This window comes from Methylotetracoccus oryzae, assembly GCF_006175985.1.
Lineage (GTDB): Bacteria > Pseudomonadota > Gammaproteobacteria > Methylococcales > Methylococcaceae > Methylotetracoccus > Methylotetracoccus oryzae.
The window spans coordinates 1-56,602 of the sequence record NZ_SRSH01000028.1 but is presented as its reverse complement, the minus strand read 5'-3'; the positions used below and the strand labels follow the sequence as shown (position 1 = coordinate 56,602).

Here is a 56,602-nt window from a genome sequence, read left to right as displayed (position 1 = left end):
CGCCCGCCGCCACCGCCCGTTTGCGCCCCCGCTTCGAGCGTCTCGACCTCACCCTGCCGCCAACGGCGTCGGCCGGTCAGATGCTGTCGAACGTCGGTTGAAGGAATTTCGCAGGGGCGACTACGTACCCGGCAGCCGACAAGTGAAGATAATCGGGGTGAATTGTCGCGCTTCCCGGTCGATGTAGGTGGCCTGGAGCACCGGCCAGCCGGCATCGTTCACGTTGCCGTTCACTTGAACAAGGTAACTGGGATCAAAGCCGCTGACGGCTGCGGAGGAGAAGATCTGGCGAATGGTCGACCGGTATGAGGCCCCTGGGTTCAGCGATACAGTGAAGCCTTGGTTGACGCTCGTGGCATCCGTCGACACAACAGTGAACGTCACGTCCTGCAGTACCGTCGACTGATTCGTTACACGAATCCAGTCTTGCGCACCGCCTCGCCGTAAATCCACCGTCGCCAGGCACGGCGCATCACCACGGAGCCGCAACACCAGATGCAGCGTGCTTTCCTTCTGGATGTTGTAGTCACTCAGCGTCCGCCCGTCTTCCAGTTGGAGACCGGCAAAAATCAGGCGCTGCTGATCGGGCGGAATGCCTTCCTTGTCCTGAATCTTTGCCTTGACGTTCTCGATGCTGTCGCTGGGCTCAACGTCGAGCGTGATGGTCGTCCCCGTCAGCGTCTTCACGAAAATCTGCATCGCGGACGCGGTTGACGAGACGAAGCAAAGCGCCGCTGCCATAACCAGGGCGCTCCATGCGCTACTCCTGCGATGATGTGTGTTCATGATGAGCCTCAGTGCCGGAAGGTATCGGTCGTTCCTCAAGGATAGTCGCTCACTGCGCCATACCCCCTTTTCTCACGCCGCATCCAGGCGACCTCGAACGCCCCGAAGGGTCCGCACCGGACAGATGGCCCGATTCCGGAGAGTGCCGAGTAATCGCTGGCAGCTCCCATAACCCCCGTTTATCAGCGCATCCATCCAAACGATTGGACGCGCTGGCCCGATATCTCCGAGCATGGTGACCTTACCAAGGCTGCGTTCCCAGCCTTCGCCACCATCGGAGTGTCCCGTGTCGTCACCGAAGATCGAGGAATACAACGCCCCCGCCGCCGGCTGGGGTGCGCTGAAGAACGTCGCCGTCCACCTGCTGAAGGAGCGCATCCCCGGCAAGGGCGCGCGGACCCTGCTGGCCCAGAACCAGCCCGACGGCTTCGATTGTCCGGGTTGCGCTTGGCCTGATCGCGAGCACACGTCGACCTTCGAGTTCTGCGAAAACGGGGTCAAGGCCGTCGCCGCTGAAACCACCGCGAAGCGCGTGACGCCCGAGTTTTTCGCGCGGCATACGGTCGCCGAACTGCTGCAGCAGTCGGATTACGAACTGGAAGGCCATGGCCGGCTGACCCATCCGATGGCCTACGATGCGGCGACCGACACCTACCAGCCGATTGCCTGGGACGACGCCTTCGCGCTGATCGCACGGCATCTGCACGCGCTGGACGATCCGAATCGTGCGGCCTTCTACACCTCCGGCCGCGCCAGCAACGAGGCCGCCTTCCTGTATCAGCTGTTCGTGCGCCGCTTCGGCACGAATAATTTCCCGGACTGCTCGAACATGTGCCACGAGCCGACCAGCGTCGGCCTGCCGGAAACGGTCGGGGTCGGCAAGGGCACGGTGACGCTGGAGGATTTCGACCAGGCCGACACGCTAATCCTGTTCGGGCAGAACCCGGCGACCAATCACCCGCGCATGCTCGGCGAGCTGCGCGCCGCGGCCAAGCGCGGCGCGACGATCGTGTCGGTGAACCCGCTGCGCGAGCGCGGCCTGGAGCGCTTCGCGAGTCCGCAGCACATGCTCGACATGCTGTCGCCCAAGGGTGTGACGATCAGCTCGGTGTTCATCCGCCCGACCCTGGGCGGCGATCTCGCGTTGCTGAAGGGTGTCGCGAAGCGGGTGCTGGAACTGGACGACGAGGCGGTCGCCGCGGGCGGTGCGCGCGTACTGGATGTGGACTTCATCGCCGAGCACACGGCCCATTTCGACGCCTTCGCCGCCGATCTGCGTCGTGAGAGCTGGGACGAACTGGTGACCGACTCCGGCGTCAGCCGCGACGACATCGAGCAGCTGACGCAGATCTACGTCCGCGGCAAGGCCGTGATCGCGACCTGGGGCATGGGGCTGACCCAGCACAAGCATGCGGTCGCGACGGTGCAAATGCTGACCAACCTGATGCTGATGCGCTGCAACATCGGCCGGCCCGGCGCCGGCCTGTGTCCGGTGCGCGGGCACTCGAACGTGCAGGGTGACCGCACCGTCGGCATCGACGAAAAGCCGACGCCGGAGTTTCTCGACCGGCTCGGCCAGGTGTTCGGCTTCGAGCCGCCACGGCATCACGGTTACGACGTCGTCGCGACCATCCAGGCGATGCTGGACGGCAAGGTCAAGGTGTTCGTCGGATTGGGCGGCAACTTCGTGATGGCCGCGCCCGACACGCCCCGCGTGTTCGACGCGATGCGGGCTTGCAACCTCACCGTGCACATCGCGACCAAGCTGAACCGCAGCCATCTGGTGCACGGCCGCGACGCGCTGATCCTGCCGACGCTGGGCCGCACCGAGGTCCACGGGACCGCCGCCGGTCCGCAGGGCGTCACGGTCGAGGACTCGATGAGCATGGTGCACCTGTCCTATGGCATCAATAAGCCAGCCTCGCCCGAGTGCCGGTCCGAGATCGAGATCGTCGCGGGCATGGCGCACGCGGCGCTGCCCGATTGCGGCATTCGCTGGCTCTGGTATGCGGAGGACTATGCCCGCATACGCGACGCGATCGCGCAGGTCTACGACGCATTTCACGACTTCAACGCCCGCGTCGCGAAGCCGGGCGGTTTTCATCTCGGCGTCGCCTCGCGCGAGCGCATCTGGCTGACGGCCAGCGGCAAGGCCGAGTTCAAGGTCCACGGCCTGCCCAAGGATACCGCGATCCACCGCGCGCGGGCCAAGTACGGCGACCGGATGCTGACGCTGATGACGACCCGTTCGCACGATCAGTACAACACCACCGTGTACGGTCTGGACGACCGCTACCGCGGCGTGTTCGGCCAGCGCCGCATCCTGTTCATCAGCGCGGTCGATCTGCAGCGGCTGGGCTTCAAGCCGGACGAATTCGTCGACCTGACCAGCCTGTGGGATGACGGCATCGAACGCCGCGCGGAGGGCTTCCGGCTGGTGGAATACGACATCCCGCCCGGCTGCATCGGCGGTTACTACCCGGAGACGAACCCGCTGGTGCCACTGGACAGCTACGCCGACAAGGCCCGCACGCCGACTTCGAAATCCATTCCCGTGCTGCTGGAGCGCTCCCGTGTTGCCGCATGACTCGTCTCCCGAAACCGCTGAGGACGCGCTCGACCCGGGCCTGGCCGCCATCCTCAACGTGCTCGCCGCGCACGCGATGGAAGGCACCGGCCGCGATTTGAGCCTGGCGCGTCTCGCCAAGCGCACCGGCCTGCGCCAAAGCACTCTACGACGCTATCTGACCTTGCTCGAAGAAGCCGGTGTCGTCCGGGTCACGCTGGGGGAGGACGGGAGCGGGAGTGTTTCGTTAGCGCACCATGACTCAATTGGATCAGCGCGCCGACGAACGCAGTGATCAGGATGCGGGCGGATTTGTGAATGACCTGACCGCTAAGTGACCCGCTCTAGGGCGCGTCTCCACGTTGACAGGGTCGATAGCCTTTGGCCCGCTTGTGATAGTCTGGTCATACGCTGTGTAGCCCTACGCCGTAATTTCCATCCACGACAGGGAGTTCTGCATGCCTTCGCGCTTTGCCCGTTCAGCCGGTCTATCGTTCCTTGCCGTGTGTGGCTCGATGGTGAGCCCCTTCTCCTCCGCCGTTACCCCGCCGCCGGTCGAATTGCATGACATCGATAACTGTGATGTCGGCGGCGGCAGCGCCGACATCCAGTCGGTGCAAACCCGGTATCTGCGCGATACGGACGAACTTCACGTGGAGCTGAGGCTGTGCGACTATGTCCTGCCGCAGACGGTCTATACCGTGCACCTGGATCACGCGCCGCCTTATCTCGGGGAAGCGGGCCTGAACCGAGCCACGGCCGGCTGTCGCGATCCGTCCGATACGATTGTCCAACGGCGGAAAGGTCGGCACTTCGGGCCTGGGCGTAGCCACGCTGCGGGGAATCGCGTGCGTTTCCGTATCCCGGTGAGCACCCTCGACGTCGATCCGAAAGCCCTCGGCGCCCATGTGTCGGTTTGGGTCAGCAGCGATCTGGATGGTGTCCGCGACCATGCACCGAACACCGAGCACGGCGATGGCTGCAAGCATCCGCAAAGCAAACACGAGGCGCTGGCGACCCCGCTGACGGTCTTCGGTTACATCGCGTTCGCCACGCTACCGACCTCGGAAGGTTTCGGCGATGGTTATTCCGGAGTCAACGACGCCTGCAACTTCGTGGCCCGCGAGGCCGGCTTGAAGGGCGATTTCGTTCCCTGGGTCGCCGCCAACGGCTTGTCGCCGAGCCTGATGGTCGACCCGACGAAAGGGCCATGGCAGACCCTGAACGGAACGGTGGTTGCGAACAACCTGCTGGACTTGATGACCTGCAACAAGGGGACGAGCGGAACGGACTGTCTGCGGGCGCCGCTGAACCGGGACGTGAAGGGCAATCCGCTGCCCGCCGGCACGCTGGCCTGGACCAATGTCACGACCGCCGGTGTCGCGGCCGGGCCCTCGTGCAACGACTGGACGACCATCTCGGCAGGCGTCACCGGGACGGTCGGCAAGATCGACTCTCTCGGCGCGGACTGGACCGACAGCGGCGCCGTGCCCTGCAACACGCTGGCCAGTTATTACTGTTTGCAGGTCTTGCGCTGACGCAGGGCGGCGGGAGCATTAACGCGGTGTCGCCCCGCGTCTGGCTCTTGGTGCCACTGCACCTTGCCTTATGGCGATGACATTTGTGCCGGGGCAACCTCGGCGGCCTTCGTTGCGCATTGCTGACTAGACTTCGGCCAAAGTGATTTGGCTGAGGTAGCGACCATGATTACCACGAGGCGGCTGCGGACGGGCAGATGGGAGAGCGTCGTGCAGATCGGTGGACTGGTGCCAATGACGGAGACTTTTGTGTCGGAGAGTCTGGCCCGGGAGTGGGCCAACCAGACCGATCGCGAGCTGCGCGGGTTACGGGCGAGGCTCCTGAACATTGCCCTGGGTAACCGGAGTAAGCCGATGGCCCGTAAGGACCGACCGCCACAGGATGTGGCGGCCCTGATCACTCCGGCAATCGAGCGCTTCCTCGGCGTCTACGGATGCGCCGGCGAATTGCCGCTGGCGCCGCCCACGTCGCCCAGACGTTGGCGGCGCTGACGGTACCGCGCGGATTGCATTACGGTCGGATGACGCGGAGTTTCGCACGGACCGGCGGGGCCATTGATCACAGCGTCGTCGGGCTCAGACCTCCAGCATGTTCAGCCAGACGTCGTGCAGATTGCACATGCTGAGCGCGTAGAGGGGCCCCGACGCGTAGCCCTTGAGTTCGAAGCTGGAAATGGGCGACTTGTCCTTCTGCGGGTCGAACAGGTGTTCCTGCAGGAACTGGAAGCGGCTGTCCAGCAGCACATGCTTGACGATGTAGTGCTCGCAGCCCTTCATCTCATGCGGCGTGATGACGCGGATTCCCAGGCCGCCGTCGATCTTTTCCTTCTCGATCAGCGGCAGATGGGTTTGGACTTTGGCGCTCCAGCGACCCGGTGCGTCCTTGGTGTAGTAGATGCCACCGGCCGCAGGCGACTGCGGCAATTCGGCCAGAACGGTGCTTGGCGCAATCAGGCCGGCGCCTCCGCCAATGGCGGACAAACGAATGAAACTGCGGCGATCCATGAGCTTTCCTCGAGAAGTGGACAGTGTGAACGATTGGAATTCGGTCTGCTTTGACAGGCTGATGTCGCCCGCTCGCTGAGCGTCGGCGCGATGCGGGCTTCACTGTACACCGGGGTTTCGACGGGCCGCAAGACCGACGGGAACGCTCGGGTTTGGGGCCCCGTCGTCCGCCCGTCCCTTGACTACGCGTCGTCCGACAGGCTCAAGGCGCTGCTGCGAGCTGCAGCAAGTCCATGACGTTGAGCTTGATGGCCAGCCGCACCAGTTCGATGTCGCTGCCTACGCCGAGTTTGCGCTTGATCAGGTAGTGGCAATTGCAGACCGTCTTCGGACTGATATTGAGCGTCGAGGCAATGGTCCCGGCGCCTTTCCCGTCGAGCAGCAGCATCAGGATCTCGAATTCGCGCACGGTCAGCGCGTCCAGCGCCAGTTGTTCTCCGCGCAACTGCTCAATCGCCAGCGCCTGCGCGATGTCGGCGCTCAACGCATGCCGGCCCGCCTGGACATCGCTGATCGCGCGCAGTAGAACCTCGGGCGGGCTGCTTTTGGTGACATAACCCAAGGCGCCCGCGCGGATGGCCGTGAGCACGATGCCGGGATTCTGATGCATGCTGAACACCAGAATCCTGGCTTTCGGCGCGCGCTGCTTGATGCGCGAGATCAGTTCCAGCCCACTGCTTCCCGGCAGCGAGATGTCGGTAATGACCACATCGGGGTGTTGGTCCTTGAAGAGCTGGTAGGCTGTCGCGCCATCGCCGGCTTCGGCCAGCACCCGGAGACCGGGCTGCCTGGCGAACAGCGCGCGATAGCCTTCGCGCACGATGGCATGGTCGTCGACCAGCAGGATGCCGATGGGTGCCGTGTTCACGTTGCGGATGTGGACTCGGGTTCGAGCGGCAGCTGGATCGTCACGATCAGGCCGTGCGGCTCGGCGATGCCGAGTGCCATGCGGCCATGGAGGGCGCTGACGCGCTCCCGCATGCCGAGCAAGCCGATGCCGAAAGGCTGCGGAACGCACGTCGCCAGTCCATCGTCAGCGACGATCAGGGTGGCGGTTTCCGTGCCGACAGTCAGTGCGATGCGGGCGTGGCGGGCCTCGGCGTGTTTGGCAATATTCGTCAGACATTCCTGAACCATGCGAAACAAAGCGACCGTCAAGGCGTCCGGAAGGGTCGAGCAGTCTCCGTCGATGTTCAGGTCGAAGCGGGTCCGGCGCTGGCGATTCCAGTCGGCGACCAGGCTTTCCAGCGAGGATTTCAATCCGACCTCGTCGAGTTCCGCGGGCCGCAGTCGACGCAGCAGACCGCGAATGCCGGCGAGCAGGCGTTGGGCGATATCGCCGATCCGCTGGGCTTCGTCGACCAGGTCCGGGCATCTGTCCTTTGCCCCCTGGGTGATCGATGCAGTCAACGCGTTGATGCCGGTCAGGCACTGCCCGAACTCGTCGTGGAGTTCGCGGGCCAGATCGCGTCGCTCTTCCTCCTGCAGGTTCATCAGCTTGACTGCCAGTGCCTGGCGCTCGGCAAGCAATTGCTGTTGCGCAGCGGCCAGTTGATTGACCGCTCCGGCAATACTGCGCCATTCGTTGAGTTCGAAGCATGGGAGCCTGACGGCGAGCTTGCCGTTCCGCATCGCTTCCAGCCCCGCGACGATGCGTGCCGACGGTTCCAGAGCACGGTTGACGCTCCAATACACCAGCGCGCAGACCGAAAACACCATCAGCGCCGCGAGTGTCGTCAGGCTGCTGACGTCGGCCCATGCCGCCGCCAGCTCGCGCTGGGCGCTGGGGATGACGGTCACGGTCCCGTATCGGCGGTTCCGGTAGCTGACCGGCAGTGCGACGGGTTCACCCGAGCTGAACAAGCTGCGGTAAAGCCAGGCAAAAGCGGGCGGCGACGCCGTGGTCTCCGGTTCCAGCCCGTTGCAGAATCCGCGCGGTGCGGCAGCCCCCGTAGCTCCGAAGACGATGCAGTCACCGATGCCCAAGGTGTTCGGCTGCCAGGATTGCAGGTCAGGAAAGGGGTCACGCAAGCCCAGGGTCGCTCCCCATTTGATGAGTTGCAGCTCCAACTGTTGGCGCATGGCTTCCGCCGTGGCGCGCGTATCCTGCCGCGCCTGGTGGTCGCTGCGGTAGAGAAGCAGGCCGGCGGTCGCGAGCCAACAGGCAAGCCCCATCGCGGCGATGCGATTCAACAGGTGGACTTGCAGCCTCATGACAGTGGGTGGTAGCGCCTCGGTGCAGTGTTCGCAAATCGCTCACGGCGGAGCAGCGTTGCGGTGGAATCGACCTCCGTGTTGTGAGCCATTCTAGGAATCCCAGCACGGCCTGCCCAGCGTAGGCCGCGACGGCGGGCAATTTGCCCGTGCCTTGGCGGGCAAGGATCGGCTTACACGACCGCGACCGGGTCGTAGGCTGCTCTGGCCTTGTTCAGACCTGAGGGAGACTCCATCCATGCCCGCCTTCCATTTCGACGACAGCAACATCCGCTGGAACACGCTCGAGGGATTCGAACACCTAAGTTACTCGATTCTGGATATCGACGAGCGGAACGGCATCATCGACGTCCTGTTCAAGTTCGCGGCGAACCGACAGATCGTCCTGCACCGGCACAAGGCGCTGAACCATCTGCTGGTCGTACAGGGCGAACACCGGCTCTATCATGCCGATGGCCGTCTCAAGGAGATCAGGCCGGTCGGGCGGTACACCGTGAGCCCACCCTCGGACGAGCCCCATCGCGAAGGGGGCGGAGCCGAGCAGGATGCCGTCGTGTTCTTCAGCATTCGCGGCGATGGGCTGCTGTACGAGATACTCGGCGATGATCTGCAGCCGATCGGGACCCTCGGGAAAGAGGACTTCGTCGCGCTGTACGCCGCGCAGCAGTCCGCGGCCAAATGACTACCGCGGTGCGATGGGGGTCGGTTGCGGTGTGGCCGCCTCGTTCGCCCGGGATGGGCGGCCACCGGCGGAGGCAGACACGCGCGCCGTATGAATTCAATCCGCTATCGTGCAAAGGGCAAAAGAGGCGCTGCCCGCAGAGGCTGGACTCCGTTGAAATGAAGGCGCAGTTCCTGATGTCATTCTGCTGCCCGCTGCGTCGGCATCGGGCGATTCGTGTGCGTTCGGGTTACGGTTGAGTGACGAGGCCGGCGCATGACTTCCCGGCGGCACCCGCAGGTGTTGGAATACCCCGAAATCGATTGGGAGTGTCGCCGGCATGAATTACCGCGTGAGTCTGCAGGGTCAGAGCCTGGCCTTCCGGGACCTGAAGACGCTGCTCGCCAGGGCTTCGCCGCTGCGCGCGGCGGACGAGCTGGCCGGCATCGCCGCGGAGTCGGCGGAAGAGAGGGCCTTGGCGCAGTGGGCGCTGGCGGAGGTGCCGTTGCGGCGCTTCCTCGAAGAGCCGCTGATTCCGCCCGAGCAGGACGAGGTCACGCGGCTGATCCTGGACCGGCACGATGCGGCGGCATTCGCTCCCGTTTCCGGTCTGACGGTCGGCGAGTTTCGCGACTGGCTGCTGCGCGAGACCGACGGCGAGCGACTCGCTGGGCTCGCCCTCGGACTGACGCCGGAAATGGTGGCCGCGGTTTCCAAGCTGATGCGGAACCAGGACCTGATTGCGGTCGCGCGGCGTATCCGGGTCGTGTCGCGGTTCCGGAATGCGCTCGGCTTGCCGGGCCGCCTGTCGACCCGGTTGCAGCCCAATCACCCGACCGACGACCCGCGTGGCATCGCCGCTGCGGTGCTGGACGGCTTGTTGCTCGGCGCCGGCGACGCCGTGATCGGCATCAATCCGGCCACCGACAATCTCGACAATGTCCATGCGCTGTTGAGCCTGCTGGACGAGCTGATCCAGCGGCATGCGATCCCGACCCAGTCCTGTGTGCTGTGCCACGTGACCACCAGCCTCGAGCTGATGCGGCGGGGGTCGCCGGTCGATCTGGTGTTCCAGTCGATCGCCGGTACCGAAGCGGCCAACCGCAGCTTCGGCGTCGACCTGGCGATGTTGCGGGAGGCGCACGACATGGCGCGAGAACTGCGCCGCGGGACCGTGGGCGAGCAGGTCATGTATTTCGAAACGGGGCAGGGCAGTGCACTGTCGGCCAATGCCCATCACGGTGTCGACGCGCAGACCTGCGAGACGCGGGCCTATGCCGTCGCGCGCGAGTTCGCGCCGCTGCTGGTCAACACGGTCGTCGGCTTCATCGGTCCGGAATATCTCTACGATGGCAAGCAGATCACCCGCGCCGGTCTCGAAGATCATTTCTGCGGCAAGCTGCTCGGCCTGCCGATGGGGGTCGATGTCTGCTATACCAATCACGCCGAGGCCGACCAGAACGACATGGACGATTTGCTGACACTGCTCGGCGTGGCCGGCTGCAACTACGTCATGGGCATTCCGGGTGCGGACGACGTCATGCTGGCCTACCAGAGCACCTCGTTCCACGACGCGTTGTATCTGCGCGAGGTGCTCGGGTTGCGGCCGGCGCCGGAGTTCGAGGACTGGCTGAACCGGATGGGCATCTTCAATGGCCGCAACGCGCTGGCGGGCGAAGGGCGAAACGTGCCGCTGCTGGCCGATCTGACGGGCTTGGCCGGGAGCTCGGCGTGAGCGCAGCCGCATGGGAGGCACTGCGTCGCTGCACGCAGGCCCGCATCGCCCTCGGCCGCGCCGGACATGCGTTGCCGACCGCCGCGGTGCTGGACTTTCAGCTGGCGCATGCGCGGGCGCGCGACGCCATCCATCGGTCGTGGGATATCGCGTCGTTCGCGGGTGAAGTGGCGGCGCGGGGATGGGTCCCGGTCATCGCGTCGACCCCGGTGACGAGCCGAGTCGAGTACTTGAAGCGTCCGGACCTCGGTCGACGGCTCACGGACGAGTCGGAGCAGTGTTTGCGGAGTCGTCACGACCCGGCCATCGATGTGGCGCTGATCCTGACGAACGGTCTGTCGTCCACTGCAATGGACCGTCACGGCCTGCCGCTGCTGGATGCCATCGTGGCGGCCCTGGCGGCCGAGGGCCTTGGCTGCGGTCCGATCTGCCTTGCGGAGAACGGCCGGGTGGCGTTGTCCGATCCGGTCGGTGCCGCCCTGGGGGCCCGGCTCGCGGTGATGGTCGTCGGCGAACGGCCCGGGCTCAGTGCCGACGACAGCCTGGGGATCTATCTGACTTATGCGCCCGGGCCATGCAATACCGACGCCGAGCGCAATTGCATCTCTAACGTGCGCCCGCCGGCCGGCTTGTCCTACGCGGTGGCCGCGCGGAAGCTCGCCTACCTGGCGCGCCAGGCCTTGCGCCGGCAGTTGTCGGGGGTCGGGTTGAAGGACGACGAGCCCGGGTTCGCTCTGCCGAAGCCGTGATCCGCACCCCGTGTGCCAGTTTCGTTGCCCTTGCGCCTGAGCGGCCTCTTGTGTCGCTGGACGCCTTGGGCGCTGCCGGCTACGGAGTTTGTGGTCGGCTATTGGTGAGCACGGTTAGCGTCAGTACTGGGCCCGACCGGCGTGGCCGTGGCGCCCGCCAAATAGGCATCGCGGTCGCTAAGCGCTCGCAGGGCCAGTTCGCTGACCGACCGATCGGGATCCGTGCTGAGCCGGCGGAGTCCCTCCAGCACTTCCGGATCGGCGAACTCGCGGTCTGCTGCATGCCGCCAGAGTGCATCGGCCGCGCCGACGCGAAAATCCGGCGAACCGCTTCCCACAGCTTGTTCGACCAGGGCCTGCGTGGCGAGTGCGCTCGGGTTGCCCACCAAACGCTCTATGGCGGCGCGGCGCGTGCTGTCGTCGCGGGCTGTCCTGAGGGCGTCGAGGTCCCGCTGCAAGGCCTTCTCGGCGTTTCTTTTCTCTTGTGTCGGATCGGGCGCCGCCTGCTGAAGCTGGCCTGACTCTTTGTTTGCGACCTTGGCGCTCGGAATGGATAAGCCATTGCCCGCGCGGGACACGATACGGATCGTCGCCCGCGTCTTGCCATGCTGCGGGTAGCTGACATACGAGAAGCCCTCGAGCAGCGTCTTGAGCGCGTCGTTCGTGTTCGCGCGGGTCGTCCGCGCGGTAATCCTTGACGACAGCAGCCCGAGGTCGACCACTTCGATCGTGACGGGGATCGTGCGCCGCAGTTCTTCGATGAGCTGTCCCAGGGTCGCGTCGGCCACGTTCGCCGACAACTGGCCGCGGTCATACTGCAGTGTGAGCTTGGCGGATGGGGACGACCAAGGCTGGCGCGGCTGGTCCTGGCCCCAGGCCGGCAGGGTGGTGACGAAAAGGATCACGGCAAGGCGACGAATCCGGATCATGGGGCCGCTCCGTTCCGGTGTTTAGGCGATGCGGTTCGTGGCAGGGAAGGAGGAGTTACCGAGCGAGCTGGCGGATCGTCCCCTCACCGCCTCTGGACCCCTCAAACCGGCCGCACGAGTGCGGCCGGCGCGGGTCGATTTCCGGCTTCAGGGACTGGTCAATACCGGTCGCGCAACTGAATGACCGACAGCTTGGGCTGCCAGGCATAAGTCGATGTCGACAGCCCATACAACAAATAAGCGACGAAACGGTAGGTGATGGACTGACCGGCAGTACAGGTGTCGAATCGCTGGATTGAGCCTGGGTTGTACTGGAATCCGGATGCAGACGCGCCCTGTAGGAAATGGTAATGATTGCTGTCGATGGCGATGGTGCGGCTGATACCGTAGCCCAAAGCGCCATCGCTCCCAGCAGTGGTAAAGTTCAGGCCGAATTGCGCATCTGCCTGCGCCAGCAGAAAACCCGTTACGGGACAAACGACCGTCACGCTGCGCAAAATGTTGGGGCTTCCGGTACTGGAACTGTCGATGGTGACTAAGGTTGTAGTCTGGGAGTAGTCTCCACCCGCTTCGGGATTGGCCCAGGCCGCACCGCTGCCGAGAGTGACGCCCATTGCGATCAATGCCGACGATATCCGATTCACTTTATTCATGCCTTGTCCCCCTCGTCCGATTGGCTAAATGTTTTTCACCCCGTGCTCGTCAATGGGCCGAGGTCTGAAGCTTTTGAACCCGTTGGGTCTCAGTCCCACTCACCCAGGCATTGTCGGCGGAGCAAAATACTGCTTCGGTAACTCCTTGAACACGCAGTCTATCTGCCTAGAAAAGGCATTTTCCCTCGTGCGCCTATAACGAAAGACATAACACGTTTGATCTGCTCCTTGCTACTTCGAATTACCGCGCAGACACGCTATAGCGATGCCCTGCCGTTTGTCAACAAGCTTTTGCAAACGTTAATATACTAACGGATTAGGGGATGGATCGAGTGTGGATAACCACACGCGGACTGGTATTTTCTGTAGGTATATCGGCTAGGCGGAATGCGATTTTAAGCGAACGAAGAATACCGTAGCAGACCACGCCGAATCAGGTGGATCTGGCGGGCGATAGAGGCTGTCGGACCAATCCGGCATCATGGGGGACAAGGCCTTCAGAGTGGCGCGACCCCGCGCAGGCTCCTAAAACTCGTCGCCCGGAATGTCCCCAGGAGTTGGAGCAGGTACGCGAGTTCGACAGGGGCGTTAACAGGCTGTTGATTTTCTCCTGGGCTGGAAGCCGCATGAGTTCGTTGTCCGACGCTGTGGCTGAGGCTGCAAATAGGGCTAACCAGCTGTTACGCATGATAAAATGGTATCCGTCACGAGATACTCGGAGTGTTCCCTGATGCGCGGCGCGGACATCACGCAAGAAGAACTGTTCAGCGCGCGGACGCTGGAAGAGCGGATTCCCAAGAAGCACCCGTTGCGGAAGCTGCGGGCGGTGGTCGATGTGTTGTTACGCTCGATGGACGCCGACTTCGCGGTGTTGTACGCCGACACGGGCCGGGAATCGGTTCCGCCCGAGCGCTTGCTGCGGGCCAGCTTGTTGCAGGTGCTGTACTCGGTGCGTTCCGAGCGGCAACTGGTGGAGCAGATTGAATTCAACCTGCTGTACCGGTGGTTTGTCGGGCTGACGCTGGACGCCGCGGTTTGGGATCATTCCACCTTCAGCGCTAACCGAGATCGTTTGCTGAATACCCACATCAGCCGGTTGTTCTTCGAACGGGTGCTGCTGCTGGCGGAGTGGCAGCAACTGTTGTCCGATGAGCACTTTTCGGTGGACGGCACGTTGATCGAGGCCTGGGCCTCGATGAAGAGTTTTGTCCGCAAGGACGGAATGAGCCCACCGCCGGAGGACGGTGGCCGCAATCCGACCGTCGACTTCAAGGGCGAGACGCGCCGGAGTGATACGCACGCTTCGGCGACTGACCCGGACGCGCGACTGTACAAGAAGAGCGCCGGAGACAAGTCGCAGTTGTGCTTCATGGGCCATGCCTTGATGGAGAACCGGCACTGCTTGGTGGTCGATGCGGACCTCACGCACGCCACCGGGACCGCGGAGCGGGAAGCCGCGAAAGCCATGATCGCCCGCACCATTAACCGCGCCGGCGCGACCGTCGGGGCGGACAAGGCGTACGACGTGCCGGAGTTTGTAGCGGCCTTGCGGCAACGGCGCGTCACACCGCATGTCGCGCAGAAAGCCAAGGGCTCGGCGATCGATGGTCGCACCACGCGCCATGCCGGTTATCGCACCAGTTTGAAGATCCGCAAGCGGATCGAGGAGGTGTTCGGTTGGGCGAAAACGGTCGGCGGTCTCCGCAAGACCCGTTTCCGTGGGCTGGAGAAGGTCCGAGCCCAGACCGTGTTCACCTTGGCCGCTTACAACCTGACGCGGATGGGCGCGCTGTTCGGTTGGCGCTGGTCGACCGCCTAGGGATAGGTACGCCCGCTGACCTCCGAAAGGCGGGAAACGGGCCGGAGGGGACGGTTTTTCACCGGCTAGAAGGCGGTTTTCAGGGCTCATGCGGCCGCGGCGCCAAGATTGAAAGCCGCCATGAGGCCAACAGCCGAAGGCATGCGCGCGAATTTCAACACCCTGTTAAGTCGCGCTGACTGGCTGCCCGTTGGCGCATGGCAACCGTCCGGTTCGGTGGACTTGCGCTGTGGCTCGATGTCCACCCATTCAGATTCTTGCGTGCGCTGTCCGTCATGTTCGCGCGACACAGACTGTGTGCGTGGACGGGTCCCGGTTGGTCAGCCTCACGCGGTTGGAGGCTTCGTAGCGGGCACCGCCGGCACAGCTTAGGCAAAGATCCAGCCCGTCCACCCGCCCGCGGGTCTGGCCGATGACGACGTAGAGCCCGGTTTCGTCGACGCTCACCCGCGGACTCGCGCTGCAATTGCCCCGCGGGCCGTAGGTGCCGTACAGCGCGGCGGGGGGAGGGTTGCGGGCATCTATGTCGATGGCCCCGCAGGGGCCCGTCAGGGCGATCACAACCGCGATTAGAAGGATTTGCCGGGTCTGTTGCATTGGCGTTCTCCGGGGAAAAAGGTGGGACCGAGGATCCGTGTGGGCCAGCGCTACGGGATTCAGCGCGGTTGCCGGGCGCGAAGAACGATACCCGATCTGTTTCTGCCGTCGCGAAAGACGGATTACCGAATTGGAGCGAACGGTCGCATGCTTTCCATGCGGTGCCGGTCCGCCCGAAGCGGAAGCATACCCTTCAGATCGGCACGATTCCGCGCAAACTCCTGAAACTCGTCTCCCGCACCGTCGCCAGGAAATCGTTCAGGTAGGCCAGTTCGGCCATCGAGTCGGTGGTGGCGGCATAGAGTTGGCCCCATAGACCCTTTTTGCCGATCGGCTTGGCCAGCACGTAGTTCCGCTCCAGATAGGGCTGCACGCTCCAGTTCGGCAGGGCCGCGATGCCCCGCCGGCTGGCGACCAGTTGCAGGATCGCGACCGTCAGTTCGCTGGTCCTCCGCTTTGGCTCTATCCCCAGGGGCTTCAGCACCTTGCGCACGATGTCCAGCATGTCGTCCGGTACCGGGTAGGTCAGCAGGGTTTCCGCGGCGAAATCCTCGGGGTTCAGCAACGGCTTGGCGGCGTAGGGATGTTGTCGCGACACCAGCCCGACGATCTCGAAGCCGAACAGCGGATGAAACGCGATCCCTGCGCGGGGCTTCGGTTCGGAGACGACGACCCATTCGGCGCGGTTATCCAGCAGCAGGCTGACCGGATCGGTATGGAATCCGGACACCAGATCCAGCTCGATTTCCGGCCAGTGTTCCCGGAAGGTGTCCATCGAGGGCATCAGCCAATCGAAACAGGTATGGCATTCCACCGCGACGCGCAGCCGACCCGCTTCGCCCTGGGCAATGCGATGCACGTCCCTTTCCGCATCCTTGACCAGGGCGACGACGACTTCGGCGAGGCTGTGCAGGCGTTGTCCCGCGGCCGACAGGCGCAGGGGCTTGGTCTTCCGTTCGAACAGGGCGGTGCCGTAGTGGTCCTCGAGTTGCTTGATCTGGTGCGAGATCGCCGACTGGGTGAGATGAACGCGGGCGGCGGCCCGGGACACGTTTCCGGTTTCGACCAGCGCCAGCAGGGTCTGCAGGTGGCGGAGCTCCAAAAGGGACTGAGGCATGAGCGATTTCGATGGAGAAGTTGAAAATAATGAGTTTGAATAATATTCGTGGCCACCCGATGATGCCAGCTCTTCCGCACTATCGTAAGGAGCATCACATCGTGGCCGTTACGCACAATCTCGGGTTCCCCCGCATCGGCGCCCGCCGGGAGCTGAAAAGAGCCCTGGAGTCCTACTGGAAAGGCGCCACCGACGAGGCGTCGCTACGCGAGGCAGGCCGGCGCATCCGGGCCGAACACTGGCGCCTGCAGATGAGCTCGGGTGTCGATCTGATCCCGGTCGGCGATTTCGCATACTACGATCACATGCTGAACATGACGGCCCTGCTGGGTGCGATTCCGCCGCGCTTCGGTCTTGGGGACACCCTCGATCTGGATGGCTATTTCGCGCTGGCTCGCGGCACGGATGCTCAAACGGCGATGGAAATGACCAAGTGGTTCGATACCAACTACCACTATCTGGTGCCGGAACTTCGGCGCGACACCGTGTTCCGGCTCGATCAGCGCTGGTTGTTCGATGAGGTGGCCGAGGCGCAGGGGCTGGGTTTTCATGCCAAGGTGGTGCTGGTAGGGCCGTTGACCTACCTGTACCTCGGTAAGGAGAAGGAGGCGGGATTCGATCGACTGGAATTGTTGCCGCGCTTGCTGCCGGTCTACCGCGAACTGCTGGCCGCTCTGAAAAGCCGCGGGGTGGCGTGGGTGCAACTGGATGAACCGGCGCTGGCGCTGGATCTGCCGCCGGCGTGGCTACCGGCCTTGGACACGGCCTATGCCGAGTTGGCTCCCGACTCTCCGCGCCTGCTGCTGGCGACCTATTTCGGTTCCGTCGCCGACCATGCCGACCGGCTCAAGGCGCTGCCCGTGGCGGGGCTGCACATCGACGCCGTGCGCGCACCCGAACAGGTCGATGTCTTCGTCCCGGATTTTCCAGCCGACAAGGTCCTGTCGATTGGCAGCATCGATGGCCGCAACATCTGGCGTACGGATCTCGCGCGCGTGCTGCCGGTGCTCGAAGCGGCCAAGGCCGCGCTGGGCGAGCGTCTGTGGCTCGCTCCCAGTTGTTCGCTGTTGCATGTTCCTATCGATCTCGAACTGGAGACGGAACTGGATCGCGAGGTTCGGCCCTGGCTGGCGTTTGCCCAACAAAAGCTGGAGGAACTGGCGGTGCTGGACCGCGGCCTGCGCCTCGGACGTGAGTCCATTCGAACCGAACTCGAGGAGGCAGCCCTTGCCGCGCGTGATCGCGCTCTGTCGCCGCTGGTTCGCCGGCCCGAGGTGCGCGCTGCGGTCAGCCGGGTTCGGGAGGCCGATTTGCAGCGCTGTTCGCCGTTCACGCAACGGGTCGAGACGCAGCGCGCGCGCCTCGGCTTGCCATCATGGCCCACGACGACCATCGGTTCCTTTCCCCAGACGCCGGACATCCGGGCGGTGCGCGCGGCCTACCGTCGGGGCGATCTCGATGAATCCGGGTATCGGCAGCGCATACAGGCGGCGATCCGCCTCGCGATTGAAAAGCAGGAAGCGATCGGTCTGGATGTGCTGGTGCATGGGGAGGCCGAGCGCAACGACATGGTGGAGTATTTCGGGGAGGCGCTGGACGGCTTCGTGTTCACCGGAAACGGTTGGGTCCAGAGTTACGGCTCGCGCTGCGTCAAGCCGCCGATCGTCCTTGGCGACGTCGCGCGCACGCGGCCCATCACGACCGAGTGGATCGGCTATGCCCAGAGCCTGACCCGGAAACCGGTCAAGGCCATGCTGACCGGTCCGGTGACGATGTTGCAGTGGTCATTCGTTCGCGACGATCAGCCCCGAGCCGAAACCGCGCTGCAGATCGCACTGGCGCTGCGCGAGGAGGTGGCCGATCTGGAGCGGGCCGGTGTCGCTGCCATTCAGATCGATGAGCCCGCCTTTCGCGAAGGTTTGCCGCTGCGGCGCGCGGAGTGGGAAAGTTATCTGGCCTGGGCCGTCAGGGCCTTCCGCCTGTGTTCGGCGGGCGTGGCGGATGCAACGCAGATACACACCCACATGTGCTACTCGGAGTTCAACGACATCCTGCCGTCGATCGCGGAGATGGATGCGGATGTCATCACCATAGAGACCTCGCGTTCGGACATGGCTCTGCTCGATGCGTTCCAGGTTTTCGACTATCCCAACGACATCGGGCCCGGTGTCTACGACATCCATTCGCCGCGTGTCCCACCGGTGGCGGACATGGTGGCGCTGTTGCGCAAGGCCGGTCAGGTGATCCCGCCGGAACGGCTGTGGGTCAATCCGGACTGCGGCCTGAAGACGCGGGGCTGGGCTGAGACGGAGCAGGCGCTCCGCAATATGGTCCAGGCGGCGGCCGAGTTGCGGGCCGGTTGAACGGCGCCGTCGCAGTCCGGAGTCCGGCTCCGGACTGCGATGCTGTCCTTACCGGGGCTTCTCGGCGCGGAAGATACAGTACCTGACCAAACCGCCGTGGAACACTTTCCATTGGGCGAGGGCTACCTTGAAGTTCGCGGTCTGCGCCTTCTTGCGCAATCCCAGCCACTGCATCGTCAGCTGCATCGGATAGGTCAACAAGGCCGTCAGATACATGCGGCGTGCCGAAGGCATGGTTTCCTTCGTTGCTTCGGTAATCTGCACGTTCCGGAATCCGCATTCGATCATGCCGGACTCGAATTCCTCCACGGTTGCGAGGTTCGGCACGGCCCAGCCGTTCAGGCAGTCCATGACGGCTCGCCATTCCTCTTCGTTGAATTCGCGGCGGGTTGCGTAGCCGTCGCAAGCGATCAGCGTGCCGCCCGGTTTCAGCACCCGGTACGCTTCCCGAAAGAAGTCGCGCTTGTCGGTTGCATAACAGCTGCTTTCGACGGCCCAGACCACGTCGAAGGATTGGTCCGGAAACGGGGTGCGGCAGAAATTGGCCGCCTCGAAGGCGGTCTTGTCGGCGACGCCGTGCCGTGCCGCGTTGCGCCGGGCGTGTTCGACCTGCTGCTCGCTGACCGTGATGCCGGTCGCGCGGCAGCCGATGTTCTTGGCCAGCCAGATCGAACTGCCGCCGATCCCGCAGCCGGCATCCAGCACGTGATCTTCGGGCTTGATGCCGGCGATCGCGCACATGATCCGGTTCTTGTTCAGCAGCGCCTGGCTGTGCGTCTTGATGCCATCTTCCCAATAGCCGTAGTGCAGCGCGAGGTTCTCGTTGTCGAACCAGGCCGTGCGGTAGTCCCAGTAGCAGTCGTCGTAATGCTTGGCGGTGTCGACGTGTATCTCCTCTTCGGAGAAGTCGGCGCCATGGCGCAGGGAGTCGTTACGGTAATCTCGGTTGGCTTCCAGGTAATACATGGTCGAGTGCTTGTGTTCTGATTCGGCGGTGCTTAACGATGGCCCCAGGCGCTTCGGCTGCACTGCACGGTGAGGGGCCGGATGGCGCGGCACCGCTGGCGCGGCGCCGTTGCCTCCGGCTGAGCGATGCGATTGTAAGCGAAGAACGCCGGTCCGGCTGCCTGTTCCAGGGCCAATGCCGGCCGGGTTTCCTGAGACCGGCCGTCGGAGACACCTCGCTGTAAGGGGGTGCTTGCAAAATGAGACGACCGGTCATATTATCCTTCGTCATGCGCAAGGTCGCGAAACAACTGACCAAAGAGAAGCTCCTGGACGAGGGGGTGGCTCTGCTGATGGAGCATGGCTACCACGGCACCGGGCTACAGGACATCCTGCAGCGGGTCGGTGTGCCCAAGGGCTCCTTCTACAACTATTTCGACAGCAAGGAACACTACGGTGCCGAGGCGATACGGCATTACATCGAGCCGTTCATCGAACAACTCGACGCCTATCTCAAGCGCCCGGACCTGAGCGGTTCGGCTGCGCTGGAGTTGTACTATCGCGATCAGATCGCCGAAGTGGGGCGCCGGGACTTCAAGGGCGGTTGCCTGCTCGGCAACCTGATCGGCGAGATCGGCGATACCAGCGAAACCTGCCGCATCGCACTGAAGAGCGCCCTCGATCGGTACCGCGACATGCTGGCGGCCCTGATCGCGAAGGGACAGACGGAAGGCACCTACCGTCAGGATCGCAGCGCCCTGGAGATGGCGGATCTGCTGGTGAATGCCTGGCAGGGCGCCCTGCTGCGGATGAAGATCGAGCGGTCCACGGCGCCGCTGGAACAGTGTTGCCGGACGTTGCTCGGCGAGGACTTCCGGGCCTGACATTTTTTTACGCGATTTCGAGACGACCGGTCATATCGCTTTCGTTTACACTCCGCTCTTTATAGGGGGGAGTTGCATCGCTGCGGTTTCGACCGCCACAACCTGAGGAGCACGCCATGCCGAAGTACATCATCGAACGCGAGATTCCCGGAGCCGGCAAACTGACGCCCGCGGAACTGCAGGGAGTCGCGCAGAAGTCGTGCAGCATCCTGAAGAACCTGGGTCCGCAGATACAGTGGATCGAGAGCTATGTCACGGACGAGAAGGTGTATTGCGTCTACCTGGCGCCCAGCGAGGCGATGATTCGCGAGCACGCGGAGCAGGGTGGCTTCCCGGCCAACAGCATTCGACAGATTCGCACCGTCATCGACCCGGCGACCGCGGAAGGCTGAAGCGCGCTCGCGCTCCGGCCTGCGCGGGGCGCGAGTGTCTGTCGACTGTGAGCCACGCAGGACACACCGATACGAAAACAAGATGACCAGCCATCGAAGAGGTAATGCCTACATGAAAGACTATAAAATGCCGCCACGCGGCACCCGTCGCTCCGCCGTCAACGCACTGGCGCTTGCCGGACTCGTCGCCGGGGCGGGCGTGCCGGCGTCGTCGTACGCCGACGAGACCTGCGCGTCCCCGTACATGAAGAAGATCACGGGCCAGGAAGACTATGTCTATGTCTGGACGCTGGGCGCCGAGGGTATCGGCGACGAACAGGACAAGCTGGTCACCGTCGCGACGAATCCGAAGTCGCCGAGCTATGGCAAGGTCGTCCACACGCTGTCGGTGGGCGGACGCAACGAAGCCCATCACTCGGATTTCACCGACGACCGGCAATTCCTGTGGGCCGGCGGGCTGGATACCAGCAAGATCTTCGTGTTCGACGTTCGCTCGGAGCCGGGTAAGCCGAAGCTGGTCAAGACCATCACCGATTTCGTAGCGAAGAGCGGCGGGGTGGTCGGGCCGCACACGATGTATGCCTTGCCGGGGCGGATGATCATCACCGGCTTGTCGAACAACAAGGATCACGGCGGGCGGACCGCGCTGGTCGAGTACACCAACGCCGGCGAGTACATCGCGACCCACTGGATGCCGACCGACAGTGATTTGCAGGGCGCGCTCAAGACCGGTAAGTACGCCGACGGCTACAACTACGACGTGCGCGCGCTGCCGCGCAAGAACCTGCTGGTGACGTCCTCGTTCACCGGCTGGACCAACTACATGATGGATTTCGGCAAGATGCTGGCCGACCCGGAAGCGATGAAGCGCTTCGGCAACACCGTCGTGACCTGGGACCTGCATACCAAGCAGCCGAAGAAGGTCTTCGACGTGCCTGGGGCGCCTTTGGAAATCCGTTGCGCCTGGGGCGAGACGCACGACTACTGCTTCACGACCACGGCGCTGACCTCGCAGATCTGGCTGATCCACGCGGACGACAAGGGCGAATGGCAGGCGAAGGCCGTGGCGGACATCGGCGATCCGTCCAAGATCCCGCTGCCGGTGGATATCTCGATTTCGAACGACGACACGCGGCTGTGGGTCAACAGCTTCATGGACGGCAAGACACGGCTGTTCGACATCAGCAATCCGCACAAGCCGGTGCAGGTCTACGAGAAGACGATCGGCGCCCAGGTCAACATGGTGTCGTCGAGTTGGGATGGTCAGCGCCTGTACTACACCAGTTCGCTGCTGGCCAACTGGGATAAGAAGGGCCAGGACAACGAACAGTTCCTGAAGCTGTACCACTGGGACGGCAAGGAATTGAAGGAGCAGTTCGCGATCGACTTCTACAAGGAAAAGCTGGGCCGGCCGCACCAGATGCGGTTCGGCGCCTATGCGCTGTACGCCGGATCGAACGCTGGCGCGAAACTGGCCGACGCGCGCTGAGTCCGGACGTTCCCGGAGCGGGCGATCGCTGCGCAAGTGCGGCGATGCGCCCGCAGCGCGTCCCTGATCCTGGAAGGCCGGTTCGACCGGAGACTGATATGGCCGCCCTGCGCAACTCCTTTCCCGTTCGTGCCGTTCGGGCGATCGCCCGCAGGGTGTCGATCGGCCTCGCGACGGCATTGCTGGTCCTGCTGCCCGCCGCTCCCGTGCCGGCCGACCCGCCGCCGCTGGCTCCCGGCTATCGGGCGCTGACCTACGTTCCTCCCCAGCCCGGTACGTATGGCCTGCCCTCGCTCGGCCCGGCCGCCGATGGGCCGATCGTCGATTCCGCCGATCGCGACGTCCCGCTGCGCAGCCTGTTCGGCGACCGACTGGTCCTGCTGAGTTTCATCTATTCGAGTTGCAACGATGTCAATGGCTGTCCGCTGGCGATGGCCGTGTTTCATCAACTACAGGCCCGTCTGGCCGCCATGCCTGGATTGGCCGGACAGGTGCGGTTGATCAGCCTGAGCTTCGATCCGGAGCACGACACACCGGAAGTCATCGCCCGCGCGCAGCGCGACGCGAGTTCGCCGGCTGTCGACTGGCGTTTCCTGACCACCCGCTCGGAGGCCGCATTGCAGCCGCTGCTGACGGCCTACCAGCAGCCGGTCGAGAAGGAACGCGACGAACAAGGTCGCCTCACCGGCCAGTTTTCGCACCTGTTGCGGGTGCTGCTGATCGACCGCCAGGGCGATATCCGCAATGTCTACACGGCGGGCGTGCTGCACGCCGACCTGATCCTCGCCGATCTGCAGACGCTCGCCAGCGGCTCGGAGCCGGTTCCCGCGTCGGTTTCGGCAGCGGCGAGTGCCTTGTCCGCGGCCGATCGCCTGCGGGCCGGGGACGACAAGACCGGCTATGCCGATGCCGGTTATCGCACCCGGTCTGTCGCCATGGAACAGCGGCACGGCAAGCCGGCCGATCTGCTGGCAATGGCGCGGAAGCGCGTGGCGGGCCTGCCGCCACTGCCGGTGCCGGCGGACAATCCGCTGACGCGCGACAAGATCTTGCTGGGGCGGAAACTGTTCTACGACCGCCGCCTGTCGCTCAACAACACCTTCTCCTGCGCCATGTGCCACATCCCGGAGCAAGGCTTTACCAGCCAGGAGCAGGCGACGGCGATCGGCATCGAAGGACGCACGGTCCGCCGCAATGCTCCGACGATCTACAACGTCGCGTTTCTGGACCGACTCTTCCATGACGGTCGGGAATCGACGCTCGAGAACCAGGTGTGGGGTCCGTTGCTGGCCCAAAACGAAATGGCGAATCCCTCGGTGGGCTTCGTCGTCGACAAGCTCAAGGGCTTGCCCGATTACCGCGGCCTGTTCGAGAAAGCCTTCGGCCGCCCGGCGACCATGGAAACCGTCGGCCAAGCCCTGGCCAGCTACGAGCGGACGCTGATCTCCGGTGCGTCCGCCTTCGATCGCTGGCACTACGGACAGGACGAGGCCGCCGTGTCCGCAGAAGCGAAGCGCGGTTTCGCGCTGTTCACCGGCAAGGCGGGTTGTGCACAATGCCATACCCTGGGCTCGACCTCGGCACTGTTCACCGACCAGCAGTTCCACAGCACGGGCCTCGGGTACCGCGACAGCATGGCACGCGAGCCGGAAACGCAGCGGGTGCAGGTTGCACCGGGTGTGGCCTTCGATGTGGATCGGAGCCTAATCGGGCAGGTGGCGGCACCGAAGCCGGCGGATCTCGGGCGTTATGAAATCACGCAGAATCCGGCCGACCGGTGGCAATACCGGACGCCGGGTCTGCGCAACGTCGCGCTGACGGCCCCGTACATGCACAACGGCAGTTTCGGGACGCTGGAAGAGGTGGTGAGGTTCTACAACGCTGGCGGGGTGCCGGGCGAAACGCTCGATGCGTTGATACGGCCGCTGGAACTGGATGACGACGAAATTGGCGCTCTGGTCGCGTTCCTGAAGTCGCTGACCGGAAGCAATGTCGAGGCACTGGTGCTCGATGCCTATGCGGCGCCGGTGGGGGATCCGCAGTGAGTTGGCGGACGGGTTGCACCCGCGCGAATCGGATCAGGGACGGTTCCGGTCGCCGTGTAGCCTATCCCGAATGGAAACCAAACGGGAAGGCTGAGGGCCGGCACGCGGGTGAAGGTCGGTGCCCCCACCCACGCGCCCGGTCGCCGAGGCTAGGCCATTACTTCTTCTCGGGCGCGCCCAGCCATTTGTAGGTCACGCCAGCCAGTGCTGCGCCGATGATCGGTGCGACCCAGAAGGCCCACAACTGCTGCAGGGCCCAGCCGCCGACGAACAGCGCCGGACCGGTGCTGCGCGCCGGGTTGACCGAAAGGTTGTCGACCGGGATACCGATCAGATGGATCAGCGTAAGTCCCAAGCCAATCGCGATCGGAGCGAAACCCGCCGGTGCCCGTGCGTCCGTCGCGCCCAGGATGATCATCAGGAACATGAAGGTCAGCACGATTTCTGCCAGCAGCGCGGCGCCGAGCGAATAGCCGCCCGGGGAGTGTTCGCCATACCCGTTGGACGCGAAGCCGCCCGCCAGATCGAAGCCGACCTTGCCGCTCGCGATCATGTACAGAATCAGGGCGCCGATGATCGCGCCGATGACCTGAGAGGCGATGTAAGGGAGAAGCTCGGAGGTCTTGAAGCGTCCCCCGACCGCCAATCCGATCGATACGGCCGGATTGAGGTGGCAGCCCGAGATGTGGCCGATGGCGAAGGCCATCGTCATGACCGTGAGGCCGAAGGCGAAGGCAACGCCCAGCAGGCCAATCCCGACGTCCGGGAAGGCAGCGGCGAGTACGGCACTACCGCACCCGCCGAAAACCAACCAGAAAGTCCCCAAAACTTCAGCTGCACACCGCTTCAATAAAGGCATGATGTTATCTCCCCTTGGTTCTAAAGAATCGCTAGTTCGGGCAGACCGTTACATCAAACGGCCAGCCCGGTTCGGGCAGGCAAGTCCATTAAGGTCGTCGCCAGTATCTGGGTTGCAGACCCATTCCAGTTTTCCCATCGCCCAGTCATCGCCCGGCGCGATTGTAACCCAGCCGAATCGCGGTTTGTCGATACTACTTTCTGACCCGTTTTTTGTGACCGGTTTATTCCTTTTGTGCGGATCGGATATCGGCAGTTGGCATGTCATGGGAAGCAGGCCTGTTCGGGATCCACTAGGGTAATTCCGGAATCGGACTTCGCCGACGGCCAGCAAGGACGCGGCGGGCCCGGCACTGCGTACCCTGCAACGCCTCGAAGGCGGTCGATCTGATACCATTCCGGTTTTTTAGCTCCAGCATGGCCCTACCGCCTTGAACCCAGTCATTCGCATTGCGACCCGCCGCAGCCCGCTCGCCCTCTGGCAGGCGGAGCATGTCGCGGAACGGCTCCGCAGCCTGCACGCCGGGCTCGCGATCGAACTCTTGCCGATGGTGACGCGCGGCGACAAGCTGCTTGACGCGCCATTGGCCAAGGTTGGCGGGAAGGGCTTGTTTGTCAAAGAGCTGGAGCAAAGCCTGTTGGCAGGAGAGGCCGACATCGCCGTACATTCGATGAAGGACGTGCCGGTGGATTTGCCGAATGGACTCCATATCGCCGCCATCCTGCAGCGCGAGGATCCGCGCGACGCGTTCGTTGCCTCGCGGTATGCAGCCTTGGCCGAACTGCCCACCGGTGCGGTCGTCGGCACCTCGAGCCTGCGCCGCCAGTGCCAGCTCCGCGCCCGTTTTCCGGAGTTGCGCTGGCTCGATCTCAGGGGCAACGTCAACACGCGTCTCGGCAAGCTGAACACCGGCGAGTGCGATGCGCTGATCCTGGCCGCCGCTGGTCTGAGACGCCTGGGAATGGCTGATTTGATTACCGAGATTCTGGAACCCGACGTCAGTCTGCCGGCCATCGGTCAGGGCGCTCTGGGCATCGAGTGCCGGCAGGACGATGACGCGACTCACGCCCTGCTGCGGGGTCTGCACGACGATGACACCGGGATTTGCCTGACGGCGGAGCGCGCAGTCAACCGGCGGTTGCAGGGGGGGTGTCAGGTGCCGATTGCCGGCTTCGCGACAGTCGACGGCGATCGGGTCAGCCTGCGCGCGCTGGTTGCCGCGCCCGACGGGACCCGCGTTCTGCGGGCGGAAGCGACGGCGACCCGCGCCACCGCGAACGAACTGGGCGTGGCGGTTGCTGACGACCTGCTGGCGCAGGGTGCCGGTGAGATCCTGCGGGCCGCGGGTTTCGTGTGAAAGCTGCCGCGGTCGGCAGCGGCGCGCTGCACGGCTGGACTGTGCTGGTCACCCGGCCGCCGGATCAGGCCGACGTCCTGTGCGCCCTGATCGAAGCCGCCGGCGGCCATCCACTGCGCTATCCCTTGCTGTCGATCGAGCCCTGCGACGATCCGCAGGGTGCCGCGCTGGCGCTGCAGCACCTGGAAAACTGGGACTGGCTCATCTTTGTCAGCGCGAACGCAGTGCGTTACGCGGCTGCTCTCGGTTGCCGCTGGCCGGCTCTGCCCGGCGGCACGCAGGTGGCCGCGGTCGGTCGCGGCACTGCCGAGGCATTGCTCGCCTGCGGGGCCAGAGTGGACCTGCAACCGAAAGCGCAGTTTAATAGCGAGGCTTTGCTGGAGGCCCCCGCATTCGACCGTGTGAGCGGACAGCGGCTACTGATCGTACGTGGTTGCGGCGGCCGCGAGTTGCTGGCCGACGCGCTGCGCGCGCGCGGAGCCCAGGTCGAATACGCGGAGGTGTACCGGCGGGTCCCGGTTCGGGCCGACAGTGCGCCGTTGCTGGCGGCGTGGCGCGAAGGCGGGATCAATGCGGTGATCCTGACCAGTGGCGAGGGTTTGGAGCACTTGGCCGGGCTGCTTGGCCCGGCGAATAGGGATTTGCTGGTCAGGACGCCCGTCGCGGTGATTGGCGAGCGCATCGCGTCCCTGGCCCGGGATGTGGGGTGCCGAGCCGTCGCTGCCGCGACCGAGGCATCAGACCAGGGGCTTTTCGACGCTTTGGTCCGCCTGGCCCACACGTGGCAGCCGAGACAGTGATGCCGGACAACAACATAGGTACAAGCATTGTGGCCGACGAGGAAAACGAGTCGCCGTTGAGCGAAGAGCAACTGGCCGCTTTCGCAAACGACTCTGCCGATGACTCATCCGGGATAGAGCCCCCGGCGTCGGAAGAAAAGCCGGCCAAGGCCAAGGGCCGGTCTGCGGGTACCTGGATAGGCTATCTGACGCTGGTCATCGTCGTGCTGCTGGCGATCGGTGGATTTTTCCTCATTCAGTCGTTCCGCTCCGAACTCGGCGGGGAATTGAACAAGGAAGATCAGCAAGTGATCGAGCTGACGCGGCAACTGGGCAGCCTCCAGCAGCAGCTGGCGACCTTGCACAACCAGGTCGCGGGGCTCCAGACCCAGCTGGCAACTGAGGACAGCAAGATCGAGCGGGTTCTGAGCGAACAGTCGTCGACGTTCGGGGAACGCCTTGAATCCGCTCGCGCCGATCTGAGCAAGTCCGTCGATCAGATCCAACGACAGTTGAGCCGGACGCGCGGCGACGTTCTGGTCGCCGATGCCGAGTACCTATTGAGCGTCGCCAACCAGAAGCTGCATCTGGTTGGCGATGTCAAGGCAGTGCTGGCCGCGATGGAAGCGGCTGACCAGCGGCTGCATGACAGCGGCGATCCGGGCGTGTTCCCTGTCAGGGAGGCCCTTGCGGAAGAGATCAATCTGCTGAAGAACATGGCCGCTCCGGATATCGTTGGGCTGTCCGCGAAGATTCTCGCGCTGGAGGCCAAGATCCGGGAAATTCCTCTGCACCTGCCGCATGCGCCTACCGGCGCGGAGTCGGCGCTCAAACCCAAACCGCTCCAGGCCGAACCGCCGACCCCCGAGGCTGAATCCCCCGACGCCGAGACTGAAGAGCATGACGGCCGTATCGATGCCGCCCTCGATGCGCTGAAGGATCTCGTGACGATCCGGCGGACCGATCGGCCGATCGAGTCGGTGCTGACTCCGGAGGAGGTGGAAGGCCTTCGCCAGGTGCTGCTGCTCAAACTGGAGATGACGCGTGCGGCCTTGCTGCGGGGGGACGAGGGGATGTACCAGGCCAACCTGAAGTCGGCCCGACAATTCCTGCGAGACAACTTCGACAACCAGGCCGCGGCGACCCGCGATGCCGACGCGCAGCTCAACGAATTTCTGCAGCAGCCGATCCGGGTTCCGATGCCGGACATCAGCAAGTCGCTAAGCCTGATTCGCAATATCGAGCGCTTGCGCCTCAAGGCCGACGAAGCCAAGAAGCCGTCGGTTCCGGAGCTGAAGCCGCAGGGCACTGGAGCTCAGCCTTGAGGAAACTGCTCCTGCTGCTTCTTGCGGTCGGTCTGGCTGCGGGCGGTGGTTATTACGTCTACACACAACTGGCGTCGTCGGAAGATCCGGGCTACGTGATCGTCGGCTATGGCGGTTGGGCGCTCGAAACCTCGTTGTTCGTGGTTGCGACCGCGCTCTTTTTCGCGTTCATCGCCCTTTATGCCTGTATTCGGCTGGTGATCCAGACCTTGCGGCTGCCGACCATCCTCCGGCGGCGCACGGGAGAGAAGCGCACTCGCCGGTCGAATCAGGCCTTGATCTCGGGTTTGATCGAAACTGCCGAGGGAAACTGGGAAAAGGCGGAGCGTAATCTGATCCGGCATGCCGCCGATAGCGGTTTGCCCCTGATCAACTATCTGACGGCCGCGCGTGCGGCCCATTCCCGTGGTGCGATCGAGCAGCGCGACGAGTATCTGAAACTCGCGCACGAAAACGTGCCCGAGGCCGAGTTCGCCGTGGGATTGATCCGGGCCGAGCTCCAGCTCTCGAACCAGCAGTTCGAGGATGCATTGGAAAGCCTCACGGAACTGGAAAAGATCGCGCCCAGCCATGCAGCCGTGCTGCGTCTGCAGCATCAGGTCTATTCGCAGATGGAAGACTGGGAGGGGCTGCGCCGGCTGATACCGAGCCTTCACTCCAGCAAGGTCATGATGGAGGCCGAGATCAAGCTGCTCGAGACATCGACGTTCGCGGCGCTGCTGAGAAGCGCGGCGGAACGACGACAAGCGCAGGAGCTTGAGGCCTTGTGGAAGACCATTCCGGAGCACGTCCGAGCCGGCCAGGGCATTCAGACGCTCTTCTTCGCCGCAATGATCGAAGCGGGCGCGGCGGAAGAAATCGAAGGTCGCTTGCGGGCGGCGCTGACCAAGGAATGGAACGATACGCTGCTGGCCTTGTACGGCGCCATGAAACTGCCCGACGCGGCCGGTCAACTGGCCCGGGCCGAAACGTGGTATTCGAAGCACCAAAAGGATCCGGTGCTGCTGCGGATACTGGGGAAGCTGGCCTTACGGGCCGATGATCTCCCGAAGGCGCGCGGCTATCTGGAAAACAGCCTCGCCCTGGAGGAGAGCGTGGAAGGCTTCCGTCTGATGGGCGACGTGCTGCTGAAATCCGGCGATCCGGCAGGTGCGGCGCAATTCTATCGCCGTGGACTCTTCTATGCCTCAGACGAGGTCATCACGCAGATCGAGCAGAATCCGACCGGCGACAGCGGCGTCGAACTGGGTTCTGAGACATCGGGCCGCTGAGCCAAGCGCGCGCCGCGCAACGCCGAGCGTCGATCTGCCCACCGACATCGGCAACCGATGCCCGATCGCTCCCCGGGCATAGTCCTGTCACGCCGGCCCTGGGGCAGGCTTCTGCGGATCCTGGTCCTGCTGGCCGCCGGCCTGGCCGCATGGTACGCCTTCAGTGTCGCCCGTCTGCTGTTGGGCTACCAGGCCAAGATTCTGTGCTCGGCTGTGTTCGTGTCGCATCGGGCCGCGGCGGATGTGATCGCCACCGATCTTTCGCTGGACCACCATCGCTGGCTGGCCGGATTTCCCGTGGGCGTGGATCCGGCGCGTGGTCGCGCACACGCGGGGTGGCGATGGCCGCTCCTGCGTGTCGCGGTTCATCGCCCGGGATCCGGCTGCACCCTCGTCGATGCCGCAGCCGATCCCCTGCCGCGGGCGTCGGCCGATGCGAAACCGGGTTCGTTGCCCCCATCCGCCCCGGACGACGGCGGCTTGTCCGAAGAATCGCACAGCACCGTGTCAACGCCGTTGACGTCGCTGCTGACCGCCGCCTTCGATGAGCCGTCCGATGGGCGGCCGCAACGGACCCGGGCCATCGTCATCGTGCATCGTGGTCGGATCGTGGCCGAGCGGTACGCGGCCGGTTTCGGCCCGGACACACCTCTGGCCGGATGGTCGATGGCCAAGACGGCCTTGAACGCCCTGCTCGGCGTTCTGGTGCGGCAGCGCGTCTTGTCCGTTGATGACAGGGCGCCAGTCCCCGAGTGGGTCGAGCCCGGCGATCCGCGGCGCCGGATCACGATCGGTCAGTTGCTTCGGATGACCAGCGGCCTCCGCTTCCGCGAAACGTACACAAGCCCGCTTGAAGACGTCATGCAGATGCTGTTTGGGCGCGCCGACGGCGCGGCCTTTGCCGCATCGCAACCACTGGAGGCTACGCCGGGCAGCCGCTGGCAGTATGCCAGCGGAACCACCAACATCCTGTCGCGCATCGTGAGAGCCAGGCTCGGGGACGCGGCTTACCGGGACGCGCCCCGACGTCTGCTGTTCGATGCCGTCGGTATGCGGACGGCGACGCTGGAGCCCGATGCGGCCGGAAACTTCGTAGCCTCCTCGTTCATGTATGCCAGCGCCCGGGACTGGGCCCGGCTCGGACTGCTGTTCCTCAACGACGGCGTGTGGCAGGGCCGGCGCCTGTTGCCCGAAGGTTGGGTCGCTTACAGCCAGACGCCGACGCCACAATCGCCCGATGGCGAGTTCGGGGCGCACCTTTGGTTGCGCGTTCCGCGGTACTATCAGGACCCGGAGGGTCCAGCCGCGCTGCCGGACGCTGCCTTCCACGCGATTGGCCACGAAGGGCAATTCGTATCGGTTGTCCCGTCGCATGAACTGGTCGTCGTGCGGCTCGGCTTGACGCGCCACGCTCATGGCTGGCGCCACGATCGTTTCCTCGCTCGCGTGATTGCCGCAGTCGAGAAGCGGGAACGACAGTGACGACCCGTGGCGGAGCACGTCGGCCGTGTTCCCGGGCGGACCTTTCCGCCGGCTGCGGGAAGGGTGGATTTCGTCGCGGCTGAGAGCAGCCGGTGTTGTACGCTCCGGAAACGGGGGCCCGCATGGAGTCGAGAGGATGAGAACGAAGCCGCCCGTGAACGTCGTGCCGGTCATCGTGCTGGCGCTCCTGTCCTGCGGCGCCGACGCCGCGCCTTCGCTGTGCTCGAAATCAGAGCAGGTCGTGTTTTCGTGTCCCCTGACACGGAAGCTTGTCTCGCTCTGCGCGAGTCGGGGCACGGGGCAAGCGCCGGTGTCCCTGACTTATCGGATCGGGCGCCCCGGTCGATCACCGGAGTTGGTTTATCCCGAGCGCCCCACCGCACCGTCGGTCCACTTCGAGGGCAGTTCCCTGATGTATTCCGGGGGTGGTGGAGCATTTATCCGCTTCGAACGCGGAGGATATACCTATACCCTTTTTACGGCGATCGGGCGGGGCTGGGGCCAGAAGGAAGGTGTTGTCGTGGACGCTCCAGCGTCGCGCCGGACCTATCTGCCGTGCCGCCAGCCGGCCGAGTCGCTGCTCGGCGACGACTGGTTTCGTCGAGCGGGCATTCCCTCCGCGTCATCCGACTTCGAGCTTCCTTGATCCGGGATGCGGACGCGCCGGATCAGTGTTCGTCTTCTCTCTCAGATGGCTACGTGCGGACGGTGCCCGGCAGTCACGGGACCGTGCCGCTTCGTCTCCCTCGAACGCTCCTTACTATAGTTCTGCGTGAGGGCCCAAGCCCTCGCCCAAGACCTTGGGTCTCGCGAGCGGGATCACCCGGTAATCGTTGCGGCCCAGTTCCGCCGGCCAGCGGCCGGCGACCGACTACCCAGGTGCTCGCGCCATGTTCAGCCATCCTTCCATCAATGCTGCGCATCCACCCTTGTCCCACTACGCCGGTGTGTGTTCACGGGCGGGCTTTCGCTATGCACTGTTGGCCGTGACCGGAGGTCTATGCGGCCTGGCGCTGAACTTCATGGTGCCCGGCTTCGACGAGCCGATGACCGTGGCGCCGGGGCCCGCGCAGACACTGGCTCACTGGCTGGCACTGTCGGTCTTGCCGTTCTGGGGATTGAGCCTCGGTTTCCTCGGCTGGGCCAACGACAGCAAGCGGCAACGGCTGGAGGGCTATCAGCTCCGAATCAAGCAGTTGGAAGGGCGCGTCGATGCGCTGCGCCGACAACGCGATCTGGATCGCGATGTCTATCGCGAACTCGATACCGTGATCGGCGAAGGCAAGCGGGAATGGGAACGAACCTTCGATACGATCGCCGAGCTCATCGTCGTCATCGACGGGTCAGGCCGGATATTGCGTGCCAACCAGTCCTTTGTGCGGCAACTCGGCGCCACGTTCCAGGAGGTGATAGGTCAGGATTTCTCGCAGTTGCTCGGCCGCGGGGCGGATCGACCGTTCTCGGACCTGTCTCCCGGCGAGGTCGATATACCGTCGCTGAATGGCATTTTCGAGGTGTCCATCGAAGTCATACCCAGCAGTCAAGGTGAGGCGCGGACCGTGTACCTGTTCCGCGACGTCACCGAACGCAAACGGGCGGAGAACGAGCTGGAATACCAGACACACTTCTGCGAAGCGCTGGAACGATACAGCCCGGCAGCCATTGCCGTGACCGATCCGCTGGGCCGGATCAATTCGCTCAACCCGGCCTTCGAGGGGATTTTCGGCTACGTTCCGGGCGAGACGCTCGGGCAGGCGCTCGACGCCGTGATTCGTCCGCCGGCGGGCGGAGCGGAAGATGCCGCAAGGCTTGCGCAATCGATACGCGACCAGAAGACCGTCCGCAGTGTGACCCAGCGCAAGCGCAAGGACGGGTCCGTCGTGGATGTCGAGATCTCTTCGACGCCAGTCTATGTCGCTGACCAGTGGGCCGGTTCGCTGACCATCTTTCACGATGTCAGCGATCACATCCGCGCGGCTCAGCAGGCAGAGGAGGCGAATCGCGCCAAGAGCGAGTTCCTCGCCAACATGAGCCACGAGATCCGTACGCCGATGAACGGGATCATCGGCATGCTGGAGCTGGCACTCGACACGGCGTTGTCGGTCGAGCAGCGGGACTATCTGTCGACCTCCCTCCAGAGCGCTGAAGCCCTGCTGACCCTGCTGAACGATATCCTCGACTTCTCGAAGATCGAGGCGAAGTGCCTGCGTCTGGAGCACATTCCCTTCGAGCCCCGAGCCATCGTCGAAGACGTTGCCTACACGCTGGCGAACCATGCCCAGGCGAAAGGACTCGAAATGATCTGCCATGTGCAGCCGGAACTCGGGGCCAGCCTGCTCGGTGATCCTGCGCGCCTGCGGCAGGTCCTGATCAACCTGCTCGGCAATGCGATCAAATTCACCAAAGCCGGCGAGGTCATGGTGTCCGCGCAACTCGTTGAGCAAACGCCGTCCTCACAGACGCTGGGCTTCTCGGTGGTCGATACCGGTATCGGGATTCCGCGCGACCGCCAGTCCGACGTGTTCGAGCGCTTCACACAGGCCAATGGTTCGACGACGCGTCTCTACGGGGGCACAGGCCTGGGTCTGGCCATCAGCAAGCAGTTGGTCGAGGCGATGGGCGGCCGGATCGAACTCGACAGCGAGCCGGGCCGCGGCAGCCGGTTCTCCTTTACGCTGACCTTTGCCAAGGACACGGCGCAACGCCCGCTTCCCGAACCCTTGGCTTCGGGTGCCAGCTCGCTGCAGGGCCTGCGTGTCCTGGGGGTGGACGACAATGCAACCAACCGCGTGATCCTGGCCCGAATGCTCGAAGGCTTCGGTTGCCGCGTCGAAACGGTCGACAGTGGCGGCCGGGCTCTGGGAATCCTGCGGCAGGCCAGTCGCACGGGGCAGCCCTTCGATCTGGTGCTGCTCGACATGCAGATGCCGGAGATGGATGGTGAACAGACACTCGTCAAGATCAGTGATGATCCTGAACTGGCTGCGACTCGGGTCATCGTCCTGACATCGATGGGGCAGCGCGGTGACGCGGACCGGCTGCGGGCGAGAGGCTGCGAGGCCTACCTGCTCAAGCCGGTCAAGCTCCAGACCTTGCGGAGCACGCTGGAGGCGACGCTCGGACGGTCCGCTGTCAGAGAAACGCGACGGTCTCCAGCCGCGAATCTTCATGCGCCGGGCAGGCGAGGTGTGAATCTGCTGTTAGTCGAAGACAATCCGGTCAACCAGAAGCTGGCCCTGATTCTGCTGGGCAAGGCCGGGTACGCCGTCGATCTGGCCGAAAACGGCCTGCGCGCCATCGAGCAGATCGGCAAGCGCCGCTACGATGCCGTTCTGATGGATGTACAGATGCCCGAGATGGACGGGTTCGAAGCCACGCGCCGGATTCGCGAACAGGAAGCGCCGGGGTCGCATCTCCCGATCATCGCCATGACGGCAAACGCCATGAAAGGCGACGAGGAACTGTGCCGGGCGGCCGGGATGGACGATTATGTCTCGAAGCCCTTCGCGTTGCCGAACCTTGTCCAGGTGCTGGATCGATGGGTTGCGAGTTCGCCAGTGTCCCAGCGGTCCCAACCGAGTCTTGCCTGAATGCCGGGTGATGGCGTCTGGGCTTCATTGCTCCGAATGCGGCCTGGAATCCGGGACACACTGCCACCGTGACGGAACCTCTCCCGAGCCGGACGTCAGGGGCTTCGCCTGCGACGACACCGGCGCGGGCTGCGAGCCGGCGGTGAAGCTCGGGCACGCGTATAACTGAATGTCCTGCCGGCTTTCCGGGTAACGACCGCACGCCAGCGCCTTCCAGAACGGGCTGTTGTAGATGCGGCAGCGTGAGTCGCCCGCCGGACTCCAGTCGAGATAAATGCACCGACGGTGCAAGCAGCAATTGCCGCAGTGGGTGCACTGACCAACCACAGTATCCGCTGTCGATGCCGTGTTGGCATCGTAAAGCAGGTAGCGGGAGAACGCGCGTGACCTGACCTGTCCTTGCAAGTGGCCGGCCGCCTTCGCCGTGGTTGCGCCATAGCGACGCAGATAAGAGCCATCACGGGCGATGACACTCGCAGCGATCGGAGCCAGAGGCAGCATCAGGCCCATCATCGATGCGAGCAGCCAGTCGAGTATCGCCGCCGTGCGGGTTGTTCCGGCGTCCAGGTCTGGCTGCGGGGCGAGGCCTTCAGCAGCCGCGGCGCTTCGATGGCTCACCGCCTGTGTGCCTTGGGCGGGAAGATTTGCAGCCCTCTCAGTCGCCATTACCTGTCTTCCCGGAATGTTGTCGAGAGTGGCGCAAGGCGTTACGCAGGTGCTGCAGGGCCGAGTCGAAGTCCATGTTTTCCATCGCCGCGTTGAATGCGGTTGCCGCGTCGGCGAGGATCGGATTCAACGCGGCCGTCGTGTGCGACCAGATCACGACCGCCTCGAAGTTCCCGGCTGCGAGCAGCCCTTCCAGACGATGGGCGATTTCCTGCGCTGCAGCCGAGTCGACCGGGGCCGCAGCGGCCTGCCGTGCGGCGTCTCCGTTCGCCGTCAACTGCGCCGGCTCCCGATCGGCCCGTGACGGATCGCCCATCCTCAGCGAGACGCTGACCCAGAATCGACTGCCTGCGCCGGGTGTGCTGTCGACGCCGATCTGGCCTCCCATCAGTCGCACGAGATGCTGGCAGATGGCCAAGCCCAGGCCGGCGCCTTCGTAACGTCGCGTGCTGGAATTGTCGCCCTGTTCGAAGAGCCCGAAGATCGCGGACTGCAGCGCGGGTTCGATGCCGATGCCCTGGTCCTCCACCTCGAAGCGGACCGCCACGGTTTCCTTTATCACCCGGACAAGACCCGCGCGCAGCGTGACGCGGCCCGTCGACGAGAACTTGATCGCATTGCCGACCAGATTGCGCAGGACATGACCCAGACGCACGCCGTCCCCGACGAGGGTCGTGGGCAAGTCCGGATCGATCTCCAGGGACAGTTCCAGCCCCTTGGCTTCGGCGCGCCCGCCCCACAACGCTGCGACCGCCTGGAACATCGTCCGCAAGACGAAATGCTCGGACTGGATGTGGACCTTGCCCGCTTCCAGGCGGGCGACATCGATGATGCTGTTCACGATGCTCATCAGCTGCAGTCCCGATTGCTCGATCTTCTCGACGCGCTCGCGCAAGCGGGGTTCTCCAAGCTGACCTTTCAGCAGTCCGGCGAAACCCAGGATACCGTTCATCGGTGTCCGCAGCTCGTGGCTGACATTCGCCAGGAACAGACTCTTGGCGCGTTGTGCCGCCTCCGCCTGGATCATGGCATCGCGAAGGCCCTGTGTGCGTTCCTCCACCCGCTCCTCCAGTTCGGCATTGAGCTGCTCCAACTCGTCGTTGAGCCGGAGGAGCAGTCGCTCCCGTTCCCGCAGTGTGAGGTGCACTCCCACCCGGGCGCGCACCACGTCCCGGTTGACCGGTTTGTGGATGAAGTCGACGCCCCCTGCGGCGAGGGCCCGGGTCTCGCTGTCGGCGTCGTTACGCGCCGTGACGAAGATGACGGGAACCGCTGCGGTACGCGCGTCCCGTTTCAGCGCCTCGCAGACCGTATACCCGTCCATGCCGGGCATCATGACGTCCAGCAGGATCAGGTCCGGTGTGTGCTGAGCCAACAGCTCCAGCGCCTCGGGGCCGGAGAAGGCGCACTGAATGTCGTAGTCGGGAGCGAGAAACTCGCCGATGACCTCGACGTTTTCGGGCAGGTCGTCGACGACCAACAACTGGGGGCGATGCGACACGGGGGCACTCGTCATGGAGGGTCTTGGCAGTTCAACCGCGGCACGTCGGGCTTCATCCGGTGCCGACGCGCCTTTGCCGGGGGCGCAGAACACGGTGCGGGAAGTCGATTCGCACGCTTCATGACGGTGCCATATGGGTGGCCATGAAGGCGGCACAGGCTTCCCGAGCGGTCTTGAATTTCAGTTGTCGCGCCGCTTCCCCGACCGGGTGGAATGGCTCGGCGAGATCCGTTCCGGCCAGCCGCGAGGCGATCGCTTCGGCGCTCGACTTGGCGGCCAGCTTGTTCGTTGCCAGGAGTTCGGTGAGTTCGGCCAATTGCAATCGCAGTTCCGCCAGCGCGCTGGCGCCAAGGCGCCGGGCCGGCCCCACGGGGGCTGCCGGACGCCTTGGGGGGGTGACCCACCTGAGCAGGCTGGCGGCCAGCCCTTGCGGCTCGATCGGCTTGGTCACCCGGTCCACCATGCCCGCATCCCGACAGGCTTGCCACTGCGCCTGCAGTGCGGCAGCCGTCAGGGCGATGACAGGCGGGCATTGGGAGCCCAGCCGCTCTTTCAATCGTCGTGTGGTCTCGTAACCGTCCATCTCCGGCATCTGCAGATCCATCAGGATTGCATCGAAGTCGCGCTGTCCGGCCTTGTCGATGGCTTCGCGCCCGCTGCGGGCGTGGTCGCTGAGCAGACCCAGACGCTTCAGCAGGCCTCGCGCCACGGTGTGGTTGGCCTCGTCGTCATCGACCACGAGGATGCGTGCACCGCGGATCGCCTGGGCCAGTTCCTGCAATTTCTGGGGCTGTCGGACCGCCGGCACGCGATCGGCAGTGGCTCGCCGCAGGGATTCGTCGGTCGCGCGTCGGAAGCGGGCGGTGAAGGTGAAGGCGCTGCCCTGTCCCGGTGCACTCTGCACGTGGATTTGTCCGCCCATCAGTTCGACCAGACGACGGGTGATCGAGAGGCCGAGTCCGGTACCCCCATACTTCCGCGTGATCGAAGTGTCGGCCTGCGAAAACGAGCTGAAAAGTCGTTCGATCTGATCCGGTGCAATGCCGATTCCAGTGTCCTGGACGGTGGTTTCCAGCGTCACGGTGGTTGCATTCTGTTCGGTCAGAGCGACTGTCACGACAATCTCGCCACGCTCGGTGAATTTGACGGCATTGCCAACCAGATTGATAAAGATCTGACCGAGGCGCAGCGAATCGCCAATCAGGGGATAGGCTAGATCCGGATCCATCACGACGCGAAAGCCCAGTCCCTTCTCCTGGATCCGGATAGCGAACAAGTCGCCGACACTCTCGATCACGTTGCCCAGGTCGAAGGGGGCCTGTTCCATCTCCAGATGCCCGGCCTCGATTTTGGCATAGTCCAGGATATCGTTCAGCAAGCGCAACAGGGCCTGCGACGACGCTTGCACCTTTTCGAGGTAGTCCTGCTGCCGTGGCATCAGGTCGGTGTCCAGTACCAGGCGCGTCAAGCCAATGATGGCGTTCATCGGCGTCCGGATCTCATGACTCATGTTCGCCAGGAAGTCGCTTTTCGCACGGTTGGCTTCCTCGGCCCGCTGCGTGGTCTCCGCCAGCCGATGCTCCATCTCCACACGCTCGGTGATGTCGATGCACGAGCCAATGAAGCCGAGGAACTCGCCTTCGTAGTCAAAGCGCGGCCGGCCATTCTGGAGCATCCAGCGGTATTCTCCGTCGTGCCGTTGCAGCCGGTATTCCATCGTGAACGGTGTGCGCGCCTCGAACGCGCGGGTATAGCGATCCAGACAGGCCGGCAGGTCGTCGGGATGAAGCCCCGCAGTCCACCCATCGCCGAATTCCTGTTCCGGCTTGCGTCCGGTGAAGTCGAGCCAGACCTGATTGACGAAGGTCCATTCCCGCCCGGCGCCGGCCATCCAGATCAGGGCCGGTGCGGAGTCGGCAATCGCGCGGAAGCGCTGTTCGCTTTCTCTTAGGGCGTGGTCGGTTCGCTTCCTCTCGCTGATGTCCTGCACGGTGCCCAGGCCGCTCAGCGGTGTGCCGTCGTTGGCGAAGTGGATTTCCGCCTGCTCGCGTACCCATTTGGTGATGCCATCCACCCGGATGCGGTGTTCGATGTCGTAGGGGGCTCCTTTCAGTGCCGCGGCCCAGGCATCCGCCACAGCTGGCCTATCGTCCGGATCCGTGCCCTCAAGGAAGCGCGTCAGACTGATCCGACTCCCCGGTTCGATGCCGAAAATTCGATAGGTTTCATCCGACCATTCGAGCCGGTCGTAGGGAATGTCCAGATACCAGCTCCCGATATGCGACACTGCTTGGGCGCGCTTGAGATTGTCCTCGCTGCGCTGCAGTTCCGCTTCGATGCGCTTGCGCTCGCTGATGTCCTGATGGGTGCCGAACATCCAGTGGGGTTTGCCGTCCGGGGTCCAGTCGATGACCTTGCCTCGGTCGAGTACCCAGATCCAGCGACCGTCCTTGTGGCGCACGCGTACTTCGCATTCGTAATAGCCGGCTTCGCCCGCGAAATGACGCGCAAGCTCCTGCTGCGAGCGCTTGATGTCTTCGGCGTGGACGAGGTTCAGCCAGGTCTGAATCGACAAGGGTTCGAGTTCATGCAGCGTGTATCCGAGGATTTCGGCCCAGCGTTCGTTAAAGATCGTCTCGCCGGTCTCCACGTTCCATTCCCAGGTACCGCTGCGGGTCGCTTCTATGATGTTGCCCAGACGCTGGATCAGGGCTTGTCGCGACTCCTCGGCCCGCTTGCCGTCATCGATGTCGAGATGCACGCCGATCATGCGCAAGGGCCTTGCCTGTGGGTCGCGTTCGACCGCGATCCCTTTAGCGCGAATCCAGCGATACCGCCCGTCCTTGCCGCGAAGGCGAAACTCGACCGAATAGTCGTCGGTGTCGCCGCCGAAATAGGCCGCCAGGGCGGCCGCGACGCGCGGCCTGTCCTCGCGATGCAGGTGGCTTTCCCACGCTTCGACACGGTCGGGGAACTCATCCTCCGCATAGCCGATCATCGCCTTCCAGATCGGTGAGAAATACACCTTCCCGCTGGCGATATCCCAGTCCCAAACGCCCAACCCGCTGCCTTCCAGCGCGAATTTCCAGCGGGCTTCGGCTTCCCGCAGCGCGAGCGCGGCGGCTCGCCGTTCGGTGATGTCCTGGAAGGTGCCGGTGAGGTACGTTCCCTCCTCATGGTCTTCAACGCGGCCGATGCAGCGGAGTTCCGCCCAGAACTCGCGTCCGGCGCGCGTGATCATGCGGGATTCCAGCGTGAACGGCTCGCCGGTTTCCAAGGTGTGTGCGAGTGCCCCACGGACCTGTGGCAAGCATTCCGGCGCGTAGTAGCGGAGGCCTTCCTCCAGGCCGGCGGGTGGCGAATCCAGCGGGTGTTCGCACAGTCGGTAGACTTCTTCGGTCCAGAGTAGCCGATCCGTGGCCGGGTTCGCCTTCCAGCCGCCCACTCTCGCGATGGCCTGCGACTCGTGCAGGAAAGCCAGGGCTTCGTTGAGTCGGGCCTGTTGTTGTTTCGCTACGGTGATGTCGGTCCAGATTGCCACCACGTAGGTGTGCCCGCCCGTGTGCACCGGCCGGTTGGTGACGCGCACGATGCGTCGGCTGCCGTCCTTGTGGCGGTGGGTGGTCTCGAAATCGAGGGCACCCCGGTCGATGATTTCCCTGAACGCCTCGTGCATCGCCGCGCTCCCGACGTCGGGGTTGATCGCGGGCAGGTCCAACGCGGCGAATTCATCCCTGGAATAACCCAGCTGGCTGCAGGCTGCGTCGTTGAACTCGGCAAAACGCAGGGTTTCCCCATCGATCAGTACGATGCCGTCCGCGGCCTGCCGCAGCAGCGCGCTGAGGCGCTCCTCGCTCTCCTGCAGTGCTTTTGCAGCCCGCCGGCTGGCGGTGACGTCGTGCAGTGTGACGAAGACGCGGAGCGGCTGCTCGGCACCGGGTTCGTACTCCGGGATTGCGTTGACCTGCAGCCATACCCATTCGCCGCTGATGGCGTTGCGAACCGCCAGCAGCGTGTCGAGCACCGGCTGTCCGCTGTGCAGCGCCAGCAAGGATGGGTGTTGGGCGGGCGGTAGCGGGTGGCCCTCGCTGTCCAGTACATTCCAGTCGGGCGACTGGCAGGTCGAGGCCAGAAACGCCCCCCGGTCCACGCCCAGCAGCTTGCAGGCGGCGGGGTTGATGTCGATCAGGCTCCCGTCCGCAGCCTGGTAGAAGACGCCCTGGGTCATGTTGGCGAAAAGGCTGCGGAATCGGGCTTCGCTCTCACGCAGTGCCGCATCCGCCCGTTTCCGATCCGTGATGTCGCGGGTGACGCAAAACGATACCGCCTGGCCGTCGACCAGCGCGCCATTGACGCTGATTTCGGCATCGTAAACCGATCCATCCTTCCGGCGATGTCGGCTTTCGAACGTCGTGCTGACCTGACTCAGGTCGGGGAAACGGGTGCGGATGTCGGCCTCCGTCCAGGCGTCATCGATGTCCCAAACGGGCCTTCCAAGCAGTTCGTCCAGGGAGTAACCCAAGAGCTCTGCCTGCCGCTGATTGGTTTCGATGACGCGGAAATCGGCGTTCAAGATCAGTATGCCGTCGCGCGAGTGATTCATCAGCCGCCGCCGTTGTTCGTCCATACGGCGCAGCGCGGCCTCCTGCTCGCGGACCGCCGTGATGTCATGGGCGATGCCGAGCACGCCGATCAGTTCGCCGTCGGGGCCGAACATCGGGGTCTTGGTGGTTTCGAACAGGCCTCGGTAACCATTGGCCCGGAACACCAGTTCCTCCTCGTTCCGACGGGGTTTCCCGGCCTGCACCGCGGCCAGGTCGTTGGCGCGAAAGAAGTTCGCCAATGAGCTCTCGACGAAGTCGAAGTCCGTCTTGCCGATGATTTCCGCCGCGCCGCTGCCGTAGAGCCGCTCGAAGGGTGGATTGCACGCGAGGTAAGCGCCGTCCGGGCCTTTCAGCCAGACCAGATCGGGAATGGTCTCGACCAGGCCGGCCAACAGGCGTCGCTCCTTCTCGAGGGCTGCAAAGGCTGCTTCGCGTTCGGTTACGTCGCGAAATGACCAGACCCTGGAGCGGGTGCCGCCAGTGTGCAGCGGAACGGTGTAGCGCTCGAAGGTCCGTCCGTCCTTGAAGTTCAGGGTGTCGAAAGTGATTTCATCGCTCGCATAGAGACGCTGCACGCCCGTCAGGAAGCCTTCAGGATCGACCAGTTGGTCGACGACGAAGTCGAGCAGGGCCGCATCGTGACCGACTTGCATCAAGGTGTCCGGAATGCGCCAGATTTCCTGGAAGCGTCGATTGGCCGACTGCACCCGGCCTTGATCGTCGATGACGAGGATGCCATCGGCCGTGGCATCCAGCGTGGCACGCAGCAGCGCCTCCCCGGCCGCCAGATTTTCTCTGGCCGTGGCGCGTTCCGTGACATTCCGGGCGAACCCCACGGTGCCGATCACCCTCCCGTCGACCAGGACCGGCGACTTGAAGGTTTCGACCCACGTCGTCCCGTCCGGTCCCTGCAGCGGTTCCTCCACGTTCTTGGGCTGGCCGGATCGCAGGACGGCCTGGTCGTCGCTCCGGTAGCGCTCGGCCAGTTCGCGCGGCCAGACCTCGCAGTCGGTCTTGCCCTGAATGTCGTCGGCCGGAAGGCCGCAGGCGCTGGCGAAGGGCTCATTGACGGCCAGGAAACGGCCTTCCTGGTCCTTGAGCCAGACCATGAAGGGAAAGTTGTCCAGCAAGGCGCGTTGGTAGCGGTCGCGCCATTCCAATTCGGTTCGTGCGGCGTGGAGATCACTCATGTCGCGCGAAATGCCCAGCAGCGCGGGTCTCCCGTTCCAGGTGCCGGAGACGACACGGGTATCCACCATCAGCTCGCTGCCGTCAGCCCGCTGCAGTGGAAACGGGCAGGACTCGAGCTTGCCGGCCAGTATGTCGGCGAGAGTGCGCTGGGCCTCGGCGCGGACCCGCGGCGGATGAACCGCCAATACGGAGTTGCCGATCAGCCGTTCGTCGTAGCCGAGGACGGTCCGGACGGCCTGATTGATGTGCAGAATCCGGCCCTCACGGTCGAGGACGAACACGAAGTCGGTTATCGCCTGGAAGAAACCTTCGAGGTTTTGCCGTTGGCCTTCAGCCTGCTCCTGAGCCAGGAGTCGATCCAGGGCATGACCGAACTGGTCGGCCAGGCTCTCGAGAAACACAATGGTATCGGCGGACTGGCGCCGCACCTGTTTGCTGGCCAGGTTCAGACAGGCCCGGATTTCGCCACCGACCGTGATCGGCAGCACGATCACCGACTGTAAGCCCTCCTCTTGCAGGCGTGGATCCTCCATCAACCCCATGTCCCGGCAATCGGGGTCGTGATCGACGCAACTGCACACACGCTGCCCGGTTTCGATCCTGAGCGCCGGCCCACTGCCGGGGGCGAGCCAGGCCGTACGGTCGACGAACTCCAGACTCAGCCCATGGTGCGCGAGCAGCCCGAAGCCGCCATCGGCTCGCCGCAAGTAGAAGCCGCCCGCATCCAGGTCCGCCAGACCCAGAACCGCTTCGAGCATAGCCGCGGCCAGGGTGTCGCGGTCCAGGCTGTCGCTGCGGATACGGTTGAAGGCGTGCTGCAGTTCGAGATGTTCCTGCTGGCGCCGGAACCGGCTGATGTCGTTGACGATACCTTCGCTGCGCAGGGCTCTGCCTGTCTGGTCCCGTTGCGTGACGCGTCCGAGGGCTTGTTGCCAGATCCATCGGCCGCCCGCGTCCAGCAGACGGTACTCCAGCGCGATCGATCCCTCGCCTGGTGCCGGCTGGGTCAGGGCCGAGCGCAAGCTGTCCTGGTCGCAGGGATGCATCCGTGCGAGCCAGGCCGCCAGTGGTACCTCCCCCGCAGGCAGTTCGCCGTCACCGAATTGCGCGCGCAGGTGCGGACTCAGGTGCAGTCGGTCCGCACCCAGGTCGTATTCCCAGAAGCCGACACCGAGCGCGTCGAGGGTATTGCTGAACATGTCATTGCGACGTGGAGACTCAACGCCCCGATTGTTAGGCAAGAACGGCAGGAACTCAATGTCGCGAGCAACGCGGAGGTGACGGTGCGCGCTTACGGAGCTCCCCGAGCCCCCCGCGATCACGGTTCGCCGTAACCTGGACCGATGAACCGCGACAGGAATGCATCGAGCGATGTCACCCACTCGCGGCGCATGAACACGAAGCCACCGTTATGCGAGCCGCGCAGTTCGATGAACTGCTTTGGCTCACTGGCGGCCGCGAACAGCCGCCGGCCGTGTGAAAACGGCACGATGTCGTCATCGCGGCTGTGGATCACCAGCACCGGGCAGCGCGCGTTCGTGACGGCACGGCGGGTGTCGTAGTCGAAGCGGGCAAGCAAGCGGGCGGGCAGGAAAGGATAAAGCTCGGCGGCCAGGTCCGGTACCGACGTGAAGGCCGAGTGCAGGACCAGAGCGGCCGGCTGGGCGCGCGTGGCCTGATGCGCGGCGATGGCACCGCCCAGCGACTCGCCGATCAGCACGATCTGGTCGGCCGCGACGTGCCGGGTCTCGGTCAGATAGCGCCACACCGCGGCCGCATCGGCATAGGTGCCGTCTTCCGACGGCTTGCCGGTGGACGTGCCGTAGCCCCGATAGTCGAACAGCAGAGCGGACCAGCGCAACTGCTGGAACATCGGGAGCCAGGGCAGGCGATGCGAAAGGTTGCCCGCGTTGCCATGAAACAGCACGGCGGTCGCGCGCGGTTGAGAGACCGGCAGGAACCAACCGTGCAAGCGTTCGCCATCGGCGGTCGGAACCCACACGTCGTCATAGTCGATCTTCAGTGCGGACGGGGTCGGATCGTCGCTGCTTCCCGCCTGCGGAAAGTAGACCAGCCGGTTCTGCCAACCGCACGCGGCCAACAGCAGCGCGCCATAGATCAGCGCGAGGCCGGTCAGAAGGGTGGTGAGCATTCGCATTCCCGGGATCGATCGGATAACTGCCGTGTTGTGCCGCGTCGAATCATAAACCTCCCGCCGGACACGGTGTCGCTTCTCCTCGGACCGGTTACTCAGCGAGCGGTATGAAGTTTTCGCACACCGAGCGGGCGGCATGCCACGCGCCGTCGAAGCCGCGCAGCGAGAATTCGGCCCGGACGTCAGGTGCCACTCGGATCAGCAGGTGGCGATGCCCGGTGAGACCCGCCAGATCGAACGGCCGTTCGAACCGCAGGAACTCGAAGCGATCGCCCGGCTCCCAAATCCGCCTGATCGGCAGCGCGGTTGTCGCTCCACCGTCGACGCGCCACCGGAGCGTGTCCGCGTGATCGATGCGGCCGAGTATCGCTGCGTCGTGCTCGATGACGATGACCACCTCCGGCAGACAGTCTTCGCCTGGGTTTGCCGTCAGCGTCAGCGTGGCGCGCGCTCGCGGATCCTCGGAACCGGCCCGGCTGGCGAGGTACTGTCCCGAGTACGGGTCCCGAAATTCGACCGCGGTCCAACGTTCATACTGCTGGACCCGTTGCGCCCAGTCGCCCAGGTCCACGGCCGGGATCGGTCCGGAGAGCACCATCAGCACGCTCATGGCGAAAAAGCGAGCAATCCCTCGCGTCACGCCTCGATACCAGGCGGCGGTGCCGCATGGGTCGTTCTGTTGCAGCCGGCTTTCGCTCATGGTGCCACCCTCTCGCCAGCAACGGGTTCGGGCAAACGCTATCCGCGCACAGACCGGTCGTCTTGCTGTGCTCCACTACGTTGGACACGCGCACGGTGGTTATGTCTTCACTCGGCCGGAGATTTTCAGGGCGGGTGCCGGGCCGTTCGGGTCCACCAAAGCACCTCCGAACAAAAGCCATCCTGGCTCTTTCCAGCGCGACCCAACCCCGTTCGCGGGAAGCCCCGAAGAGATCAGGGCTGCCCCAAGCGCCGCGCCGGATGCAGCGGTGCCCGGGGCTCGGGCCCGAATGATCAACAGCCGTTTCGCACAGCTCCGGGTGGCGGGCAATTGCGGAGACAGTGTGTCACGACAATATCCCCAGCCGCCATCTAACCGATATCTGGAGTGTAAGTGACTGTTTTTTATTTCCAACGGAAATGGTTGGATCAAATGTAGTCATTTTGTCTTATTCCCTGTCGCGGTGGGCGCTGTGGCGGGGATCTCACGCTCGGTCCACAAAGTTATCCACAGGAACTGGGGACAAAATCGTAAGCGGGCAGATTGTGGGGCCCTTGCCGCCGACGGCGGCTCTGGACGGTCCCAAACAGCGGCGCTGCCGCTTACACCGAGCCCCGCTTCATTGCAAGCCCCCGTGCCATGCCGGCGTTCAGGCCGGGGGGAATGCTACGCCCTGACCCAGCGCTCGGCCTCGCTGTGGTCATCCCTTGTAAAGAACTCGATCTCGGTCTTCCTCAGGCCCTTGCCGACGAACAGGAAGACGTCGTCCTTCCACTTTTCGTCGCCGACGATCGCCATCTTGGCGATGTCGTCGCCGTGCTCCATCAGGAAACCGACGTCCGACCAGTCATCCGTGCGCTCCCAGCCCTGGAAGTCGTCGGCATAGACCAGCACGCGTACCGCCTTACCCTGCTCGATCAACGATCGCGCGCGGGCCTGCAGTGCCTGTTGGTCCGCGAACCGCATCAGACCGGACAGCCGGACACTGATCACGTCGTCATCCGTTTCGATGATCTTGAAGCTCATGCTGCCTGCTCTCGCTGTTGTTTGAATGGGGCGATGGTCCCGGCGTCCCGCAGCCCGGTAGCTCAGGCTGGCGGCGCCTGCTCGTTGGCGAGCGCCGTCTCGACGATCTCGCGATACAGTTCCAGCATCCGGCAGTAGAGTTCCTGATATTCGGGGTGGTGATCGACCAGCGGCTTCAGTTGCTCGGACGTTTCGAACACTTCGTGCAGGTAGGCCAGTTCCCACTCGTCCAGCCGTTCTCCGCGGTCGACCTTGGCCTTCAGTGTCAGTGCCTTGGGCAAGCGCCGGCTTTCCAGCCGTTCCAGGAAGGCCTGGGCCATTCCCAGTTCTTTCTGTTCCTGAGTCATCGTCGTCACCTGATGGGCTGTGAGTCGGAATGCCGTCCACTTGACGCCCGGCGGGGTGGCTTGTCAAGGGTATGGCTGGCGTAACCATGCCGCGGGCAGCCAGGGACGGACTGACGCTCCTCAGCCGAGGTAGGCCTGGCCGAGCCTGATCGAATCCTTCGGTTCGGGCAGGTGGTCTCGCGGAATCCACCCCAACAGCACGATCCGACGCTGTCCTTGCACGGACGAGATCTCACTCAGTTCCAGCGCGTCCGTGGCGTCCGCGTCGCTCTGGAGGATGCCTCGGTAATCAAGATTCAGCCGCAGCGGATTCAACGCCAGCCAGTCCGCCGGCCGGCTCAGGGTTTCGGCGATATGGGTGAGGCTTTCGTCCAGCCCAAGCTCGATGCCGGCGCTTTGACCCAGTTCCTCGTCGATCGCGGCGATGTCCGCTTCGAGCGCCTCGACGCAGGGGCAGTACTCGTCGCCTTCGAAGAACGCGTGCTCAAGTCCCCACTGTCCCGATTTCAGCGCTTCGAGTTTGCGCCGCAGCAACTGGCGGTTCTTGGCCAGCTCGCCGCGCCGCTCCTTCGCGGCGACGATGCCCTCCAGGGCTTTCTCCAGCAGGAAATCGAAACCGCGCTTCTTCAGTTCGCGCCGTGCCATGCGCTCGCTGTCCGCCGGCGCCACGAAACGGTGCTGTGTGAAGCTGACCGAGGTCTGCATGACGTCGCGTCGGAGCGTGTCGCCGTCCATTTCCATGCCGAGGACCGCGCGCTCCTGCAGCGACATCGTCAACAGCCCGAAGATGGCGTCGGGCGGCGGGCCGCAGCAGGTGCGCAGGAAATCCTTGATCGTCTGGCACTGACCCAGCACCTCGGCCAGGTGGTTCGGTGAAGCGAACGCGGCGCGCAGCCGCGGATCGCATCCGTAGCAGTCCGGCGCGATCTCGGTGGCGCGCGGCAACTGGCCGACCAGTTCGATCAGATGGCGGACCGCGATCGCGACGGGTTCGCGCAAGCGTGCGCGGTAATTCCCCAGAGCCCGCAGGCGCCGGTCGGTGCCGTCGACCGCCCGATCGATCGCCGCCTCCAGCAGCGCATCGGGCACGCCGTGGTTGTCGTCGTCGTGGGAGGCAAAAAGAGAGCTGAGGAAACGCAGCATGGGACGGGTAGTGTAACGCGGTGCGGCGTGCTTGGTGGCAAGCGCGCTGGCACCCGACCGCCTCCGAGGGTTCCGGGGTCGGCGAGCGCTGCGCCGCTACCGAATGCCGGTAGGGCGCTTGGGCGCGGTGCGGGTCAGGGAAATAACCACAACTTATTAATGGTTTAGCTGAAGCAAAGTTTGACAATGTCCCCTGTTGCGGCGACTCTGTGTCAGCCGTAGGGGACGGTATTGTCGGAACGGCTGCCGCCTTGACGTGGTGGCAGCTGGTTTTGTTGCCCGATTCGCATAGAACGACCGCCTGCCCCTACGCCGATGAACTCTACTCCCGAAGCGACTCCGCCTGGCCCGGGGCGCGTGCCGCCCGAAGTCTCGATGACCGGTTCCACCGGCCTGTGGCAGTGGCTGGACACGCTGCAGATCGGCCTCGCCTTCACGACCTACCAGACCAACCGCCTGTTCCTGCTCGGCCGGAAACCCGAGGGCCGCCTGGCCGTCAACGAGCGCCTGTTCGACAAGCCGATGGGCCTGACCCTCTACCGGGACAGCCTGTACCTGGCCTGCCGGTATCAGCTGTGGCAGTTGGAGAACCGGCTGGCCCCGGGGGAGACGCACCACGGCTGCGATCGCCTGTTCGTGCCGAGCACGGCCCACACCACCGGTGACCTGAACGTCCACGATGTGGTGCGGCTGAACGATGGCCGGCTGCTGTTCGTCAACACCGATTTCAGTTGCCTGGCGACCCTGCGCCCCGGCTACAGCTTCGAGCCAGTGTGGCAGCCGCGTTTCATCACCAAACTGGTCGCCGAAGACCGCTGCCATTTGAACGGCCTGGCGCTGCGCCAGGGCCAGCCGGCCTTTGTCACCGCCTGCAGCACCACCGACAGCGCGGCGGGCTGGCGCGATCAGCGCGTCGCGGGCGGTGTCGTGCTGCACGTGCCGAGCGGCGAGATCGTCGCCACCGGCCTGTCGATGCCGCATTCCCCGCGCTGGTATCGCGGCCGGCTGTGGCTGCTGAATTCCGGCACCGGCGAATTCGGCTATCTCGACGGCGACCGCTTCGTGCCGGTGGTCTTCTGTCCCGGTTTCGTGCGCGGCCTGGCCTTCCAGGACGATTACGCGATCGTCGGCCTGTCCCGGCTGCGCTCCAAGGCCTTCGCCGGCCTGGGGCTGGAAACCCGCCTCGCGGCCAGCGGCGCGGAGTCCGAATGCGGCCTGCGGGTCATCGACCTGACCACCGGCACCGTCGTGCACAGCCTGCGGATCGACGGCGTGGTCGAGGAACTGTTCGACGTGGTCGTGCTGCCCGGGGCGCGGCAGCCGCGTGCACTGGGGTTTCAGGACGACGACATCGACCGTCTCGTCAACTTTCCCGGTTCCGGCGGCCTGGTCGTGACCCGGCCGACGGTCCAGCGGCCGGGGATCGGCTGCGCGCCGCCGGTGGCGGGCCTGCCCCGGGAAGCGCAAGCCGCCCGTGCCGCCGCCCTCGACGTCCGCTACCAGCGGGTGTTCCACCTGAATCCGGACAATCTGCGGGCCTATGACGCGATGACCTACCCGCCGCTGAGCGCGCGCTGGGCCGTTCAGCCGCAGCGCGGCGAGTTGTTCGGCCTGTCCGCGTCGGTGGCCGGCGAGATGGTCGGGTTCGCGATCGCCGAGGTCCTCGCCGGGCCGCACGACGGCGCGACCGCGGAACTGCTGTCCTGGTACGTGCTGCCCGCCTACCGCCAGCGTGGCATCGGCCGCGCCCTGCTCACACAACTGCAGCAGGCGCTCGGCCCGGACCGCCCGCTGCGACGGCCCGGGGACGGCCCGCTGCCGCCCGACGACCCCGGATAAGGGCGGCGCCGGCCGCGCCTGCTGCGGGCCAACCCAAAAACCCAAACCCACCCGATCCGACCCGACCCCAATAACCATCCCTGAGGAGACTGACCATGGCCGATCCCCGTTTCGACAACCCGGTGACCTCCGCCTTCGGCCTGACCGGCATCGGCCTGCGGGCCAAGCCGAGCTTTGCCGACATCGACGGCGACGGCGACCTGGATGCGTTCGTGGGAAGCAGCGACGGTACGACGCGGTTTTTCCGCAACACCGGGACGGCGACCGCGCCGAGCTTCGTCTCCGCGGCCGTCCCGTCCGGGCTGAACGGCGTGGGTTCCAACAGCGCCCCGACCTTCGCCGACATCGATAATGACGGCGACCTGGACGCGTTCGTGGGGGCCAGTGATGGCACGACGCGGTTTTTCCGCAACACCGGCACGGCGGCGGCGCCGGCCTTCGTCCTGCAGGCCAGCAACTTCGGCCTGGGCGACGTCGGCTTCAACGCCAGCCCGACGCTGGTGGACATTGACGGCGACGGGGATCGGGACGCGTTCGTGGGGGCCAACGACGGCACGACGCGGTTTTACCGGAACACCGGGACGGCGGCGGCGCCGAGCTTCGTCGGCGAGGCGGACAACTTCGGCCTGACCGACGTAGGCTCCTACGCCAGCCCGACGCTGGCCGACATCGACGGGGACGGGGATCTGGATGCGTTCGTGGGACGCAGCGACGGCACGACGCGGTTTTTTCGGAACACCGGGACGGCGGCGGCGCCGAGCTTCGAGGCCGAAGCCGGCAACGTCGGCCTGCCCGGCGTCGGCGTCTCTGCGAGCCCGACGTTCGCCGATATCGACGCGGACGGGGATCTGGATGCGTTCGTGGGCAACTCGGCCGGCGTGACGACCTTCTTCGAGAACACCGTGCGGAACCGGCCGACGCTGGCGGTGCCGGCGGCGATCGCCTATACCGACACGCGCTTCGACGACAGTTTCGCGACCGTCACCGGCACGCTGCTCGGCAGCGACGTCGAGGCCGGCGCGCTGAGCTACGGCATCGCCGGCGGCACCGATCTCGGCGCCACGGTGCGACAGGTCGGGACCTACGGCACGCTGACGGTGACCAAGGCCACCGGCGCCTACACCTTCGTCGCCAACGACGGCGGCATCGAAGCTCTGACGGCGGCGGCCACGGCGAGTTTTTCCGTCACCGTCAGCGACGGACTGCTGACCGGCAGCCAGGCGCTGGTGATCACCGTGGCCCAGGACGGCACCACCGAATCGAACGCCGCCGACACGCTGACCGGCACCGCCGCGAACGAGCGCTTCAACGGCCTGGGCGGCAACGACACCCTGAACGGTGCCGGCGGGGCAGATACCCTCACGGGTGCCGGCGGAGCCGACACCCTCAATGGTGGCGGCGGCACAGACACCCTTGACGGCGGCGGCAGCGCGGATGTCATGCGCGGCGGCACCGGCAACGACCGCTATGTCGTCAACGTGGCCGGGGACCAGGTCATCGAGACCTCGACGCTGGCGACCGAGATCGACCGGGTGGACAGTTCGATCAGCTACACGCTGCCGACCAACGTCGAGCAACTGACGCTGACTGGGACGGCAGCGCTCAACGGCACCGGGAACGCACTGGCCAACACCCTGGTCGGCAATAGCGGCGCGAACATCCTGGACGGTCTGGCCGGCAACGACACGCTGACGGGCGGGCTGGGCGCGGACATCTTCCGGCTGACGACGCTGTCCCGGGACACGCTCACCGACTTCAGCGTGGTCGACGACACGATCCAGTTGGAGAACGCGGTGTTCACGCGGTTCGTCACGCCGGGGGCGGTGGCAGCAGCGAACTTCCGGATCGGGGCCGCAGCGGCCGATGCCAACGACTACCTGATCTACACCAGCGGCAGCGGGGTGTTGTCCTACGACGCGGACGCCAACGGGGCGGGCGCAGCGGTACAGATTGCGGTGCTCGGCAGCGGCCTGGCCCTGACCGTCGCGGACTTCACGGTGATCTGATTTGCCCGGCGGGGCGGGGCGGCGACACCGCTGCGCCCCGCGCGAGTCGCATGTCGTCCGCGCGGTTGCCCTCGGCCCTGCGCCCGGCCGCGGGAGCAGAGCGTGTCAGGGATGGCGCGTCGTCAGGGTTTGGTTGGAAGTCGATGACGCCCGGTTTCCCCGGCTCGAAGCGCGTCCGGCTTCCTGCTACGCTGACCGTCGGCGTTCTACTGCCGATGTTTCTCGAATCAACTCATACCCGTCCACCCCATGCCGGCCTCGCCCTCTGCTGATGAACGGGAACGCCTGTCCGGCTCGGTCGAGCGCGTGACCTTCCACAGCGAGGAGTCAGGCTTTTGCGTGCTGCGGGTCCGCGTCAAGGGGCAGCGGGATCCGGTCGCGGTGATCGGCTCGGCGGCCTCGGTCGCGGCCGGGGAATTCATCGAAGCCCTGGGCCAATGGGTCAACGACCGTACCCACGGCCTGCAGTTTCGCGCGACGCTGCTCCGCATCGTGCCGCCGACCACGCTGGAAGGTATCGAGAAATACCTGGGCTCGGGGATGGTCCGCGGCATCGGGCCCCATTTCGCGAAGAAGCTGGTCAAGGCCTTCGGCGAGGACGTGTTCGACGTGATCGAGCAGACGCCGGAGCGCCTGCGCGATCTCGACGGCATCGGCCCGAAGCGGCAGCAGCAGGTCACGTCGGCCTGGGCCGAGCAGAAGGCGATCCGCGCGATCATGGTGTTCCTGCAATCGCACGGCGTCGGTACCTCGCGCTCGGTGCGCATCTACAAGACCTATGGCGACGAGGCCATCGTCCGTGTCACCGAGGACCCGTACCGCCTCGCGCTCGACATCCACGGCATCGGCTTCAAGACCGCCGACGCGCTGGCCGAGCGGCTCGGCATTCCGCGCGATTCCCCGCTGCGCGCGCGGGCCGGTGTGCGGCATGCGCTGGCGCTGTGGTCGGAGCAGGGGCACTGCTACTGCCCGCGGGACCGTCTGACCGACCAAGCCGTCAAGCTGCTGGGAATTCCCGACGACGTGATCCACGCGGCCATCGATGCCGAGATGGCCGAGCAGCGCCTCGTCAGCGAACCGGGGCCGGGCAGCGAGGATTTGCTGTTCCTGGCGCCGCTGCATCAGGCGGAGGTCAATGTCGCGAACCGCCTGCGGACTTTGCGCGACGGGAAACTGCCGTGGGGCGCGATCGACGTCCCGAAGGCGATTCCGTGGGTCGAGGACAAAGCCGGTCTGACGTTGTCGGCTTCGCAGCGCGACGCGGTCGCGCTGGTCTGCGCCTCCAAGGTCTGCGTGATCACCGGCGGGCCCGGCGTCGGCAAGACTACGCTGGTCAACAGCCTGATCCGCATTCTGTCGGCTAAGAAGCTTACCGTGACCCTGTGCGCGCCGACCGGCCGCGCCGCGAAGCGCCTGTCGGAGACTACCGGGCTGGAAGCCAAGACGGTGCACCGGGCGCTGGAATTCGACCCCAAGGCCTTCGGCTTCAAGCGCAGCCTGGACAACCCGCTGGAAACCGATCTGGTCGTGCTGGACGAAAGCTCGATGATGGACATCGTGCTGATGAACCAGTTGCTGAAGGCCGTGCCGGACGAAGCCGCGCTGCTGCTGGTCGGCGATGTCGACCAGTTGCCCTCGGTCGGGCCCGGCAGCGTGCTGGGCGACCTGATCGAGTCCGGCGTGATCCCGACCGTGCGGCTGACCGAAATCTTCCGTCAGGCCGAGTCCTCGCGCATCATCGTCAACGCCCACCGCATCAACCGCGGCGAGATGCCCATCGCCGACCGCGACCCCGCCAGCGACTTCCACGTGATTCCGGCTGACTCGCCGGAGGCCATTTTCGGCAAGCTGATGCAGGTCGTGACCGAGCGCATCCCGGCCCGCTACGGCTTCGATCCGATCGCCGACATCCAGGTGCTGACGCCAATGAACCGCGGCGGCATCGGCGTCCGCGCACTGAATGTCGAGTTGCAGCAGCGGCTGAACGGTCGCGCCGAACCGAAGATCACGAAGTACGGCACGACCTTCGCGCCGGGCGACAAGGTGCTGCAGATGGTCAACAACTACGACAAGGACGTCTACAACGGCGACATCGGTCGCATCGCGCGAATCGATCTGGAAAACGGCGCCGTGCTGATCGACTTCGACGGGCGCGAGGTCAGCTACGAGTTGTCGGAACTGGATGAAGTCTCACTGGCCTATGCCGCTAGCATCCACAAATCCCAAGGCTCCGAGTATCCGGCGGTCGTGATCCCGCTGGCGATGCAGCATTACCTGCTGCTGGAGCGCAACCTGCTCTACACCGCCGTGACCCGCGGCCGCAAGCTTGTTGTCGTGATCGCCGAGCCCAAGGCGCTGGCGATGGCCGTGCGGAACCGCAAGGCGACCAAGCGCGGCACGCGCCTGGCGGAGCGATTGGGGGCGGGGACAGTCCCCGTAGGTCCGATTAGCGGAGCGTAATCGGACGGATGTTGCCAATGAGGTAAGGTCGACATCGAGGAAGAGTCAAGATATGCCCAACTATCGACGCGCCTTGATTCCCGGGGGAACCTGGTTTTTCACGGTGAACCTGCTGGAGCGGCATCGAAAAGACTTGCTGGTGCGCGAAATCGAACTGCTGCGAGAAGCCGTTCGGCGCGTTCGCGCCCGTTACCCTTTTCATATCAACGCTTGGGTTGTTCTGCCCGATCATCTGCATTGTGTCTGGACGCTGCCGCCAGACGACGCGAACTTCAGCACGCGCTGGCGTCTGATCAAAAGCGGCTTTTCCCGTGCATTGCCCAGGACCGAACGACTTTCCGATGTACGCAAAGCTGGCGGGGAGCGTGGTATCTGGCAACGGCGTTACTGGGAACACCTGATTCGCGATGAAGCCGACTTTCAGAGACACGTGGATTACGTCCATGTGAATCCGGTAAAACATGGTTTGGTGAAGCGCGTGTCGGATTGGCCGTACTCCACCTTTCACCAGTATGTCAGTCAGGGCACCTATCCTGCCGATTGGTGCGGGGATGCGTCCGATGTTGTGGCTGGGGATGCGTGATCCGTTCGTCCGATTACGCTGCGCTAATCGGACCTACGTTATTGCCTGATATTTATTTCCGTGAAATGAATCCAAAAACAAAAATCAGGAGAATAAATTGCCCGCCTTGACATCATTGGTAGAAGGTTTGAACCTGAAAGCGAAGCTGACCTATTGGGGCGGCGTCTGTGGCGAATGGTTGATGGATCACGATTCCGACCACCAAATCTGGTTCCATCTGTTGAGCAAGGGCGAGGGCTGGGTACACTCGTCGACACGGGACCTCCCGCTCCGATTGACGGAAGGGGATTTGATCGTGTTCTTGCCGCATGCGCCCAAGCACGTAATGACCTACAGCCCGCACCATATTCCAGCCGATAACCGCAACGTTCGGGTGACGACGGTACCGGAAGGTGAGGTTGGCTTGGTGTGCGGGTCGGTCGAACTCGTGGCGCCGAATGCGGGGATGTGGAGAGCGATACCGGCGGAAATCCTCATTCGCAGGGAACAGGCTGGAGAAATTCTTTCGCGCCTTATTCAGCTGATCATCGCGGAATCGGCCGCTCCGAGGCTGGGCAGCGGTGCCGTGGTGGAGCGGTTGTCCGATAGCATTCTGGTTCTGGTGCTGCGGCATTGCATGGAAAACGACCTGATCGATCACGGCCTTTTCCGCGCGCTGCAGGACGGGAAGATTGGCGCGGTATTGACCGCCATACATCGCGAGCCCGGCCGGGCGTGGACGCTCAATCAGCTTTGCGAAGAAGCCGCCGTTTCCAAGTCCGGTCTGATCAAGCGCTTCACGGAAGTATTGGGTTGCGCCCCCATGGAGTATCTCGCGAATTGGCGCATGCAACTCGCCATGGAATGGCTCAAGAGCTCACCGATGACCATTGAAGCCGTTTCCGAATTTTGCGGGTATCAGTCAACTTCCGCCTTCAGCAAGGCCTTCAAGCGGGTGAACGGAACCTCTCCGGGCCAGTTTCGCCGAGATCGGTGTTTCGGCGAACGCGGCTCATAACCAGGCCACACGAACCTGCCCAACTCGGGGAGCAGCCCGTCTAATTCCGGATGGGCCTCGCTCCCCGTCCCTTCCGAGTCGTGGGATCCGGGCGTAATGCGCCAGGCTTTCCCCTTAGGGAACCTCTGAACAATTCCGAGTTGACGCGCAAGGACGCATCCCGCGGAGAATCAGGCGTCGAAAATGGACTTTAGTGACGCAAATTCCGCGTTTGAGAGGGCGATTTCCGCCCGG

Annotated in this window: 43 protein-coding genes; 25 read left to right on the top strand and 18 right to left on the bottom strand. The window is 64.5% G+C overall.

All coding sequences use genetic code 11. From position 1 onward, the window contains the following. Nucleotides 1-120: 120 nt before the first annotated feature. Entirely contained in the window at nt 121-687 is a 567-nt protein-coding gene (locus tag BWR02_RS21145) for a ubiquitin family protein (protein ID WP_201276341.1), read from the bottom strand. A gap of 331 nt (nt 688-1,018) precedes the next feature. On the opposite strand from BWR02_RS21145, the gene BWR02_RS19975 reads away from it, so the two are divergent. The 4 genes from BWR02_RS19975 (at nt 1,019) to BWR02_RS19960 (ending at nt 5,382) form a co-directional block, all read left to right on the top strand. Beyond that, complete coding sequence (locus BWR02_RS19975; protein ID WP_139559671.1) at nt 1,019-3,373, top strand: FdhF/YdeP family oxidoreductase; 2,355 nt, start codon at nt 1,019-1,021, stop codon at nt 3,371-3,373. Then, the gene (locus BWR02_RS21140) at nt 3,360-3,647 is read left to right on the top strand and encodes a helix-turn-helix domain-containing protein (protein WP_201276340.1); all 288 of its coding nucleotides are present in this window, start codon (nt 3,360-3,362) and stop codon (nt 3,645-3,647) included. The genes BWR02_RS19975 and BWR02_RS21140 overlap by 14 nt, the downstream gene beginning before the upstream one ends. Nucleotides 3,648-3,810: 163 nt before the next feature. After that, a complete protein-coding gene (locus BWR02_RS19965) occupies nt 3,811-4,890 on the top strand; it encodes a hypothetical protein (RefSeq protein WP_139559669.1) in 1,080 nt (359 codons plus the stop codon). A 165-nt stretch (nt 4,891-5,055) separates the two neighbouring features. Continuing rightward, the gene (locus BWR02_RS19960) at nt 5,056-5,382 is read left to right on the top strand and encodes a hypothetical protein (RefSeq protein ID WP_162560256.1); all 327 of its coding nucleotides are present in this window, start codon (nt 5,056-5,058) and stop codon (nt 5,380-5,382) included. Between the two features lie 84 nt (nt 5,383-5,466). Here BWR02_RS19960 and BWR02_RS19955 read toward each other — a convergent pair whose 3' ends face one another. The 3 genes from BWR02_RS19955 to BWR02_RS19945 form a co-directional block, all read right to left on the bottom strand. Then, nucleotides 5,467-5,895, bottom strand: coding sequence for a desulfoferrodoxin family protein (locus BWR02_RS19955; RefSeq protein WP_139559667.1), 429 nt, complete (start codon nt 5,893-5,895; stop codon nt 5,467-5,469). A gap of 202 nt (nt 5,896-6,097) precedes the next feature. Continuing rightward, a complete protein-coding gene (locus BWR02_RS19950; RefSeq protein ID WP_139559666.1) occupies nt 6,098-6,763 on the bottom strand; it encodes a response regulator in 666 nt (221 codons plus the stop codon). Next, nucleotides 6,760-8,109: a sensor histidine kinase gene (locus BWR02_RS19945; RefSeq protein WP_139559665.1), complete on the bottom strand. Its 1,350-nt coding sequence runs from the start codon at nt 8,107-8,109 to the stop codon at nt 6,760-6,762. The genes BWR02_RS19950 and BWR02_RS19945 overlap by 4 nt, the downstream gene beginning before the upstream one ends. A 238-nt stretch (nt 8,110-8,347) precedes the next feature. On the opposite strand from BWR02_RS19945, the gene BWR02_RS19940 reads away from it, so the two are divergent. The 3 genes from BWR02_RS19940 (at nt 8,348) to eutC (ending at nt 11,254) form a co-directional block, all read left to right on the top strand. Further along, nucleotides 8,348-8,791 carry a regulator gene (locus BWR02_RS19940; RefSeq protein WP_139559664.1) on the top strand — a complete coding sequence of 148 codons (444 nt, stop codon included), beginning with the start codon at nt 8,348-8,350 and terminating at the stop codon, nt 8,789-8,791. Nucleotides 8,792-9,110: 319 nt separating this feature from the next. Further along, nucleotides 9,111-10,505: an ethanolamine ammonia-lyase subunit EutB gene (locus BWR02_RS19935; protein ID WP_139559663.1), complete on the top strand. Its 1,395-nt coding sequence runs from the start codon at nt 9,111-9,113 to the stop codon at nt 10,503-10,505. After that, on the top strand, nt 10,502-11,254 hold the full coding sequence (gene eutC, locus BWR02_RS19930; protein ID WP_139559662.1) for an ethanolamine ammonia-lyase subunit EutC: 753 nt from the start codon (nt 10,502-10,504) through the stop codon (nt 11,252-11,254). The genes BWR02_RS19935 and eutC overlap by 4 nt, the downstream gene beginning before the upstream one ends. Nucleotides 11,255-11,352: 98 nt before the next feature. On the opposite strand, the gene BWR02_RS19925 is transcribed toward eutC, so the two are convergent. Further along, on the bottom strand, nt 11,353-12,183 hold the full coding sequence (locus BWR02_RS19925) for a HEAT repeat domain-containing protein (protein WP_139559661.1): 831 nt from the start codon (nt 12,181-12,183) through the stop codon (nt 11,353-11,355). Between the two features lie 158 nt (nt 12,184-12,341). Beyond that, nucleotides 12,342-12,836: a hypothetical protein gene (locus BWR02_RS19920; protein ID WP_139559660.1), complete on the bottom strand. Its 495-nt coding sequence runs from the start codon at nt 12,834-12,836 to the stop codon at nt 12,342-12,344. 730 nt (nt 12,837-13,566) lie between these two features. Between BWR02_RS19920 and BWR02_RS19915 the strand changes: the two genes are divergently transcribed. Continuing rightward, the gene (locus BWR02_RS19915) at nt 13,567-14,655 is read left to right on the top strand and encodes an IS5 family transposase (protein WP_139559659.1); all 1,089 of its coding nucleotides are present in this window, start codon (nt 13,567-13,569) and stop codon (nt 14,653-14,655) included. A gap of 273 nt (nt 14,656-14,928) precedes the next feature. Here the strand turns inward: BWR02_RS19915 and BWR02_RS19910 are convergent, their stop codons facing one another. Both BWR02_RS19910 and BWR02_RS19905 read right to left on the bottom strand, forming a co-directional pair. After that, nucleotides 14,929-15,252 carry a hypothetical protein gene (locus tag BWR02_RS19910; RefSeq protein WP_139559658.1) on the bottom strand — a complete coding sequence of 108 codons (324 nt, stop codon included), beginning with the start codon at nt 15,250-15,252 and terminating at the stop codon, nt 14,929-14,931. A gap of 193 nt (nt 15,253-15,445) precedes the next feature. Beyond that, complete coding sequence (locus BWR02_RS19905; RefSeq protein WP_139559657.1) at nt 15,446-16,369, bottom strand: LysR family transcriptional regulator; 924 nt, start codon at nt 16,367-16,369, stop codon at nt 15,446-15,448. A 29-nt stretch (nt 16,370-16,398) separates the two neighbouring features. On the opposite strand from BWR02_RS19905, the gene metE reads away from it, so the two are divergent. Next, entirely contained in the window at nt 16,399-18,732 is a 2,334-nt protein-coding gene (gene metE / locus BWR02_RS19900; RefSeq protein ID WP_407941091.1) for a 5-methyltetrahydropteroyltriglutamate--homocysteine S-methyltransferase, read from the top strand. Nucleotides 18,733-18,780: 48 nt separating this feature from the next. On the opposite strand, the gene BWR02_RS19895 is transcribed toward metE, so the two are convergent. Beyond that, on the bottom strand, nt 18,781-19,698 hold the full coding sequence (locus BWR02_RS19895; RefSeq protein WP_139559656.1) for a methyltransferase domain-containing protein: 918 nt from the start codon (nt 19,696-19,698) through the stop codon (nt 18,781-18,783). 239 nt (nt 19,699-19,937) lie between these two features. On the opposite strand from BWR02_RS19895, the gene BWR02_RS19890 reads away from it, so the two are divergent. From BWR02_RS19890 to BWR02_RS19875, 4 genes are all read left to right on the top strand, one after another. Then, a complete protein-coding gene (locus BWR02_RS19890) occupies nt 19,938-20,561 on the top strand; it encodes a TetR/AcrR family transcriptional regulator (RefSeq protein WP_236102459.1) in 624 nt (207 codons plus the stop codon). A gap of 116 nt (nt 20,562-20,677) precedes the next feature. Beyond that, the gene (locus BWR02_RS19885; protein ID WP_139559655.1) at nt 20,678-20,953 is read left to right on the top strand and encodes a DUF4242 domain-containing protein; all 276 of its coding nucleotides are present in this window, start codon (nt 20,678-20,680) and stop codon (nt 20,951-20,953) included. A 112-nt stretch (nt 20,954-21,065) separates the two neighbouring features. Further along, nucleotides 21,066-22,442 carry a methanethiol oxidase gene (mtoX, locus tag BWR02_RS19880; RefSeq protein WP_328591538.1) on the top strand — a complete coding sequence of 459 codons (1,377 nt, stop codon included), beginning with the start codon at nt 21,066-21,068 and terminating at the stop codon, nt 22,440-22,442. Between the two features lie 98 nt (nt 22,443-22,540). Continuing rightward, the gene (locus BWR02_RS19875) at nt 22,541-24,487 is read left to right on the top strand and encodes a cytochrome c peroxidase (RefSeq protein WP_139559654.1); all 1,947 of its coding nucleotides are present in this window, start codon (nt 22,541-22,543) and stop codon (nt 24,485-24,487) included. A 157-nt stretch (nt 24,488-24,644) separates the two neighbouring features. On the opposite strand, the gene aqpZ is transcribed toward BWR02_RS19875, so the two are convergent. Then, nucleotides 24,645-25,337 carry an aquaporin Z gene (aqpZ, locus tag BWR02_RS19870; protein ID WP_201276342.1) on the bottom strand — a complete coding sequence of 231 codons (693 nt, stop codon included), beginning with the start codon at nt 25,335-25,337 and terminating at the stop codon, nt 24,645-24,647. A gap of 439 nt (nt 25,338-25,776) precedes the next feature. Between aqpZ and hemC the strand changes: the two genes are divergently transcribed. From hemC to BWR02_RS19835, 7 genes are all read left to right on the top strand, one after another. Continuing rightward, nucleotides 25,777-26,703: a hydroxymethylbilane synthase gene (gene hemC, locus BWR02_RS19865; protein WP_139559652.1), complete on the top strand. Its 927-nt coding sequence runs from the start codon at nt 25,777-25,779 to the stop codon at nt 26,701-26,703. Next, a complete protein-coding gene (locus BWR02_RS19860) occupies nt 26,700-27,503 on the top strand; it encodes a uroporphyrinogen-III synthase (RefSeq protein ID WP_139559651.1) in 804 nt (267 codons plus the stop codon). The genes hemC and BWR02_RS19860 overlap by 4 nt, the downstream gene beginning before the upstream one ends. Beyond that, nucleotides 27,503-28,807 (top strand): uroporphyrinogen-III C-methyltransferase, encoded by a 1,305-nt coding sequence (locus BWR02_RS19855; RefSeq protein ID WP_139559650.1) that lies wholly within the window; start codon nt 27,503-27,505, stop codon nt 28,805-28,807. The genes BWR02_RS19860 and BWR02_RS19855 overlap by 1 nt, the downstream gene beginning before the upstream one ends. Next, complete coding sequence (locus BWR02_RS19850; RefSeq protein WP_139559649.1) at nt 28,804-30,078, top strand: heme biosynthesis HemY N-terminal domain-containing protein; 1,275 nt, start codon at nt 28,804-28,806, stop codon at nt 30,076-30,078. The genes BWR02_RS19855 and BWR02_RS19850 overlap by 4 nt, the downstream gene beginning before the upstream one ends. 57 nt (nt 30,079-30,135) lie before the next feature. Then, nucleotides 30,136-31,560 (top strand): serine hydrolase domain-containing protein, encoded by a 1,425-nt coding sequence (locus BWR02_RS19845; protein WP_139559648.1) that lies wholly within the window; start codon nt 30,136-30,138, stop codon nt 31,558-31,560. A gap of 136 nt (nt 31,561-31,696) precedes the next feature. Beyond that, nucleotides 31,697-32,206 carry a hypothetical protein gene (locus BWR02_RS19840; RefSeq protein ID WP_139559647.1) on the top strand — a complete coding sequence of 170 codons (510 nt, stop codon included), beginning with the start codon at nt 31,697-31,699 and terminating at the stop codon, nt 32,204-32,206. A gap of 244 nt (nt 32,207-32,450) precedes the next feature. After that, nucleotides 32,451-35,150 (top strand): hybrid sensor histidine kinase/response regulator, encoded by a 2,700-nt coding sequence (locus BWR02_RS19835; protein WP_139559646.1) that lies wholly within the window; start codon nt 32,451-32,453, stop codon nt 35,148-35,150. 24 nt (nt 35,151-35,174) lie between these two features. Here the strand turns inward: BWR02_RS19835 and BWR02_RS19830 are convergent, their stop codons facing one another. From BWR02_RS19830 to BWR02_RS19795, 8 genes are all read right to left on the bottom strand, one after another. Next, the gene (locus tag BWR02_RS19830) at nt 35,175-35,768 is read right to left on the bottom strand and encodes a hypothetical protein (RefSeq protein WP_139559645.1); all 594 of its coding nucleotides are present in this window, start codon (nt 35,766-35,768) and stop codon (nt 35,175-35,177) included. A 37-nt stretch (nt 35,769-35,805) separates the two neighbouring features. After that, nucleotides 35,806-37,332 carry an ATP-binding protein gene (locus tag BWR02_RS21390; protein ID WP_139559644.1) on the bottom strand — a complete coding sequence of 509 codons (1,527 nt, stop codon included), beginning with the start codon at nt 37,330-37,332 and terminating at the stop codon, nt 35,806-35,808. A 103-nt stretch (nt 37,333-37,435) separates the two neighbouring features. After that, nucleotides 37,436-44,311, bottom strand: coding sequence for a PAS domain S-box protein (locus tag BWR02_RS19820; RefSeq protein WP_139559643.1), 6,876 nt, complete (start codon nt 44,309-44,311; stop codon nt 37,436-37,438). A 119-nt stretch (nt 44,312-44,430) separates the two neighbouring features. Then, nucleotides 44,431-45,264, bottom strand: coding sequence for an alpha/beta hydrolase (locus BWR02_RS19815; protein WP_201276339.1), 834 nt, complete (start codon nt 45,262-45,264; stop codon nt 44,431-44,433). Between the two features lie 94 nt (nt 45,265-45,358). Then, the gene (locus BWR02_RS19810; protein WP_139559641.1) at nt 45,359-45,967 is read right to left on the bottom strand and encodes a hypothetical protein; all 609 of its coding nucleotides are present in this window, start codon (nt 45,965-45,967) and stop codon (nt 45,359-45,361) included. Nucleotides 45,968-46,633: 666 nt separating this feature from the next. Continuing rightward, nucleotides 46,634-46,993 (bottom strand): SpoIIAA family protein, encoded by a 360-nt coding sequence (locus BWR02_RS19805; protein ID WP_129882821.1) that lies wholly within the window; start codon nt 46,991-46,993, stop codon nt 46,634-46,636. Between the two features lie 62 nt (nt 46,994-47,055). Further along, nucleotides 47,056-47,340, bottom strand: coding sequence for a hypothetical protein (locus BWR02_RS19800; protein WP_139559640.1), 285 nt, complete (start codon nt 47,338-47,340; stop codon nt 47,056-47,058). Between the two features lie 120 nt (nt 47,341-47,460). Continuing rightward, nucleotides 47,461-48,483, bottom strand: a complete 1,023-nt coding sequence (locus BWR02_RS19795; RefSeq protein ID WP_236102457.1) for a hypothetical protein — start codon at nt 48,481-48,483, stop codon at nt 47,461-47,463. Between the two features lie 375 nt (nt 48,484-48,858). Here BWR02_RS19795 and BWR02_RS19790 point away from each other — a divergent pair, with 375 nt between their 5' ends. From BWR02_RS19790 to BWR02_RS19770, 5 genes are all read left to right on the top strand, one after another. Then, nucleotides 48,859-50,322, top strand: a complete 1,464-nt coding sequence (locus BWR02_RS19790; protein WP_201276338.1) for a TIGR03032 family protein — start codon at nt 48,859-48,861, stop codon at nt 50,320-50,322. A gap of 95 nt (nt 50,323-50,417) precedes the next feature. Further along, complete coding sequence (locus tag BWR02_RS19785) at nt 50,418-52,328, top strand: beta strand repeat-containing protein (protein WP_139559638.1); 1,911 nt, start codon at nt 50,418-50,420, stop codon at nt 52,326-52,328. A 249-nt stretch (nt 52,329-52,577) separates the two neighbouring features. Continuing rightward, nucleotides 52,578-54,788: an SF1B family DNA helicase RecD2 gene (gene recD2 / locus BWR02_RS19780; protein WP_139559637.1), complete on the top strand. Its 2,211-nt coding sequence runs from the start codon at nt 52,578-52,580 to the stop codon at nt 54,786-54,788. 52 nt (nt 54,789-54,840) lie between these two features. Then, entirely contained in the window at nt 54,841-55,371 is a 531-nt protein-coding gene (locus tag BWR02_RS19775) for an REP-associated tyrosine transposase (RefSeq protein ID WP_139559636.1), read from the top strand. 97 nt (nt 55,372-55,468) lie between these two features. Then, nucleotides 55,469-56,368 (top strand): helix-turn-helix transcriptional regulator, encoded by a 900-nt coding sequence (locus tag BWR02_RS19770; RefSeq protein WP_139559635.1) that lies wholly within the window; start codon nt 55,469-55,471, stop codon nt 56,366-56,368. The last annotated feature ends 234 nt before the right edge of the window (nt 56,369-56,602 follow it).

What these genes read in the sequence shown, in the direction of transcription:
- BWR02_RS19805 (WP_129882821.1), bottom strand. Translation starts at nt 46,993, where the DNA reads ATGAGCTTCAAGATCATCGAAACGGATGACGACGTGATCAGTGTCCGG.
- BWR02_RS19840 (WP_139559647.1), top strand. Translation starts at nt 31,697, where the DNA reads ATGAGAACGAAGCCGCCCGTGAACGTCGTGCCGGTCATCGTGCTGGCG.
- BWR02_RS19960 (WP_162560256.1), top strand. Translation starts at nt 5,056, where the DNA reads ATGATTACCACGAGGCGGCTGCGGACGGGCAGATGGGAGAGCGTCGTG.
- mtoX (WP_328591538.1), top strand. Translation starts at nt 21,066, where the DNA reads ATGAAAGACTATAAAATGCCGCCACGCGGCACCCGTCGCTCCGCCGTC.
- BWR02_RS19795 (WP_236102457.1), bottom strand. Translation starts at nt 48,483, where the DNA reads ATGCTGCGTTTCCTCAGCTCTCTTTTTGCCTCCCACGACGACGACAAC.
- BWR02_RS19905 (WP_139559657.1), bottom strand. Translation starts at nt 16,369, where the DNA reads ATGCCTCAGTCCCTTTTGGAGCTCCGCCACCTGCAGACCCTGCTGGCG.
- BWR02_RS19915 (WP_139559659.1), top strand. Translation starts at nt 13,567, where the DNA reads ATGCGCGGCGCGGACATCACGCAAGAAGAACTGTTCAGCGCGCGGACG.
- BWR02_RS19955 (WP_139559667.1), bottom strand. Translation starts at nt 5,895, where the DNA reads ATGGATCGCCGCAGTTTCATTCGTTTGTCCGCCATTGGCGGAGGCGCC.
- BWR02_RS19895 (WP_139559656.1), bottom strand. Translation starts at nt 19,698, where the DNA reads ATGTATTACCTGGAAGCCAACCGAGATTACCGTAACGACTCCCTGCGC.
- BWR02_RS19920 (WP_139559660.1), bottom strand. Translation starts at nt 12,836, where the DNA reads ATGAATAAAGTGAATCGGATATCGTCGGCATTGATCGCAATGGGCGTC.
- BWR02_RS19910 (WP_139559658.1), bottom strand. Translation starts at nt 15,252, where the DNA reads ATGCAACAGACCCGGCAAATCCTTCTAATCGCGGTTGTGATCGCCCTG.
- BWR02_RS21390 (WP_139559644.1), bottom strand. Translation starts at nt 37,332, where the DNA reads ATGACGAGTGCCCCCGTGTCGCATCGCCCCCAGTTGTTGGTCGTCGAC.
- BWR02_RS19885 (WP_139559655.1), top strand. Translation starts at nt 20,678, where the DNA reads ATGCCGAAGTACATCATCGAACGCGAGATTCCCGGAGCCGGCAAACTG.
- BWR02_RS19925 (WP_139559661.1), bottom strand. Translation starts at nt 12,183, where the DNA reads ATGATCCGGATTCGTCGCCTTGCCGTGATCCTTTTCGTCACCACCCTG.
- BWR02_RS19835 (WP_139559646.1), top strand. Translation starts at nt 32,451, where the DNA reads ATGTTCAGCCATCCTTCCATCAATGCTGCGCATCCACCCTTGTCCCAC.
- BWR02_RS19940 (WP_139559664.1), top strand. Translation starts at nt 8,348, where the DNA reads ATGCCCGCCTTCCATTTCGACGACAGCAACATCCGCTGGAACACGCTC.
- recD2 (WP_139559637.1), top strand. Translation starts at nt 52,578, where the DNA reads ATGCCGGCCTCGCCCTCTGCTGATGAACGGGAACGCCTGTCCGGCTCG.
- BWR02_RS19820 (WP_139559643.1), bottom strand. Translation starts at nt 44,311, where the DNA reads ATGTTCAGCAATACCCTCGACGCGCTCGGTGTCGGCTTCTGGGAATAC.
- BWR02_RS19815 (WP_201276339.1), bottom strand. Translation starts at nt 45,264, where the DNA reads ATGCTCACCACCCTTCTGACCGGCCTCGCGCTGATCTATGGCGCGCTG.
- BWR02_RS19775 (WP_139559636.1), top strand. Translation starts at nt 54,841, where the DNA reads ATGCCCAACTATCGACGCGCCTTGATTCCCGGGGGAACCTGGTTTTTC.
- BWR02_RS19810 (WP_139559641.1), bottom strand. Translation starts at nt 45,967, where the DNA reads ATGAGCGAAAGCCGGCTGCAACAGAACGACCCATGCGGCACCGCCGCC.
- BWR02_RS19845 (WP_139559648.1), top strand. Translation starts at nt 30,136, where the DNA reads ATGCCCGATCGCTCCCCGGGCATAGTCCTGTCACGCCGGCCCTGGGGC.
- BWR02_RS19800 (WP_139559640.1), bottom strand. Translation starts at nt 47,340, where the DNA reads ATGACTCAGGAACAGAAAGAACTGGGAATGGCCCAGGCCTTCCTGGAA.
- BWR02_RS19975 (WP_139559671.1), top strand. Translation starts at nt 1,019, where the DNA reads ATGGTGACCTTACCAAGGCTGCGTTCCCAGCCTTCGCCACCATCGGAG.
- BWR02_RS19790 (WP_201276338.1), top strand. Translation starts at nt 48,859, where the DNA reads ATGACCGGTTCCACCGGCCTGTGGCAGTGGCTGGACACGCTGCAGATC.
- BWR02_RS19965 (WP_139559669.1), top strand. Translation starts at nt 3,811, where the DNA reads ATGCCTTCGCGCTTTGCCCGTTCAGCCGGTCTATCGTTCCTTGCCGTG.
- BWR02_RS19945 (WP_139559665.1), bottom strand. Translation starts at nt 8,109, where the DNA reads ATGAGGCTGCAAGTCCACCTGTTGAATCGCATCGCCGCGATGGGGCTT.
- BWR02_RS19890 (WP_236102459.1), top strand. Translation starts at nt 19,938, where the DNA reads ATGAGACGACCGGTCATATTATCCTTCGTCATGCGCAAGGTCGCGAAA.
- BWR02_RS19875 (WP_139559654.1), top strand. Translation starts at nt 22,541, where the DNA reads ATGGCCGCCCTGCGCAACTCCTTTCCCGTTCGTGCCGTTCGGGCGATC.
- metE (WP_407941091.1), top strand. Translation starts at nt 16,399, where the DNA reads ATGAGTTTGAATAATATTCGTGGCCACCCGATGATGCCAGCTCTTCCG.
- BWR02_RS19855 (WP_139559650.1), top strand. Translation starts at nt 27,503, where the DNA reads ATGCCGGACAACAACATAGGTACAAGCATTGTGGCCGACGAGGAAAAC.
- BWR02_RS19785 (WP_139559638.1), top strand. Translation starts at nt 50,418, where the DNA reads ATGGCCGATCCCCGTTTCGACAACCCGGTGACCTCCGCCTTCGGCCTG.
- BWR02_RS19935 (WP_139559663.1), top strand. Translation starts at nt 9,111, where the DNA reads ATGAATTACCGCGTGAGTCTGCAGGGTCAGAGCCTGGCCTTCCGGGAC.